The sequence below is a fragment of the Kineococcus deserti genome (assembly GCF_050871945.1).
Lineage (GTDB): Bacteria > Actinomycetota > Actinomycetes > Actinomycetales > Kineococcaceae > Kineococcus.
Map to the genome: position 1 here is coordinate 1 of NZ_JBJLSI010000012.1, position 57,671 is coordinate 57,671.

A 57,671-nucleotide genomic window follows, 5' to 3' on the forward strand; every position below is an offset into this window, starting at 1 on the left:
CTCGGCGCTGCGCGCCTCGCTCCAGAACGGGTCGCTGAAGCGACCCGGGTTTCCTCGCTGCGCTCGGAAACTGCGCTCGCGCTACGCGCTCCCGCCGCGACTATCGTTGCACCGCAGTAAGTTGCAGCGTCTGAACTTCGTACCCCCTCGCTGCGCTCCGGGGCCCCCGATCACCGACTAACTCTCTCCCGGAGTTTCGCCTCGCTGCGCTCGGGCGAAACTCCTCAGCCCTACCGCTTGAATTTCACGCCGCTGCGCGGCTAGATCAGTACCGCAACCTACGCCCTGAACAAGGCGTGGCTCCCCTACTGAGTGCAGGCGTCAGTGTTTGTCATAGTCGGGGGAGGCTGAACCGTTCTGGGGTCACAGGAGGCGGGGTTTAGGCCACTGATGCTACCAGCTGATCGTCGTTTCCTCCGATGCTGCAACGGGTCTGCTCGAACGTGGCGGGCCGAACGTGCCTGATCGAGGAGTGCCGACGCTCCTGGTTGAACCACCGCACATACTCCGCAGTTTCGACCTCGACGTACTGCCGGCCCCGCCACGAACCGGCGATCTGGTGGATCAACTCGGCCTTGTACAGCCCGATCGTCGACTCCATCAGCGTGTTAGCCAACGCCTCGCCGACCGTTGCGATCGAGCCCGCGTCCGCTTCAGCGGTCTGCACCCAGCTGCGCAGGGTCGCCGGGTTGATGCCGAGCACAGCGCCGACGTGCTGACGGCCCTTCAGCTTCAAGCCGGGTGGTCGACCAGGTACTCGCGGTACAGGCAGACCACCCGGTCACCGGTCTCCTCGTCGAACTCGCGGGGTGCTGCCACGGCTCCAGTCTCCTCTTGTTCGATCAGAGCCTTCGCTACATCCAGGACGGTTCACCCCCGGCTTGGGCCTCCACACTATGGCTGTGCCTGTTGGCCCGATCGATGGGCAACAGTTGCCGGCCACAAGTCGCCGGACTCTAGGGCATGGGATCAAAGGGATGGGACCGACGAAGTCAGGACACGGCCGGCGGTGGGTGCTTGCTCGCAACGCATGACCTGCCGGCCGACGACATTGACGTAAGGGGCGAGGAAGCATCCGATGCCCATCGCGGTGCCTGGATCCTCGCCTGCGTCGGTCAGGAGCATCACCGGCCCGCGAGCGCCGGGGCCGGTGATGAGGTAGTAGCCGGGAGGTGGGTCGCGGGGACGGGGTTGGCGTAGCTGGCTGGCTGGTGCCGGGTCGCCGGGGTGTGATCCGCTGGCGGTGAGCTCGTGCCGCGAGCGCTGGTTGCTGGGCAGGGGCCAACGTCTGGCAGAGAGCTCATCGATGGTGATCGATGAGCCTAGGCGCCACGCCTGTGCCCTCATGGCCTTTGTGCCCTCGCCGGCGGTGTCCTCGAGCCCGACGTTCTCACGGCCCACGTGATGGTGATCGAGTGCTCAGTCGAGTCCAGTCGAGTCCTCAAGAGCGCGTGGCCGGCACCGCCGTGGTGGTGACCGTTCGGCATCGGTGGCCGGTAGGGCTCAGAACTGTGACCGGGCCCGGCACACCGGTGCCATCGGTGCACCCGTGTGGCACGCTGGACCCAGATGACGACGAGCGAACAGGACGACTCTTCAGCCCCATGACGTTGCGGCTCGACGACCCTGCAGCCACCAGGACGTTGCACTTGTTGGGACGTTGCAGCTGCTGGGACGTTGCACCTCCCGGGCTGTAGGTCGCACCACTGAACCGCCATCTGCAGCAGGCAGGAGTGATGACGTGTCCCGGATCAACGCATACCGCGTCGGCACCGTCACCCTGACCTCCTTCGCCACCCATGCCCTCCTGCCCTTGCTGGTCCTGCTGGCCGCGGTGCCGGCTGCCGCACTGTTCGACTACCTCGCCGGCTACCTCGCCGGCGACGCCGCTGAATCGGCTGGCGGTGCTGCTCACCGTCACGATGAGCAGCTGCAAGACCTCCAGCGTCACCTCGCACAGCTGCAGGCCGCACAGCGCAGTGCCGCCACCCTCCCGCCGTGCGCCCCGGTGCCCCCACCGGTCGGTGAGCCCGTTCCCGGCCCCGGGACCGGCTCCCCCATCAGCGGTGGCCACCTGGCCACCCTGGCCCGGCCCCCCGCAGACCCACACCCCAGCAGCTGACACCGCAGCAGCTAGTACTAAAGCTCAGTTGCAGCCCAGCGCTCTCGCGAGCGCCGCAGGGCCTAGACCGACTCACTCGCCGCAGGGCTAGAGCGCGAAGCCCCCTTCAGGTCATCACCGCCGTCTCATCTGCGCACCGCAGCGGCGCACCCCGTCACCCAGTGGCACCCCCACCCCGGGCCCTATGACACACCCGCCCGGGGCCCCTTCGCCCCTTCCATCGGAGACCTTCCATGACCCAGACCCCCGCCTCCGTGAGCGCCGCGCACCTGCACACCAGCAACCCCGATGACGCCGGCGTGGACGTCACCGACCTGGCCCAGGCTCGCCGCAAGACCGAGGGTGACGTGGAGGACCTGGCCACCCGCGCCGCCCGGGCCCGCCAGATCAACGCCCACCGCGCCACCTACGCCGCCGCCGCCGTGCACCGGCACGGCCAAGTCAGCCGCAGCGACGCCGACGGCCTCCCGGAAGCCCTGGTGGAACTGCTGGCCGACCTGCACCACCTGTGCGACAGCTGCGACATCGACCTGGCGCCCCTGTACCAAGCCGCCGTCCTGGTCCACGCCCGCGAAACCCACGCCGCCTAAGCAGCCCCCTCACGTCAGGCCCATCACCTCGAGACCCGCCCGCCCTTGTCCTGTGATGCAGACCCCGCTACCTCTGCTCCTGCTCACCTCCGGCGCCTGCCCAGGCCCCGCGGCCCAGGACCCAATAGGCTCGATTCAGGTCCTCACCCCATACGTAGCACTGCTTGACATTTTCGTGTGATCTTGAGATAATCCTTGACATCACCCCGTAGTGGCCCATAGCCCGCGGGGTTTCGTCATCTCCAGGGTCTTTTTGCAGGACTTCCCGCCCCAGCCGACCACATCCGGATGCGCCCCTACCGCCCACTACCTGGCCACCCAGCGCCTGATCACTCAGCACCTGATCACTCCGCACCTGATCACTTCGCTGTCCGAGCCGGGCGGCAGGATGCAGCCCGTGCCCGCACGCGATCTCCAGCACCCCGCACCCGACCCCAGCGATCTGCCTGCTGACCTGCCGGAGGGCTACGCCGAGCTGCTCGAACAGCTCAAGGCCCGCGTGGCCACCGCCCGCGTGCGCGCCGCCCGCGCCGCCAACACCGAACTGCTCCGGCTGTACTGGTCCATCGGGCACGACATCCTGCAGCGTCAGCACGACGCCGGCTGGGGGGCCAAGGTCATCGCCCGCCTAGCTGATGACCTCCGTGAGGCCTTCCCCGACCAGCGCGGCTTCTCCCGCCGCAACCTGCAGTACATGCGCGCCGCCGCCGCGGCCTGGCCCCAGGAGGCCGACTTTGTGCAACAGGCCGTTGCACAATTGCCCTGGGGCCACCTCACCGTCCTGCTGGGCCGCCTGGATGAGCGCGCCGTCCGCGACTGGTACGCCACCCAGGCCCTGCAGCACGGCTGGTCCCGCGACGTGCTGGCCAACCAGATCGACTCCGGCCTGCACACCCGCATCGGCACCGCCCCCTCCAACTTCACCACCCAGCTGCCCCAGCCCGACTCCGAACTGGCCCAGCAGCTGACCCGCGACCCTTACGTCTTCGACCACCTGGCCATCACCGACCGCGCCAGCGAGCGGGCCATGGAACAAGGTCTGGTCGAGCGCCTGCAGCAGACGCTGACCGCCTTCGGGCACGGCATGGCCTTCGTCGGCCGTCAGGTCCGCTTCACCGTCGGCGACGAAGAGATGATCATCGACCTGCTGCTGTTCCACATCCCGCAGGTCCGCTACATCGTCATCGAACTGAAGATCGGACGCTTCAGCCCCGCCTACACCGGCCAGCTCGGCGCCTACGTCGCCCTCATCGACGACCGCCTGCGCGATGAGGCCATCCACGCCCCCACCGTGGGGATCCTGCTGTGCAAAGACCGCGACGAACAAGTCGTGCGCTACGCCCTGGCCGGCGCCCCGGCCCCCATGGCGGTGGCCACCTACACCTACGACACCCTGCCCCCCGACCAACGCGCCGGACTGCCCGATGCGGCCACTTTGACTGCTGCCATCACCCCCCGACAGGCGGAGTGAGCTGTTATGGCCTTGGGCATCTTCCGTAGCTTCAACAAGGAGAAAAGTCCGCTCTCCTACCATCTGCGTCAGCGCTTCCTGCGCCCAGCCGAGCGCCAGGTCGAACAGATCCCGCTGGAGGAGTTGACGGACCCCGGCGCCTTGGCGCACCGCCTCGCCGAGCAGTACAGGGTTCAGCCCCCAACGTTGCACGGACGTGAGGCCGCGCGCGACGGCGACGACGGTGAGCCTCGCCCCACTGGCACCGCAGCTGTGCGGCTACCCACCACCCGCTTCTACGTCGCCATTCAGGTCACCGGCGAGGTAGAGCTGCTGGAGTGGTGGCCAGACACACTGGGCGCGAACCTGTCCCCGGTCGACCACGGGCTGGGCGAGTGGATTTCCCCCGCCCCTGGCACGCCTTTCGACGCCGCTGAGGCATTGCGCCGCCACCGGGCTTTGCTCGCGCAAGACCTGTGGACCATCGGGCGCCGCAGCGACCCCGGTCCCTTGGCGCTATACACCTTCCTCGATCTGACCGACGACGAGCTCGACGAGCTCGCCACAAACGGGCGGGACCTGAGCGCCGAGGTTGATGAGTCCCTGATGGTGATCAAGCCGATCGTCGAGGCCATCGCCGCGCAGACCCGCGCTTTCTTCGACACTGAGATGCCGCGGCATCTGCAGCAGCTGATCGAGGCCAGACGCCGACACCTGCAGGGCCGACGTCGGGCGGTGCGCAGCTTGATTTGGCCGACGGGCTGGAAGTACGACTCCCCTGCACTGACCGCGCTACCTGGCACACCTACCCCCAGCCCCGAGGCGGGGGCTAACACCCACCCCATGCTCATCCCCCGATCCACGCCCGCGGGGCAATCCGGACCTGATTTCGAGCAACAGTCCAGGGCGGACGAGGCAGCGCATACCTTGATCGATGAGTCCGCCTCGGTTGACGACACCTTGGTCCGCGGTGTCGCGGTTCGCGACGTCGCCCTCGGGCTGCCGGCCCGGTTGGCCGATGCGTCCTTCACTGACCTGCTGCGCACGATCCGGGTGTGGGCCGATGCCGTGCACCGCCACCCCACCGCCTACGTGCGATTGGCAGAAGAACGCATCAGTGACCTGCTGGCCGCCACCCTCAACGCCGCCCTGCCCGGAGCCCAGCGCGAGGTCTACAGCCGCAGCGGCAAGACCGACCTGTACGTGCGCGCCGACGTGCTGGCCACCGGAGCAGCCCCCGCCAAGGTCTTCATCTGCGAGTGCAAGCGCTGGAGCGGGCCCAGCCAAGTTGCCGGCGACCTCGACCAACTGCTGGGCTACCTCGACGGCACCGACACCGCCGCGGTCCTGCTGTACATCGTCGACCGCACCCGTCCCCACCTCGTGCACGAGGCCGCTGCCGCCAAGCTGCGTGAGCGGCCCGAGTACCGCAACGATGAGGAGTCGATCGTGGACGGCTGGCCGTTACTGAACTTGCAAACCCCAACCGGCCGCGTCCGCCTATGTCTGGTCTTCCTCGACCTGCCTGCCACACGCTCCGCCGCAGACCACAAAGCCAGGCGGCAGTAAGTCGCACCTTCACGCATCGGCTACTGGGTGAGCAGATGCAATGCGACGTAGGCGGTTAGTCCGCACGGGTGAACTTTGGCGATCGTCGTGACAAGCGTCGCGCATAACCTCGTGAGGACACGAGGTTATGCGTGACGCCTTGTCCGGGTCTAGAGCCGTTCCGGTGAACCCTGGACCTCGAATTTCCTATGCCGCCATAGTCATCGTGCACGCCACAGCCACGAGGACTCGCCCGTCGAGTCGCACCTCCGAGGAGGCCCTGTTGAGCAACATTCAGTGGACCCACGTTCACTCGTCTCGCATCACGGCCGAGGCCTACGACGCCGTCAAGCAGCGGATTTACGTGCGCTTTCCCGACGGAGTCGAGTACTGGTACGGCAACTGCACGCCGGAGGTCTGGGCGGACTTCACCGCACCCGGGCAATCGCGCGGAAAGTACATCGCCGCCCACCTGGATGAGAGACCCAGGGGACACCTCAATCGTCGATGAACTTCGCCGCCACAGTTCGCGAACGCGCTTCCGCAGTCTCTGTGCAGTGCTGCAGGTCAGTTGCTGCGCAAGGCCCAACGCTGACTGCGGGTCGCCGACCTACGCGCCGCCGCGGGGTACTAGCGATCGAGACGCTCGGTCACGACAGCAGCTACAGCCGCGGCTGGAAGTGCACCGTCGGCGATAGAGACCGGCGACGGTGAGCAACAGTCGCCGTCTGGCGCACCGCGGCCTTCGGGCAGATCCTCCCCGGCGGCCCTCATGCCTTGCTCCCCGACGAGCGCTGCCAAGATCACTCGAGTACGCAGCAAACGCAGCCGACAGAGCGGTCGTGACCGATCCCGTCACGACCTCGCAGTCCTCGCCGCCTTCCAAGGCGGGGAACACTGTCTGGTATGGGCTCGGCGTAAGAACGATGGCACCCTGTTCCACCTGCGCGACGGTCAGGCCACAGCAGTCAGAGCTTGGGCCAAGGAGCATCTGGAATGCTTCATGCCCGAGTGCGCCGACCGCCGGCTGACCACGGTCGCTAGTGGCGAGCTCGGCCTCCGCCGACGGCGCCCCATCACTGGCCGAGCCCGCGGAAGCTTGACTGGTCTGGCGGAGGCCATCGCATCGTCAAGAGCCCCACCGTGAGCCTGAAGCCCTCGCGTCACACCTCGGTGACTGACACCAGAAGTGATGCGTTCATCTGACTGCTCGCGCATGATCAACGTGCCCGCCTAGCCTGACGGTCCGCAGCCACTGAAGGAGTCCCAGCCGTGTCTCAGCCCTCTTACCAACCGCGACTGCTTTCTGATGAGCCCCTCGACGCTGATGCCGCAGCTACCGATCAGCTGGGACGCGGACGCTTGGCAGCACACCTTCAGGTACTCCTCACACGTTTGCGCCGCCAGCGCGCTTCAAGCGTCGTCGGGCTCGTCGGTCCATGGGGATCGGGCAAGACGAGCGTGTTGAACCTGCTGCAACAGCGTCTGCACGCAGGCAACGCGGGTGAGCGCGACGGCTGGATCGTCACATGGTTCACCCCCTGGCTGTATAGCGACGCCGAAACTTTGCAGCGCGGTTTCTTCGCCGAGCTCCGGCAGGCGATGCCAGCGGATACGCGCTGGCGTGAAACCCGCACCCAGCTGGCCAAGGTTGCCAACGCGCTCACTCCGCTAGCTGCCCTGGCCCAGGTCGGCGGCGTCAACGGCGAGAAGCCAGCAGAGATGCTGCGGGACTGGATCGCCGGAGACACCAGCGTCTCCGCTACCCACCGGCAAGCCGCCGACGCGCTGGATCGACTTGATCAGCCCATCCTGGTGATCCTGGACGATCTCGACCGCCTCGAAGCGCCCGAGCTGCTACTGACCATCAAGCTCGTGCGAATGATCGGGCGCCTGCCCAACGTGCATTATCTACTCAGCTACGACGAGCAAACCCTCGTCGACCTGCTCAAACACACGTCCCTCGTCGGCGACAACGACCAACGAGCCCTGGACTACCTCGAAAAACTTGTCCAAGTCCGGGTCGACCTCCCCGCCCTACGTCCCTACCAGCGCACCACCCTGCTCACGACAGCTCTCAACGCTGTCCGCGACGAGCGCTACGCCCCCTTGACCAACGAGCAGGCCCAGCGCCTACGAACTCACCTCCACGAACACGGTCTCTTGCAGCGCCTCGACAGCCCCCGCACGATCAACCGAGTCATGGGACAGATCGACGCCTTCCACGGCCTACTCGACGGAGAGGTCGACTTCGTCGACTATCTCGTCATCACCTGGCTGCGGACCGAGGAACCGCGGGTCTACCGCATGCTGGAGCAATACCGTGACCAACTGTTGGGCCAATCCCACGAGCAACTCACCCGACGGCTAGCTGCCTCCACCCGCGACTGGACCATCGTCCAGCAGCGGTGGCGTCAGCGCATCACCGACGCAGTCGCCGACCCAGCCAACAGCGACTCCATACTGCAACTTCTTACGTCTCTCTTCCCCGTCTTGCAGGCCGAGTTGACAGGCAACCTGCCGAATCCTCAAAGTACCAACTCGATCGCGCAACGGCGCGGTGTGGGCCACCCCTACTACTTCGACCACTACTTCAGCTTCGGAGTGCCCGAGGAAGGGCTAGCCGACACCGTCGTCCGCGACGCACTCACCGCCCTGAGCGGGCACCAAGAAGTCGATGTCATCGAAGGCAACGACAACACCGACGGTCCCGATGACCCCGCCGTAGCGACCGTCCGCGCTGAACTACACGGCGACGTCGAACGAGTCACCTGGAAACTGGAGCACTACCTCACACCCGGGCATCCGGCCACCACAGGGCTGCTCGACCTCGTCGCCCACGAGTTCGGCCGTCTCAACGACGGCGAAGTTGGTTTGCTCTTGAGCCGGCGCAATGTGGTGGAAGGCTTCATCTATCGGCTCCTGGCACGCACCGATCCTTCGGACGTTCTTGCCTTCACTGATCGACAACTGGCCACCGACGACGGGCTCCGATTGATGGGCATCGTGGCCCGCATTGCCCGTCCCAACAATGACCCGATCGACTCCACCGGAGCGCTGCACACTGCACCGCCGTGGAGCGAGGAGGTCACCCGCCGAACCGCCGCCGCCTACGCCGTCCGCCACGAAACGGATCGCACGCACACCTTGGACGTCTTTGACCGAGTCGGTGTAGGCCGTTGGTACTCCTGGTGGTCCCTGGATTCCAGCGCCGCTGCCACCTGGCTGCGAGAGCAGGTGCAGACGGGGCGATGGGACCTGTGGAGTGTCCTGGCCACCTGGATCGGCACCCGACGTATCGTCGGCGCCGACGACGCTCCCGCCCGCGTCGCTGAACTCGACGACCACCTCGTAGAGCAAGTATTTGGTATCGACTGGGTCCTGGAGAAACTTCACAGCAGAATTACTGCGACCACCGCTCCAGCAGTCCACTGGGGCGAGGACCTACCTGACACCCCAACGAACCGCGACCGCGTCGTCCTCACCACCCTTCAGCACTGGGCACACCAGCGCGAGGCCGCGACGCCCTCAACTTCTGCTGCTGATGACGACGCCAGTGCACCATAGCCAGCCGCCGGCTCCGTTCCGACCGGCGATGACCACGTGGCGCACCCGCAACCCAGTTCAGCCGCCCCGTTACCTCCCGGGTGGTGGCGATAGCCGGGCCCGGCGTGGCCGCGGGCCTCACCGGTGCGTCCTGGCTCTGGATCGCCACGACCACCACGGTCCCGGCGCCAGTCAGCGGTCTCCTCGTCATGGCGTCGCCGGTCACCCCGACGACGTTGCGCGGGACGCCTGGGCACGCAACGGGACGGTCGGCTGGTCTGCCCAACCACCGCGGCATCTCCCGCAACGGTAGACCCGCAGGCGCGCTCCCGGCCACCCACCTGCGCGTGACAGCTCGACTGCGTACTGGCCAACACCAACAGGGGCGCGATGCGCCTGCGGTAACGAACCGCTGCACGCACACACGAAGCGCCCTAACCCCGCGATGCAGCGTGGACCCGAGGTGAGCGCGCCTCGCCCCCCAGCGCGCCAACGCCTTGGGCAGTGCGTCAAAGCTGCTTGCGCCACGCCGACACCGAGCCGGAGCGCAGCACCGGACACCGCCGGTCGTAGCGTGGTCCTCCCAGGCTCCTGCCTGACCCGCACCACGCGGACCTCACGCGGACGCCGCGCATCCCCTCCACCCACGTCGCCCCCTATCGCGTTTCGCACAAGGAGCCCTCTGGTGAACAAGACCGAACTCGTCGATGCCCTCGAAACCCGCCTGGGCGGACGCAGGGAGGCCCTGGCCGCCCTGGAGGCGGTCCTGGAGGTCATCACCCTGACCGTGGCCAAGGGCGACAAAGTCACCCTCACCGGCTTCGGCACCTTCGAAAAGCAGACCCGCAACGCCCGCACCGGACGCAACCCCCGCACCGGCGAACCCGTCAAGATCAAGAAGACGTCCATGCCGCGTTTCCGCGCCGGCACCGCCTTCAAGGCCGTCGTCTCCGACACCAAGACCCTGCGTGCCTACCAGGCCGGCATCAAGGAACGCGCCGCCAGTGCCAACGCTGCCGCCAGCAGCAGCACCGCGGCGGCCACCCCCAGGACCGCCGGCACCAAGACCACCACCACCGCGAGGGCAACTGCTGCCAACAAGGCAGCCAAGAAGGCGGGACCCGCCCGCACAACCACGGGTACGGCCACCAAGCCAGCCACCACACCGGCCGCCGCGACGCGCCCCCGCACGATCACCAAACCGGCCGCCACCACAGGGACGGCGACAGGGACGGCGACGGGGACGGCAACCAGGGCCACGAAGAAGGCAGCCTCGGCCACCCCCAGCACAACCCGCGTCACCAACGCAGCGACCCGCGCCACCGCGACGAAGACCTCCGCGGCCAAGAAGGGGACCACCGCCCGGGCGGCGAAGAAAGCCTGACCGGCCAGACATCTAGCCCCGGGCAAGACCTCACCGGCGGGAAGCCCCAGCCAGGCAGAGATAAATGATGGCCCCCGCACCCTCGGGGGGGGTGCGGGGGCCATCAGCTGCCGGCTCGGGGGACCGCAGTGCCAGGCGACACCCAAGTCCGAGCCGAACCGGCGCCACACCTGGACCGCAGCACCGCCGCCAGTGACCTGACCGGCGCCAGCGGCGCGACCCGCTACGTCCCATCCCGGGGACCTCGACTGAGCCCTGAAGCAGGCCAACGGCATATCACCAGCTCACCGGCGGCTCAGCGGCGACTCAGCGGCGGCCGTAGCGGCGGCGGAACTTCTCCACGCGCCCCTCACTGTCCAGCACACGGGCATTCCCGGTCCAGAACGGGTGACTGGCCGAGGAGACATCCACATCGAAGACCGGGTAGTCGTCCCCGTCCTGCATCGTCAACCGCGGCAGACCATCGCGAGCACTCAACGTCGAGCGCGACAAGAACGTCGTGCCGGCGGACTTGTCGCGGAAGGCGACCAGACCGTAGGCGGGGTGGGTGTTCGACTTCATCACAGCCTCCGAACGTGCTCAGTGCGGAACTCGCCTACCTGAGAACCCTTCTCGACCGCATCCTGTTCCCGGCCCACCACCCGCGAGCGCCGGACACCACCCACCCGCGAGCGCGCCGGCACCACCTCGCCTGCGGACGCCCACTCGAGCGCCCGCGACGTACGGCACATGGCGATGTCCGGGTGCAAGCCGAGCACGACGATCACCCGCATAATGACGATGACCGCGTCTTTTGATCTCCCACGCAGTGCCGATGAGCGAACATGCCTGCAGGCGGTCTCAGCCGGCTCATCGACATTGGCCACAGCCCTCGATCACGACCTCGAGCCGCAGCCGCAAGTGGGTGCTCGCGACGCAGGCGCACGACGGCTGGCTCTCAACCCGCGTGCTTGACAGCAGGGCGCGGAGCTAGGTTTTCTTGCATGGCCGAGACACAGCGCGAGCCCGTGCCCAGAGTCGACACCGGCGAGCTCGAGACAGCCCTAGCGTTCTTGGACTTCTCCCGCTCCTGCATGTTGAAGAAGGCCGCGGGGCTTTCCGATGAGCAGCTGCAACGAGTGCTGGTCGACAGCGGCACCTCGATCCTCGGCTTGGTTCGACACCTCACCATGTCGGAGCGCTGGTGGTTCGGCTACCACCTGCTGGGGCTGCACAAGGATCACGAGTGGGATTTCGAGATGACCCTGCCCGTGGGGACTCCCGTGCGGGAGGTGCTTGAGGACTACCGCGCCGCCATCGACGAGAGCAACGCGGCCATCCGGTCGGTGGGTGACCCGACCGCACCGTTGGCGCGGCAGGTCGACGGCGAACGGCTCAGCGTCCGCTGGATGCTTGCGCACATGGGCGCTGAGGTTGCGCGGCACGTCGGGCACGCCGACATCCTGCGCGAGCAGCTCGACGGCACCACCGGCCGCTAGCCCTTCGCTGAGATCGTCCCCGAGCTCACTGATCGGCCGCTCCAGCCTCGATCTCCTGATCGCTGGCGTCAGCGCCAGCGCGCGAAGACGCACGGTCATCTCGTCGTGCGGGACGTCGTCGACGTCCCGGTCCTGGCGAAAGGCGCGCGTCCAGCGGAGATCTCCCCAGCCCCTGCCGTCCTAAGGTGCGGGGATGCTCGAACCCACGGGTAGGCATCACGCGATCACCCAAGCCGGTGACCCGACCAGCAGCCAGGTCAGTGGCCAGGTCAGTGGCCCGGTCATCGCCCTGGTCTGCTCCGCAGGCGGGCTCAAGCCCCTCATCGAGATCCTCGCTCACCTGCCCGGCGATCTGCCCGCCGCCCTCATCGTCATCCAGCACCAAGACCCCCGCAGCCACAACCTGCTGGCCCACGTCCTGCAACCACACACCGACCTGGCCGTACGCCCCGCCGAAGACGAGATGCTGCTGCACCCCGGAGTCGTCCACCTGCCCTCAGGGGGTCAGCACCTGCTCGTCAGCGCCGGGCGGCGCCTGCTGCTCCTGCCCGCCGGCCCCACACCCCCACCCCGCCCCAGCGCCGACCTGCTCCTGACCTCCCTGGCCCTGGCCGTCGGGCCCCAGGCCATCGCCGTGGTCCTGTCCGGAGGCGGCAACGACGGCGCCACCGGAGCCACCGCCATCCACCGCTGCGGCGGACTGGTCATCACCGCCACCGAAGCATCCAGCGCCCAGCCGGACATGCCCCGCGCCACCGCCGAACGCGACCACATCACCGCCCACGTCAGCGACCCCACCGACATCGCCGCCCTCCTGATACGCGCCGTGACCACTGCCCGGCCGGGGTGAGGAGTCGAGGACCCGCGACGGCACCAGCCCCAGCACCTGATGACAAGAAGACGGCAAGGAGGGGGCAAGGAGGGGGCAAGGAGGGGGCAAGGAAGCGAACGATCCGCGGGTCATGGCGCTCTGCGGGCTGGACGCACCGTGAAGGATCAGCGCCTGCTGTCGCACTCCTGCCACCATCACGGCAAAGCAGCCCGAAAGTGGCTCCGGCGGCGCTATGAGTTCCCTGACTGGTCAGGACGCGAGCCGCCTGGGGGGAACCTCATGAAGCAGCAGGACGCCATCGACACCTGGTGGTTCGACGCCGATGAGCCCACCCGGGCTCGAGCGCTGCAACTGGCCCGAACCGACCTGCTGCCAGAAGACATGGTCATCGACTTGATGCTGGCCGGCGCGGCCATGGTCCGCGTCGACACGCCCGCAGGCGTAGGGCACATCATCCCGGAGGTGCTGTGGGACTTCCTCATGGCGGCCCGGCAGATGCGTTCGCGAGACCTCGGCGTCGGCTCGAGCCAGTTCACCGTCCACGGCGGCGACCTCACTGAGGGCTACCTCACGCTCAACGCCAGCTACACGACCTGAGTAGCCCTCGGAGCGATGGAACGCTTCCTCACGGCACGTGCACCGCCATGCCGCGTCGTGGTCACTTCGGCAGCGGGCGGAGCCCGGTTCAGCAGGTCAAGCCCACCACGTCACCGTCGACCTGCGCGAGGTCGAAGAACCACCTTCGGGCCAACGCAAAGTCTCGACCGGCGCCCCGACCAGCCGGTCGGTCCAGCTGACAGTCACCGACGACGGCACCGGCTTCGACCCAGCGGTCCTGCCCCAGCGGCTGCAGCAGGGGCACATCGGCCTGAGCTCTCAAAGCCTGCGGGTGCAGACCGTGGGAGGGCAGGTCGACATCACCACCCCGCCGGGGGGGTGGAACCCGCGTCCAAGTCACCGTTCCCGTGTCTGCCGCCGGCCGGCTGGCCAAATAAGCCGGCACAGCCACCCACCCGTGATCACACCGACTGATGCACCGACTCACGGAGGCACCGCGAGCGCGAGAACACCTGCTGAATCCCGGCCCGCGACATCGGGCGTACGGCCGCTCCTCACTCACCGCCGCGATCACGCCGCGCAGGGATGGTGCTGACAGGTAAGGGGCGCTCAGGGTTGCTGATGATCGTTTCGATCGCCTGCAGAGCGTGACGGAGACCGTCCTCGCCACTCATGGCGTGCGCGATCTGCTGGGCGACGGGCGTGCACGGCAGCGCCTGCTCGATCGCCCGCCGCAGCCGGGCAGTGGTCATCTGGCGCACCGGAACCGGCCGCGCGGCGAGGTGGGCCCGGTGCAGCGTGCGTGCCCAGAACGGCTGGTCGCCGGTAAAGGGCACGACCACCTGCGACACACCGGCAGCGGCGACAGCGTGCACCGTTCCAGCCCCACCGTGGTGGACCGCGACGCTGGCGTGCGGCAGCACTGCCCGGTGAGGCACCGAGGGAACCGCCAGGACATCGTCACCACTGACGTCGTCGGGAAGGTCCAGACCTCCCCACCCCGTGGCCAGCAGCACCCGCAACCCGTGCGCCCGGGCAGCCTCCACCACAGCCCTGGTGCGGGAGCGCGGATCGCCGCTGGCCATGGAACCGAACCCGGCGTACAGGAACGGCCCGCCGGCAACGAACTCGGCGATCTGCTGCGGCAGTCGTTCGGAACCTCCAGGACCAGCCCAGGTGCCGGTCAGCACGACGTGCTCGGGCCAGTCGCCGGGCCGGGGCAGCAGGTGAGGACTGACCGGGATCAACGAGGCGGCCGCAGGGGTGGGGCGTCCTCGCGAGCCGCTGGACGACGGGGACAGCCCGGTCGCGGCGCACGCTGCCTGCACGTCCCGGGCGAACACCCACCCGGCAGCCGAGGCCGCGCGCCAGGTGGCGCGGTTGAACGGGCCCAGGTCGCGGCTGACGAAGCCCGGCAGCGGAAAGGCGCTCGTGGGCGACAGCGACGGCACCGCCTCGACGAGCAGGTGCGGAACTCCCGCTGCTGCCGCCGCATGCGGGGCGGTCAAGACCTTGGGGTGGTGGACCACGACGTCGGGAACGTCCTGCTGCACCACTCGGGCGGCCTCGGTGAACATCCGCCGCATGCCCGGTCGGATGCGTGTCCTGAAAGCCCGCGCGGCGGCGAGCGCCGTACTGCCCCGCTCCTGGATCAACTGGGCGAAGTCGATGCCCAGGGAGGTCGTTTGGAGGCCGGACAGGTCGACGCCGGGGTTGTCGGGAACGGCGAGCGTGACGTCGTGCCCGGCTGCGAGCGCTGCTCTGGCCAGTGCGGCGAAGGGTTCGATGTCGCCGCGGGTGCCGGCGGTCAGGAACAACATCCTCACGGTCTTCTCCTTGAGTCTTGTTCTCGTGCGATGTGCGCGCGGTGCCGACGTCGGTCCAGGTGACGATGGCGCCGACGACAGCTCCAGTCGAGCGGCTTTCCCTGAGGCGGTGCTGAGGCGGTGCCGAGGCGGTGGGTCACGACTCCGGGCGCTGACTCTTCTGCCCGCGCACAGGAAGGGCTGGTCGGGCACCCGATCTGCGCGCCGTGCATGACCTGATCCGCCCGCAGCGTCGCCGAAACGTCCTTCGGGGCCTACCGCCCCCGAAGACCTGTCCGATGGTCCTCAGCGACGACTGCTGGGTGGCGCCGGCAGGCAGGCGGGCGGGGTGGTCGAGGCCTCAGCGAGACCTCAGTGACACCTGAGCGCAGCGCGGTTTGCTCCGGGCACTGCCCCGACCGGGGCGGGTGGAAGGGAGGCGGGACGTGGAGCGCACGAGGGAACGCCCGGGGGAACGCCCGGGGGAACGCCCGGGGGAACGCCCGGGGGAACGCCCGGGGGAACGCCCGGGGGAACGCCCGGGGGAACGCCCGGGGGAACGCCCGGGGGAACGCCCGGGGGAACGCCCGGGGGAACAGGTGCACGTGGTGGTCGGCGCCGCAGGAGCCACCGGACACCGGGTGGTGCGTGAGCTGTTGTCGGCGGGGCACCTCGTGCGGGCGGTGACCCGCGATGGGCGGTCACTGCCGATCCGGGCCCGGGACGCGGGGCGGTTGGAACAGGTGGCCGTCGACGCGGCCGACGGTGTGGAACTGGCTCGGATGTGCCAGGGAGCGCACGCGGTGCACCTGTGCGCGATGCCGCCGCTGCCGTCCTGGCGCCGCGACTTCCCGCCGATGCTGGATGCGGCGCTGGCGGCCGCGAGCCGGGCGGGGGCACGGTTGGTGTTCGCCGACGACACGTGGATGTACGGCAAGGTCGAGGGGCCGATGACCGAGGCCACGCCCTACCGGCCGGTCAGCGCGCACGGGGTGCTGCGGGCCTGGCTGGCCGACCGGTTGCTGGCCGCGGCCGCGCGCGGTGAGGTGTCCGTCAGCATCGTGCGAGCCGGGGAACTGTACGGACCCGGCGTGCGGTCGATGATCGCCGGCAACGTCTTCGGCGCCGCCGCCCGCGGGCGGCGGGTGCACTGGCTGGGCGATCCCGACCTGCCGTTGACGCCGACGTTCGTCGACGACTTCGCCCGCACGCTGGCGGTGGTGGGCGAGCAGGACCTCGAAGCGGCGGGCGTGTGGCACGTGCCGCATCCGGCGCCCACCACCGGCCGGCAGCTGGTCGCCGAAGCGTTCGCCCGCAGTGGGCACCGGCTGCGGTTGTCCCGGCACGGGGCCGGTGAACTGGCCGCAGTCGGGACCGTGTGGCCGCTGGCCCGGGCCGGCGCGGACCTGGTGTACCAGTTCGAGCAGCCGTTCGTCGTCGACGGCTCGGCTGCCGCGGCCCGCTTCGGGCTGGTGCCGACCCCTTACGCCGCAGGTGTTACGGCCACCATGACGGCCTTCGCACACCCTTTGGCCCCGGCACCTGCACCGCGCACCACCCAAACCCTGGAAACTCTCGCCTCTCGAGGAGTTCAACTGTGAGCACGACTGGTACTGCGGTGGACCGCCTTGCCGCCGACCCGTTGCACGACTTGTCCCACCTCGTCCTGGGCCCGGTGTGGCGGCCCGGGGATGCCGAGTACGCCGCCGGGTGCCCAGGATTCAACGTGGCCACCGTGCACCGTCCGGAGGCGATCGTCGCCGCGGCCGACCCCGGTGACGTGGTGGCCACCGTGCGCTGGGCGGTGCGTCACGGGCGGACCCTGGCCGTGCGCGCCACCGGGCACGGAGCGCCGGCCACCGGGCCCGGCACCGTTCTGCTGGACACCCGGGGCCTGGATGCGGTCAGCGTCGATGCGCCCGCCCGTACCGCCACGGTGGGCGCCGGCGCGCGGTGGCAGGCGGTCCTGGACGCCGCCGCTCCTGCCGGGCTGGGGGCCCTGTGCGGGTCGGCGCCCGGTGTGGGGGTCGTGGGGTACACCCTGGGCGGGGGCTTGGGTCCGGTGGCCCGCACGTTCGGGCTGGCCGTCGACCGGGTGCGCTCGATCGACCTGGTGAGCGCGGACGGCCGGTTGCGCCGCATCGATGCGATCTGCGACCCGGACCTGTTTTGGGCGGTGCGCGGCGGTGGGGCCGCCTTCGGCATCGTGACCTCGATGACCTTCGACCTATTGCCGGTCGCCTCGGTGACCGCCGGCGGTGCGTGGTTCAGCGCCCAGGTCGCCCGCACGGTGCTGCAGCGCTGGCGGGAGTGGGCCGCGGCGGTGCCCGGCAGTGTCAGCACCTCGCTCAGCCGGCTGAACCTGCCGCCGGACCCGGCGCTGCCCGAGGCGTTGCGCGGGCAGGCGCTCGTGCACGTGCGGTTCACCCACGTCGGCGAGCAGGATTCGGGGGTGGCGTTGTTCGCCCCGATGCTGCAGGCGGCCACTCCCCTGCTGTCGTGGGTGCAGCAGATCCCGTTCGCGCAGATCGGCCGGGTGCACGCCGACCCGGTGGACCCGCTGCCGGTCGCCGAGCGGGGCTTGTTGCTGACGGAGTTTCCCGCCGCCGCCGTCGACGCCTTCGTCGAGGTGACGTCTGCAGCGGCGGGGTTGCCGTTGCTGGCTGCCGAGTTGCGGTTGCTCGGTGGCGCCGTCGCCGAGGTGGCGGGCGCGCCGGCTTCGGCCGCCGGTGGGCGGTCGGCGGCCTTCAGCCTGCACGTCCTCGCCGTTGCGGTGCCACCGATCGCCGAGGCGGTGCCCGCGGCGCTGCAGACCGTGCTGGACCGGATGGCTCCATGGTCCACGGGCGGCTGCTTGGTGAACTTCTCCGGAGTCCCGTCGCCGGCCGTCGATGCGGCGGTGGCCGCCGGCTACAGCGCGGCGGACTACCAGCGGCTGCTGGATCTGCGGCAGCGTCACGATCCGGGCGGGGTGTTCGCCGCGGCAGCGCGCTGGGCGCCGATGCAGGCAGGAGAGCGCTCGTGCGGGTGATCGTGGTGGGAGGGGGAATCGGCGGGCTGGCTGTGGCCGTGGGGCTGCAGCGCGCCAGCATCGAGGTGGTGCTGTACGAACGGGACGTGGCCGCGCGTGCCACCGGGGCCGCGCTGTCGTTGTTCGGCAACGGGTTCGCCGCGCTGGACAGCCTGGGGGTCGGGGAGCGCGTGCGGCAGCTGGCCGGGCCGATGCCGCTCTTGCGGGCCGGGCAGCGCCGTCCAGACGGCCGGTGGCTGGCCACCACACCGGCGGCGGCGACAGCGCAGATGCGGGTGGTGCTGCGCACCGATCTGCACCGCGCGCTGAGCAGCGTCCTGGCCCCGGGCACCGTGCGCACCGGCAACCGGGTCGTACAGGCCGACCCCGACGGCCAGGTCGTGGTCGTCAACGACTCCCCCGACGGCCCGCGCACACCGCGCTGCGAACGCGCCGACCTCATCGTGGCCGCCGACGGGTTGCACTCCCGCCTGCGCGGTGGATGGCCCGGCGATCCGGGCACCCGCTACGTCGGCTGGTCGGCCTGGCGCGGAATCACCAGCCGCCCGGTCGACCTGCACGAGGCGGCCGGTGAGACGTGGGGACGCGGGCTGCGCTTCGGCCTGGCCCCGCTGGGCGATGGCCGGGTCTACTGGTTCGCCGTCGCCACCGTCGCAGAAGGCCAGCCGCTGCTGCCCGGTACCGACGACCTGAGCGCCCTGCACCGCCGGTTCGCCGGCTGGCACGACCCCATCGGGGAAGTCCTGCGCTGCACCGGGCCCGAAGTGGTGCACCGCACCGCGGTGCGCGAACTGGCCGGCCCGTTGCCCACCTTCGTACGCGGTCGCTGCGTGCTGCTGGGGGATGCCGCCCATGCGATGACCCCGGACCTGGGGCAGGGCGCGAACCAGGCGCTGGAGGACGCCGCGACCTTGTGCGCGTTGCTGACCGGTACCGCCCGGCAACAACCAGGGCGGGAGTCAGGGCGTGGGTTCGATCGGGAGCCCGGGAGGGACCTGGAGGCGGCGCTGGCGCGATACGACCGGTTGCGCAGGCCACGGACGCAAGGAGTGGCCCGTCAGGCCCGGCGGCTGGGACGCCTGGCCCAGGCGCCAGAGCGCTGGCAGGCCGCGGCCCGAGATCTTGCCCTGCAGCTGGTGCCGGCCGGGGTCATCGGCCGGCGAGCGGTGCAGCTGCAGACCTGGCAGCCGCCGCAGGTGCAGCACACGGGTCAACGCCCGGGTCAACACGCGGGTCAGCGGACCGCAGCCAGCGAGGTGGCCAGCAACTCCTCCACCTGAGCCCGGTCCAGCTCCGCGCCCCGGGCGGTCAGCGCCGCCCACCGGTGCGCGGGCACGGCGGCGTGGACGGCGGCGGCCTCCTGCGGGCCGTCGATGGGGTCCATCACCTCAGGGGAGAAACCCCACTGCGCTCCGAGGTGGTGGACCGCGCCCAGCAGGACCCCGGCCGCCTCGGCCTGCCCCGCCCGGGCCAGCACGGCGGCGGCGCTGTGCACCAGCACCAGCCAGGAGGTCCGGTCCCCGTCGGCGCTCAACGGTTCGCGCAGCGAGGCCGCCACCGCGGCCGCGCCCGGCAGGTCACCCTCGTCCACGGCCGCCTTGACCAACGCCCAGGAGGAGGAGATCACCGCCCACCGGTGACCGGCCGCACCGGCCACCTCAACTGCTTCAGCCAGTACCGTCCGGGTCGCAGGGCACCGGTTGCGGCGCATCGCCATGCCCTGCACCATCAACGCCTCGCCCAGAACTGCGGCATCCCCGGCCCGCCGCGCCTGCTGCACCGCGCCGACGGCGTCCACCAGCCCGGCGGCCGGATCCTGAAAGGTCCGAACGTGCCCCGCCCAGGCCTGGGCGCGGGCAGCCAGCGCGGGCTGGCCGGCCGCGGCCGCCAGGCGCTGCGCGGCAGCGAAAGCCTGCGCGCCGGGGGAACCCCCCGCGACCTGCCCGGCGAGGTAGCTGAGCTGTCCCAGACCGAACCACGCCGCCGCGACGTCGTCGGGACGCGGTTGGACCGGTGTGCGCTCGGGAACCTGAGGTAGGCGCAGAGCCCGCCGCAGGTGAGACAGGCCCTCCCCGATCCGGCCGTGGCGGTACCAGGCCCAGGCCAGGCAGCCGGCCAGCTCCTGGGCGTAGGCGTACTCGCCGTCCTGCAGCGCCCCGGTCAGCGCGACCCGGTGTTCAGCAGCCGCGCGGTGCAGCTGCGCCAGCGCGGCCCGCGCCCCCGGCCCGCGGTCCTGCTGCGACCACAGGCGCGCCTGCTCCAGCACCCAGTCGCGGTGCGCGCCGGTGGCCTGGAGCCGTTCACCGGGGCAGAAGGTGGTGGCGGCGAAGGCGCGCAGGGTGCGCAACATGAGGTAGCGCCGTGGGGTGCTGCCCGCCTCGACGCTGAGCAGCGAGCGGCGCACCAGGTCGGCCAACGCGTCCATCGTGACCGCCGTGGGCAGCGCGGCAACCCGCGCCGCCGAGCTCAGGTCGAAGGCCCCGGCGAACACCGAGCACCGCGCGAACGTCCGCGCCGGCACCGGTTCCAGCGCGCCGTGGCTCCACTGCACCACCTCCAGCAGGTCCCTGGCCCGCGGGTCAGCCGCTCGCCGCGGGGCACGCAACGCGGTGAACCGGTCGGCCAGCGCCTCGAAGATTTCAGCCAGGGACAAGACCCTGAAGCGGGAGGCGGCCAGTTCGATGGCCAACGGCAGACCGTCGACCTCGGCGCAGATCCGGCGGACCACCGCCAGGTCGTCGGCGCTGGGCACCCACCGCGGATCGACCGCGGCCGCCCGCTGGACGAACAGGTCGGCGCCATCCTGATCCGGCTCGAGGCCGCTCACCACGACGGCGACCTCGCCGGGCACGTCCAGGACCTCCCGGCTGGTCAGGACCAACCGCAGCGCTGGGCAGCGGCGCAGCAGGTGGGCCGCCAACCGGCCCACCGCGGCCAGGTGACGCTCGCAATCGTCCAGCACCACCACCCGCTCGACTCCCTGCAGCGCAGCCGCGAGCGCCCCGAGGGTGGCCGCGACGGGAACGCCGAGCGCGGTGGCAGTCAGTGCGCACAACAGATCCACGTCCTGCCTTGAGTCCTGGCTTGAGTCCTGGCCCGAGGTCTGACCCGAGTTCTGGCCTGGGTCCTGGTTCCAGCCCAGGTCCTGCTCGCTCGCTGCCTCACCGGCCGCGCCGGGTTCGGGACCGGTTGCTGGAACGATTCCAGGGTCGAGCTGGGGGGCGAGCCACAGGTCGAGTTCGGCGTTGGAATCGGAGTCGAGCTTGGAGTGGGGGTTGCAGTCGAGTTCGGAGTTGAGATTGGATTTGGGGCTGGGGTCGAGTTCGGTGAGGTCGACCCAGGTCACCGGCAGCCGCGAGCTCAGCGCGGTGGCGACCGCCAGTGCCAGCCGCGACTTGCCGACTCCACCGGGTCCGGTCAGGGTGGTGAGTCGTTCCTGACGCACCGTGGTCACGACGGCGTCTACTTCGGCCTGGCGGCCGACCAGTTCGGTGAGGGCACTGGGCAGGATCGGGCTCACCGGCCGGCTGACGTCCACGGGCCGGGTCGAGCGTTGGGTCGTTCCCGCGGGAAGGGAGAGTTCTTGGTTCAGGACGGCTTGCTCGAGTGAGCGCAGCGCCGGTCCGGGATCCAGACCGAGTTCGTCGGCCAGCAGGGTGCGTACGGTGCGCAGCGCGCTCAAGGCCTCGGCTTGGCGGCCACCGGCGCACAAGGCGGTGACCAGCAGTTCCCAGCCCCGTTCCCGCAGTGGGTGCCAAGCGGTGTGCGGGCGCGCGATCTGAACCGCCTGCTCGTACTGTCCGGTGCGCAGCAACGCCTGCACCAGGTCCTCGGTGATGTCGGCTCGCAACTCGGCCAGGCGTTCGCGCTCCAGGACGAAGGTGGGCAGGTCGTCCAGGTCGGCCAGCGCCGGGCCCCGCCACAGGTTGGCGGCGGTGTGCAGCAGCTGGACCGCTTCGGCGGGCCGGTCGGCGGCGGCGGCGGCACGTGCAGCCAGGTCGACGACGCGAGCGGTGTCAAGCTCTCCTGGCTCCAAGTCCAGGACGTAGCCATCACCACGACGTTGCAGCACCTGCGCCGCGCTGCCGGCTGATCGCGTGGGTTCCAGCAGCCGGCGCAACGCCGCGACCTGGTAGTGCAAGGCTCCACGGCTGGGTGCGGCCGAGGCCGCCCACGCCCGACTCAGCAGGTCATCGACGGCGACAGGGTGCGGCGCCGCCAGTGCCAGCACGGCGAGCAAGGCTCGCTGTCGGGCGCCGGGCACCTCCACAGGGCGGTCCTGCAGGTGCACCTGAAACGGTCCGAGCAGATGCACCCTCAGGGTCATGACCGCGGACTCTACATCCGTAGTGTCATGGCGGGAAGACACGCGGAGCGTGTTCTACGGTGCCTGACGTGAGGACCGCTCCCGCCCCCGACGGCCGCCGCGCAGCCATCGCCGATGCAGCCATCGAAATCATCGCCCGGCAAGGGCTGCGGGCGTTGACCCACCGGGCGGTCGACCGCAAGCTCGGCCTGCCCGACGGCTCGACGTCCTACTACACCCGCACCCGCCGTGACCTGCTGGATCTCATCGTGCGCCGCCTGGCCGGACGAACCCGTGACGAGCTACCCCCCACCTCCGACCCCATCCCGGCGAACGCCACCACCCTGACGAACATCACTGCACCGGCGACCGTCACCGCGGAGCAGGCCGTGCAAGCGCTGCTGCAGTTCCTGCAACAACTCAGCCTGCGCCCCGACGACCACCTGGCCCGCTTCGCCCTGGCCATCGACCTGGTCAACGATCCCGAACTGCACCCGTTGATCACCCACCACTCCCCGGTTCGACAGCAGGCGCTGGCCGCGGCGCGAAGTCTGCTCACCCAACTCGGCGCACGCGATCCAGCCGGCTGCGCTCCCGCGCTGGTCGCCGTGGTCGACGGCCTGCTGTTCGACCACCTCATCGGCAGTGGGTCTTCGGACACCGCCTGGCGCACAGCACAGACCACGCTCACCGCCTTTGTCGCCGGACTTTCCCGCATCAACTGAGCTCGGCGGCTGCTGCCATCAGGCACCAACGATCCCGGCCGTTGCGATCGACGACCCATGCACCGCCGGACCATCGATCGACCCCGGACGCAAGCGACCGTCCCCAGCAGTGTCGCGCGAAACAGGGTGCGCACTCATCGACCCGACTTCGGCAACTGACCATTCCTAACGGCTGAGGTACTCGCCCACCGTCGCGCCACACCAGGCCACGACTACCCCTTATGCACCTGCTGTGGCAGGCTCGAGCGCGAGCGCCGCCATGGCGCCGACCTCGCGCGGACCGATGACGCTCCGCACAGCAGCACGCAGCAGCAGCAGCAGCAGCAGTGAGCAGGATCGGTCAGCATCACCAGCCCGCACCGGCCCTCCGCGCCGGCGGGCCCAGCCTCAGCATCCCCGAAGGAGACGGCGACAGTGCCCCGCATCAATACCCGCCGCGCCCTGACCGTCGGCCTGACCTCCCTGGCCTCCCTCACACTCCTGCCGCTACTGGCCGAGGCGCGCCCTACCGAGCGCACCATCCTGCTGATCGCCGCGATTCCCGCGGCCACGCTGTTCGGCTACCTCGCCGGCTATGCCGCCGCCCCCACCGGAGGCGACCTGACCGGCCACCAGGCGCCCGCCACCGCGCGCAGCCAGCCCCTCGCCACCGGCACCCGACCCACCCCGCCACGCCCACCCCGCAGCGTGGGATCGCTCCAGGACGCCGGTACGCCACCACCGCTGCGGCTTATCCACGGCGCCGTGCGCGACCGACCCGGCACCCGCGCCGGCTGACCTGGACGCAGGCAGGCAACACCTGCAGGCGCCCGTCACCGTTCTTGATCACCCCGCGAGGGGGCGACAAGCCACCGCTACCAGCATGACTGGGTTCGGCTACAGCTCGCAGGATGCATGAGGGTCGTCACCGCCGACGGGGACGCCGGTGATCCCTGCCTGCTGCCGATGAGGTGGTCTGCGGCGTCGACGTTAGTGAGAGCAACCACCACAGCTGGGCGCTCAAGCTTGAGGGGCACCGCCGGTAGGACAAGGCGGTGATGAACAAGGAGCCTGATCGACGGGCCGTCCTCCAACTGCCGACCTACGGCACGGTTCTCATCGTCACCGACCAGCTCCTGCTTTCGAGCACATGGCCCCTTGAAGCGCCGCGGAAGAAAGCTCCTGCTGCGCAACGGCCTTGTTGCCCAGGCGGTAGCGGTTACAGCAGGGGCGGGCCTTCCTGTGGAAGGCCCGCCCCTGAACGATGGTTCCCGCATGACCGGTTGCGGTCGGTGAGTCAGTCCCGGGTGAGGAGCTCGGCGAAGGCGACGGCGGTGGCCTCAGGGATGGTGGTGGTGCCGCCGAAGACGACCGCGGTGTCCAGCGGGCTGGTGGCCTTCAGGCCGGTGACGGCCTGGGAGGCGGCGGGGCTGAGCTGGCCAGGGGTGGTCAGCGCAGCGGACCGGTCAGCAGCCCCATGGCGGTGGAGCCGACCAGTCGGGTACTACGACTGGGCCTCCAGGGCTCAGGTGAGCGAGGCCAGCATCGCCAGAGCCTCAGCAGAGGGCGTGCCCGGCTCGGCGTGGTACATCACGACCACCAGGGAAGCAGTACCGATGACGGCGAACTTCTCCCGGTGCAGCACCAGCTCCCCCACGACGGGGTGGTGCACGATGCCGGTGGGCGACCCGCTGGCCTTGACGTCGTGGCGGGCCCACAGCTGACCGAAGCGTTCGCTCTTCAGCGACAGCTCCCCCACAAGGGCCTGGAACCGCGCATCGTCCTGCTCGGCGCCGATGTCGGCGCGCAGCTGCGCCACGACGCTGGCGGTGTTCTGCGACCAGTCCGGGTGGTAACTGCGCGCCTCGGGATCGGTGAACAAGGACACCAGCCGGTTGGCGCCGACCACCAGACTCGGCTCCAGCGCGGTCGCGAGTCGGTTGGCCGCCAGCACATCGCGGTAGCGGTCCATCACGAACGCAGGCACGTTGACGGCCTCCAGCAGCTTCTGCACCCCCTCGGGCACCCGCTCGGGACGGTGCTGGGTGGAGCCGGCGCGACGGCGAGGCCGGATGCGGGAGAGCTCCAGGGCGTGGGCGGTGGCTTCGGCGTCCAGCTGCAGCGCCCGGGCCAGGGCGTCGACGACCTGCTCGGAAGGGTGCTGGTCGCGGCCCTGCTCCAACCGCAGGTAGTACTCGTTGCTGATGCCGGCCAGCAGCGCAACCTCCTCGCGCCGCAGCCCGCGGACCCGCCGTCGGCTGCCGGCGGGCAACCCGACGTCCTCAGGCCGCACCAGCTCGCGGCGAGCGCGCAAGAAGTCGGCCAACGGCGTGCGTGATTCCACGGCTGCGACGCTAGCGGAGGCCACCGGCGCCGCGCGGGTCCAGCGTGGGCCCCGTGTGCGCTCAGCCTGTCCCCGCCACTACCAGTGTCCGCAGGGTCTTCTCCGTCTCCCGGCACCAGCTGAGCATCGTCGGCAGCACCGGCCGCGACACCCTGGCCGCCGGGCAGTCCACGCAGTCCACGCAGTCCCGAGAGGTAGAACGACAATGGCTCAGCGCACCTGGTTCATCACCGGCTCCAGCAGCGGCTTCGGCCGCCTGATGACCGAGCAGCTCCTGCAGCGCGGGGACCGCGTGGCTGCCACCGCCCGCGACACCGCCTCCCTGGACGATCTGGCAGAACGGTACGGGCAGCAGATCTGGACCGCCCAGCTCGACGTCACCGACACCGCCCAGATCCGCGAGGTCGTCGCCAAGGCCTTCGCCGAGCTCGAGACGATCGACGTCATCGTCAACAACGCCGGTTACGGCCTGTTCGGCGCGGCCGAGGAACTGACCGACGAACTCATCGAGCACCAGATCGCCACCAACCTCGTCGGCCCCATCCAGGTTCTGCGGTCCGCCGTCCCCCACCTGCGGGCCCAAAGCGGGGGGCGCATCATCCAGCTCTCCACCTACGGCGGGCTGGCCACCAACCCCGGTGCCTCGCTCTACCACGCCAGCAAGTGGGGCGTGGAGGGCTTCATGGAAGCCAACGCCAAGGACCTGGCGCCGTTCGGCATCGGCGTGACCATCGTCGAGCCCGGCAGCGCCGCCACCGGCTTCCGCACCGGCGGCTCGCGCCTGCCGCAGCCGCTGGCCGCCTACGACGGCACCCCGGCGGCGATGAGCCGCGGCATCCAGAACCCGGCCCTGCCCTCGGTCAGCGACCCGGCCAAGGTCGCCGCCGCCATCATCGCCAGCGTCGAGACGACGCCGGCTCCGCTGCGTCTGGTCACCGGCAGCGACTCCTTCACCATCATCCGCACCGCGCTGCGCGAGCGGCTGGCCGACATCGAAGCCCAAGAGACCAGCGCCGCCGCCACCGACCTGACCCAGCCGACCCAGCCGACCCAGCCGACCCAGCCGACCCAGGCCGCCTGAGCAGGCCTGTGCACCCACCACTGCGCCCACCACTGCGCTCACTACCGGGCCCACTGGCGGCACCGCCGCCCTCAGATACGTAGACACAGTCGGTGGCCGGCTGAGGGTGGCTTCGCAGTCGAGGGTGCCTTCAGCAAGCGTGCGCCAGCTGAGTCAGATGCCGCTGTGGTAGTCAGGAGCTCACCGAGGGTAGCCCTGCGGGCATCTGTCGTTCGCCAGTCGCCGATGAAGCTCACCTCGAGGACCTTCTCCTGGCAAAGCACAGTCATCTGTCCGAAGCGCTGCGCAGACCCGGCTCCCTAGGTTGCAGGGCAGGACGTCCGGCGGAGCCTCGCGCTCTCGCCGGCGTCACCCATCACCGCATCCGAGGAGCCACCCGTGCCTGAGATCGAAGTCGTCCTCGAACCCGCCGCCCAGGCGTTCGTGGAGGCCAACTCCACACCGCCGTTCCTGTTTCAGCTCACCCCGCAGCAGGGCCGCGAGATCGCCCACACCCTGCAGTCCGACTACCCCGGCCTGCTGCCGGTGGACCAGGAGGACCTCGCAGTCGAAGGCGGCCCGACCGGTTCGGTGCCGATCCGCATCACCCGCCCGCACGGTGCGACGGGGCCGCTGCCGGTGATCATCTACACCCACGGGCTCGGCTGGGTCTACGGGGGCAAGGACACCCACGACCGGCTGGTGCGTGAGATCGCCGTCGGCACCGGCGCGGCCGTCGTGTTCACCGACTACGCCCTGTCCCCCGAGGCGAAGTACCCGGTGGCGATCGAGCAGATCTTCGCCGTCGCCCAGTGGGTCGCGAAGTTCGGCGCCGAGCACGGCCTGGACACCACCCGGATCGCCGCCGCCGGCGACTCCGTCGGCGGGAACATGACTGCGGTCCTGGCGCTCATGGCCAAGGAACGCGGCGGGGTTCCCTTGCTGGCTCAGGTGATGTTCTACCCGGTCACCGACGCCACGTTCGACACCCCGAGTTCGCACGAGTTCGCCACCGGGTACTTCCTGTACCGCGAGGGCATGCAGTGGTTCTGGGACCAGTACACCACCGACCCGGCTCAGCGGGCCGAACCGTACGCCTCGCCGCTGAAGGCCACGCTCGAGCAGCTCACCGGTCTACCCCCGGCGCTGGTCATCGTCGGTCAGGCCGACGTCCTGCGCGATGAGGGGGAGGCGTACGCGAACAAGCTGCGCCAGGCCGGCGTGCCGGTGACCGCCGTGCGCTACCAGGGGATCATCCACGACTTCGTCGGGCTGAACCCGCTGCGGGCCACGAACGCCGCCGAAGGCGCCATCAACCAGGCCGTCGACTTCCTCAAGAAGGCACTGTCGGCCTGACCCCGCACCCCGGCCCGGGCGCGTCGGGGGGAGCGCCCGGGCCGTATTCCCCTCCCCCGCGAGGAGTTCGCATGTCCACCACGAGCCAGGAACGCCCGTCGGTCTCCGCGATCGCCGGAGACCAACCGTCGACTCGGATCCGCTTGACGCCCAACCTCTTCGGTACCTCCTTCGGCCTGAGCGGCCTGGCCGCGGCGTGGACCGCGGCCGGTGACACGCTGGGTTTGCCGGGCTGGCCCGCCGGAGTGCTGTGGGCGGTTGCGGCCGCCGTTCACGTCGTCGTCCTGGTCGCCTACCTCACCGATGCACTCATCCATCGGCGGTTGCGCGCCGACGTCGACGATCCAACGCTCGGTCCGTTCACCGCGCTCGGAGCGATCCCGTTGCTGCTGCTGGGTGCTGAACTGGCCCGCCATTCCCGCGGGGTCGGCGAGGTCGTGGTGGTGGTGGGTGCGGTCGCGACATTGCTGCTCGGCGCCTGGCTGACGGGCGGTTGGATTCTGCGCCCGCACGACCTGGAACGCTGGCACCCGGGGTACTTCCTGCCCAGCGTCGCCGGCGGACTGGTGGCCGCGAACGCCACCGCCAGGCTGGGCTGGGACACCATCGCTGTGGTGCTGTTCGGGTACGGCGCGGTGTCCTGGCTGGTGCTGGGCTCGATCCTGTTGGTGAGGCTGTTCACCCGCCCGGCGCTGCCGGCGGCGCTGCTGCCCACCATGGCCATCGAGGTGGCCCCACCGGTCGTGGCTAGCAACGCCTGGTTCGCCATCAACGGTGGCCGCAGCGACCTGGTGGTGCTGCTGCTGGCCGGTTACGGGGTGTTCATGGCGCTGGTGCAGCTGCGGTTGCTGCCGTTGTACGCCAAGTCGACGTTCGGGCCGGGTTTCTGGTCCTTCAGCTTCTCCTACGCCGCACTGGCCAGCACTGTGCTGACCTGGCTGCGCATCCAGTCCCCCACCGGGGCGCAGTTCTGGACCGTCGTCGTCCTGGCCGCCCTCACCCTGGGCTACGCCCTACTCGTGGCGCGGACCGCGGTGGCGCTGGTGCGGGGTCGCTACCTGGTCCGCGTCCCCGTTGCACAGCCCGGATCTCCCGCCTGATCGTGCCGACCCTGCGAGCCTTGGAGCACCTTGTCGCTGTCCTGGACTATGGGTCTTTGACCGAGGCCGCGCGGCGGCTGCACACGACGCAGTCGGCGCTGTCGCACCAGCTGGCCGCCCTGGAACGCGAGATCGGCACCCCGTTGCTGCACCGGTTGCCGCGCGGGGTGCGGCCCACCGCCGCCGGACGCGCGGTGGAGGCCGAGGCCCGGGCTGCGCTGGCGGCCGCAGCAGCGGTGACCCGGCTGGGCCGGGCGGTGGCTGCCGGCGCGGGCGGGCGGCTGCGGATCGCCTGTGTCGAGACGATGACCGCCGCCCTGCTGGCCCCCGCGCTGACGGTCTGGCGGCGGACTCGACCCGACGTGGACATCGACCTGGCGGAGTTCTCCAGCGCCGATGCCCTGGCCGAGCACCTGGCGGCCGGGCGGGCCGACTTCGGGCTGGCGCCCCGGCCGAGCCGGTGGGCGGGCCGGGTGCTGCTGGCCGGGCGGGAGGAGGTCGTCGCGGTCGTTCCCGTTGGGCACCCGCTGAGGGTCCCGGGCACGTTGCGGACTCCCGCCGACCTGATGGGGCACCCCGTGGTCGGGTTCAGCACCGGTAACGGGCTGGCGTCCTGGCTGGATGACCTCGCCGACGCGGCAGGTGTACGACTGGACATCGCGGTGCGCACGCGCAGCGCGGTCACGGCGGCGCGCCTGGCCGAGGCCGGCCTGGGTATCGCTCTGGTACCGCTGAGCGCTTTGGACGACGGCTCCCTGGCAGCCGCCGTGTCCTTCGATCCTGTCCTGGCGCGCGAGGTGGTGGTCCTGCTGCCGGGTGAGGCCGACGCCCTGGCCCAGGACCTGGCCCACACCCTCGTCCGCGCCGGCGTGCCGTCCCGCAAGGCTGTTTCGCAAGCTGTCTCGAGGGCCGTCCCGGAGGGCACGGACGCTCCCCGGTGTGAGCAGCTTGCACACCAGGCATCCGAAACCGTCATCGCTGCAGCGGATGACCCGGACTTCTCCAGGAGTTGGGAGCAGACGTGAACACCGCCAACACCGTGGACACTGTGAACACCACGACACCTCTGGATGGCTCCACCGTCCTGGTCGTCGGCACCGGCGGCATCGCCGTGGCCACGGCCCGGCTGGCCGCCGAGTCCGGCGCGGACGTCGTCCTGGCCGGCCGCAACCCCGACAAGACGGGCCGGGCCGCGGCCGCAGCCGGTGCCCGCAGTGAACGGGTCGACCTGTCTGAGCAGGACTCGATCACCGGTCTGGCCGGTCGGCTCGGCGCGGTCGACCACGTGGTCAACCTCGCCGCCGCTCCCGCCAACGGCCCGCTGGCCGGTCTGGACCACCGGGCGCTCGTGCGAGCCTTCGACGCCAAGGTCTTCGGGCCGGTGCTGCTGGCCGGCGCGCTGGACATCACCACGTCGCTGACCCTGTTCTCCGGGTTCATCGCCTGGCGACCTGCGGCCGAGCGGGTCACGATGGCCACCGCCAACGGGGCCGTCGCCTTCCTGGCGCAGTCGCTGGCCGTGGAGCTGGCCCCGATCCGGGTCAACGCAGTCTCCCCCGGGGTCGTCGACTCCGGTTCCTGGGACGGCCTGGGAGAGGCGAAAGCACAGTTCCTGCAAGCCACCGCCGAACGCAACCCCGCCCGGCGCACCGGCACCCCCGGCGACCTCGCGCAGGCCGCGCTGTTCGCCATGACCAACCCGTTCCTCACCGCCACGACCCTGCACATCGACGGTGGTGGGCGCTTCGCCTGACGAACCCGCCCGATCACCCGAAGCCCCAAGCTTGAGAAGGAGAACCCGTGAACACCGTGTCCGCCGTCGCCGCCCTGGACGGCCGCCCCATCAGCGATCCCGCCGCTCTGGTCGACGTCGAAGTGCCCGTCCCCGAACTGCGACCGCGCGATGTCCTGATCGACGTCCAGGCTGTCTCGGTGAACCCCGTGGACGTCAAGGTCCGCGCCGGGCTGGACCGGCAGGACACCCCCAAGGTGCTCGGCTGGGACGCGGCCGGGGTGGTCGAGGCCGTCGGCCCCGCCGTGCAAGGCCTGTCCGTCGGGGACGAGGTCTGGTACGCCGGCGACCTCACCCGGCAGGGGTCGAACACCCGATTGCAGGCCGTCGACGAACGCCTCGTCTCCCGCAAACCCACCAGCCTCAGCTTCGCCGAGGCCGCCGCCCTGCCGCTGACGACCATCACGGCGTGGGAAGCCTTGTTCGACCGGCTGGGCCTGGAGGAGACCTCGCAGGGGACCCTGGCCGTGCTGGCCGGCGCCGGGGGCGTCGGATCGATCATGATCCAGCTGGCCAAGGTCCGCACACAGTTGCGTGTCCTCGGCAGCGCCGGCAAGGCGCAGTCGCGGGAGTGGGTGGAATCGATGGGTGCCGACGCCGTCATCGACCACCACGACCTCCTGGCCTCGGTGCGCGCGGCCGCCCCGGACGGCGTGGAGTACCTGTTCAGCCCGAACACGCAGGGCAACGTCGAGGCGTTCGCCCAGGTCGTCAGGCCCTTCGGCGCGATCGTCGGCATCGACGACCCCTCAGCGCTGGACCTCATGCCGCTGAAGAGCCGCAGCATCGCCTGGCACTGGGAGTTCATGTTCACCCGCTCGATGTTCCAGACCCCGGACATGGCCGAACAGGGGAACCTGCTGCGCCGGACCGCGGACCTCGTCGACGCGGGCCGGCTGCGGACGACGCTGAACACCACCATCGACGACTTCACCGCGGCCGGGCTGCGCGAGGCGCACCGCCTCGTCGAAAGCGGCCGCACGGTGGGCAAGGTCGTCGTCACCCGGTAAGCACTACCCCTGCATCACGATCCGGCCGTACCGAACCGAGGAGAAACCCGTGAGCACCACCGTCGTCGCCGAGATCCGCCCCGCCACCGGGCACAGCCAGGAGGTGGAACAGGCGCTGCGGGCCGCCGTCGCGCGGGTCCGGGCCGAGGATGCCGGCTGCGAGCGCTATGAGTTGAATCTCGACGCCGCCAGCGGTTCGTACGTCATGGTCGAGCAGTGGGCCGACGAGGAGGCGCTCGCCGCGCACGCCGCCGGACCCGCCTTCGCGGCCCTGACCGCGGCGCTGGACGGTCTGCTGGCCGCACCGATCGCGGTGCGGCCACTGGTCCTGCTGGTGTGAGCCGGAGATCGGGCGGTCACTGCACGCCCAGCCGCTCCAGAGCGGCGCGCACCTGACCGCGGCTGGTGACGCCCAGCTTGGGGAAGGTGCGGTGCAGGTGGGTGCCGACCGTACGGTGCGACAGGTATAGCTGGTCGGCGATCTCCTTGTTGCTCAGGCCGGCCGCGACCAGCCGCGCGACCTGCAGCTCCTGAGCGGTCAGCGTCGTGCCCGGGGTTGCGCCGGCGGGCGCGCGGCGGCCGGTGACGTTTCCGCCCGCGGCCCGCAGTTCCACCGCGGCCCGCTCGGCCAGCCCACCCGCCCCGGCGCGGTCCAGTTCGTGCAGGGCCTGGGCCAGTTCCGCGCGTGCCTCGACGATCCGGCGCGCGCGCCGCAACCACTGCCCGTGCAGCAGCCGGGTGCGGGCGACTTCGAGGGGAACGGCCGGGTCCACCGCCAGGGCGGCCCGGAAGTGCTCGCCCGCCTGCGCGCTGTCGGCCAGCAGGGCGTGGGCGCGGTGCACCAGGTGGGTCAGGTGGGCCGCGCCCAGGACGTCGCTGACGCGCGCGACCTCCCCGACGGTGGCGTTGACCCCGGCATCGTCGGCGCGCCCGGCCGCCGCGGCGGCCTCGGCGAGGTCGGCGACGGCCCACTGGGCGTACACCGGGTGCTCGGCGACCTGGAGCAGGGCCGGCAGGGCGTCGGCTGGGCGGCCCTGGGCGAGGGCGAGCGAGCCGGCGGCCCAGGCCAGGCCGGCGACGACCTGCGGCACGTGGTCGCTGGTCGTGGCCGTGCGCGCCCGGCTCAGGGCTTCGGCCGCCTCCGCCGTCCGGCCCAGCAGCACCAGGGCCCGCGCCTCGGCCGCTGCGGCCGAGGCGGCGACCATGGGCAGCGACAGGTCGGTTCCGGTGCGGTAGCCGGCCTCGGCGTCGGCCAGGGCGCCGGGCAGGGCGCCGGTGACCACGCGCACGGAGGCCCGGCCGTTGAGGGCCTGGCACTCATCAGTCGGGGAGCCGATGCGGTGAAAGCTGTCCGCGGCTGAGGTCCACGCCGCCGCCGCGGTGCCCAGGTCCTGCAGGTGCTCGGCGGCCTGCGCCAGCCCGAGCACCATGTAGGGGTTGGCGAACGGCTCGTCGGTGAACAGCTGCAGCAGCCCGGGCAGGGCCGCGCGGGTACCGGCGTGACCGAGGGGGTCGATGACGGCCAGCGCCACCTGCTGGACGGGGTGCGGGCCACCGGCGTCCACCGCGGCCAGCGCATCGCGCACCGTGGCCCGCGCCGAGGCCGACCCCGCCTGGTTGACCAGGTGGTACACCGCGCCGGTGAGGGTGGTGATCCGTTCGGTCGGGTGGTCGCGCCCGGAAGGGCCGGCCAGTTCGCCGGCCACGGCCAGGACCTCCTCGACGATGTCCTGCCGGTGGCCGGAGGCCACACCGAGCATCGAGCGCAGGTAGGCGATCTCGTAGCGCTGGGACGGCTCACGGGTCAGCGCCGCTGCAGCGTCCAGGGCCGTGCTGGCCTGGTCTACAGCACCCGCCTGCCGGGCGTACTGGGCCGCCTCAAGCAACCGGACGGTCCGTCGTTGCGGGTCCGGGGACAGGTCGGCGGCTCGTCGGACGACGACGGCGGCCTCCCCTCGCGCGCCCCGGGCGGCCGTGCGCTGCCCTACCGCGGTGAGCGCGGTGGCCACGTCCTCATCCGGTCCCAAGGTGGCGGCGGCGCGATGCCAAAGCGCCCGGTCGGGATCGCGGACACTGACCGCCAGGGCCCGGTGGGCCGCCAGCCGTCCGGCCGAGGACGCCGCCCCGTACACCGCCGAGCGCAGCAGCGGATGCCGGAACCGGAGCCGTCCCTCGCTCAGGCTGACCAGGCCGGTGCGCTCGGCCGGATCGAGGTCTTGCGGCGCCAGCTGCAGTTCGGCGGCGGCGGCCAGCAGTTCGGGAAAGGCGACGTCCTCCCCGGCCGCGGCCAGCAGCAGCAGCTCTCGCGTCGGTTCGGGCAGCGCGGTCACCGCTCCCAGGAACGCCGACTCCAGCCGCCGGGTCGTCGGCAGCGGCACCGTCCCGGTCGTCCCGGGGCGGTCGGCCAGCGCCCGGGTGAACTCCTGCAGCGCCAGGGGGTTGCCGGAGGCCTCGGCCAGGACGCGGTGCCGCTCCTGGCGCGGCAGCCGGACGTCGAGTGCGTCCAGCAGCCGTTCGCAGTCGGCAGCCGACAACGGCGCGAGGGGCACTGGCTCGGCCACCGCCCGGATCGTCTGCACCGCTGTGGCGGCGGTCGTGGCCGGGGAGCCGGTCCGCAGGCCTGCGACCAGCAGCAGCCGGGCGCCGGTGAGGCGGCCGGCGACGAAGGCGACCACCTCCGCGCTCGAGGCGTCCAGCCACTGCAGGTCCTCCACCACCAGCAGCAGGGGCTGCTGGGCGGCGACCTCCTCCAGCAGCCCCAGGGTGGCCAGGCCCGTGAGCAGCCGGTCAGGCGCGGGCCCCTCGTCCAGCCCCAGGGCGGTCAGCAGCGCCGAGCGCTGCCGGGGCGGCAGGGCGACAGCGCCACCCAGGACCGGGTGCAGCAGTTCGTGCAGCCCGGCGAAACCCGCCGGCACCTCCACCTCCAGGCCCTGGCACCTCAGGACGCCGAATCCCGCCGCACGGGCGATGCGCTCGACCTCCTGCAGGAGTGTGGTCTTGCCGATGCCCGCCTCTCCCTCCACGACGACGGCGCGGCCGGGGCTCTCGGGGACCGCCACGGCGGTGAGCAGGCTTTCGACGCGGGCCCGTTCGGGCAGGCGTCCGATCATCAAAACGTTCCTCCGTCCACCGTGCGGTGGACGGCACAGTACGTCGGACTGGTCTCCGGAACCGGCGGATCCGCGCAGGCCATTGGCCGAGCGGGTGGGCCCGTGTACCGTCCAGCGGGTGATCACCGCCGCCCGAATCGTTGCCCCGCAGCAGATTTCGCTCACCGAGCAGGACGACCATCGACCGGCTCCCGACGGGGTGGTCGTCGATGTTGCCTCCTGCGGGATCTGCGCCACCGACGTCCACGCCTGGGTCGCGGGGCCGGGCCCGCTGCCGTCGGCCGTCTTCGGCCACGAGTGGACCGGGACGGTGTCGGCGGTGGGCGGCGAGGTGGAGGGGGTCCGCGTCGGGCAGCGCGTCGCGGCCGCCGTCGGGCTCCCCTGCGGCCGGTGTGCGCAGTGCCGGGCGGGATTCGCCGATCACTGCGACCTGGTGTTCGCCGAGGCGAACGGCGTCGGCCCGCAGGCAGGCACCCACGGGGGTTTCGCCACCCAGCTGCGCGTGCCGGCGCGACGCGTCCTGGCCATTCCCGACGACCTGCCCGATGAGGCCGCGGCCCTGCTGGAACCCACGGCCGTCACGTTCCACGCCGTGCGCCGGACCGCCCCGGCCCCCGGGGCCGTCGTCGTGGTGCAGGGCGCGGGCCCCATCGGCCTGCTCACGGCCGCGCACGCCCGGGCGACCGGCGCCGGGCGGGTCCTGCTCGCCGATCCCGTCGCCGCCCGCCGCGACTTGGCCCGTGCCGTGGGGTTCGCCGACGTCGCCGACCCGGCTGGCCTGCCGGAGCTGGTGGAGCAGGCCAGCGGTGGGCTGGGGGCCGACGTGCTGTTCGAGTGCACCGGCGTGGCCGACCTGCTGCACCCCTCGACCACGCTGGTGCGCCGGGGCGGGACCCTGTCGCTGCTGGGGTACACCTCCCGGCCCTCGCAGGTGGTCTACGGCGAGTGGCAGTTCCGCGAGCTGCGGGTGGTGTCCTCGCTGGTCTACGGGCACGCCGACGTGCTGGGAGCCTTGCAGGCCCTGCGCTCCGGCGTCGTCCGCGCCGACCTGCTGCACACCGGGACGGTGTCCCTGACCGACCTGCAGGAGACGCTGGAGGTGCTGCGGGCCGGCGGGTCCGGGCACGTGAAGGTGCTGGTGGACCCGCGACGCTGAGCGTCAGCCGTCAGCCGTCAGCCGTCAGCCGTCAGCCGTCAGCCGTCAGCCGTCAGCCGACGACCGCGACGCCGGCGGCGGAGGGCGCGGACGGCGCCGGCATTGAGGTCGACGCCGGCACCGCGCACAGCAGGGCGGCCAGGATGGTGACGTCGTCCTCATCGACCACCCCCGAGACGCGCTCGAGGAGACGGTCGACCAGACCTTCTGGCGTCGTGGCGGGCAGGTCCTGCACCTCGCTGCGTAACGTCTCGGCGGCCGCGCCCACGTCGGTGAGGCGGTTCTCCAGCAGCCCGTCGGTGAACAGCAGCAGCGTGGAGCCGTCGGGCAGGTCGGCGACGTGGTCGCGCCGGTCGGCGGCCGCGTCCACCCCCACGGGCAGCTCGGGTGCCGACCGCAGCGGGTGCACCCGGCCGTCGGGCAGCCGCACCAGCGGGACGGGGTGGCCGGCGTTGGACCAGGTGATGCGGAACCCGCCCTCGTGCGGGGTGATCCGCAGCACCACCACCGTCGCCCCGGCCGGCAGCGAGAGCCGTTCGACCGCCCGGTCCAGCCGGCGCAGCGCCTCGGCCGGGGACGGCTGCTCCAGGGCGTGGCTGCCCAGGACTCCTCGCATCTGCACCGAGGCGGCAGCCACCGCCGGGCCGTGACCGGTGACGTCGCCCACGACCAGCACGCTGGCCCCGTCCTCGGTCGACAGGGCGTCGTACCAGTCGCCGCCGACGTCGTCGCGGAAGCCGCCGACGCCGCTGCCCAGCCCGGCCACCTGCCGGCGGCCGGCCAGCCGCATCCAGGGGGTGGGGGGCAGCTCGAGGGGCACCACGGCCTGCAGCGAGCGCACCAGCGAGCGTCCGCGCGCCACTGCCAGGCACCGGTCCAGCGCGGCCGCCGTGGTGGCCGCGAACTCCTCGAGCGTCTGGCGCAGGTCCGGCGGCAGTTCCCGCTCGGTGTCCCAGCCCAGGACGACGAACCCCACGACCCGGTCGGCCACGACCAGCGGGAGGTCGGCTAGGGCTCGCAGTCCCGCCGAGGCGACGACGCCCTGGACCAGGGCGCACCGGGTGGAGAACGCGCTGAGGTCCTCGTGGAAGTCACCGCGCCCGGCGCGGGCCGGATCCAGGGACGGGGACTCGTGCGCCAGCGACGCCGTGCGCCAGCCGTTCGGGCTGACGTCCACTCCGCCCCCGCGCACCGACCAGTGCCGCAGGACCCGCGGGCGCGAGCCCCGCAGCACGACGCTGGCCAGGGTCGGCTCGAGCTCGCCGACGAGCAGTCGCGTGGCCGCCGAGGCGACCTCGTCGGCGCTGACGGCGGTGGCCATGGCCTCGGCCAGCCGGGTCAGCAGCGGCGCCGTCGGGGCGGTGGACTCGATGGTGACGACGGTCGACGCCGTGATCGGCAGCGGGGTGACGTTCTGGGCGGCAACGGGTTCGGGGGGAGCGCTGAGGGCGTCGCGCAACTGGGCGCGGTGGGTGATGCCCAGTTTGGGGAACACCTTGTACAGGTGCGCGGCGACCGTGCGGTGCGACAGGTAGATCTTGTCGGCGATCTCCTTGTTCGTCATGCCGCTGGCGGCCAGCTGGGCGATCTGCAGTTCCTGCGGTGTGAGGGATTGCGCCGGGTTCTCCCGGTCCCCGGCCGTGGCGCCCGGGGCGACCCCGGCGGCCCGCAGTTCCGCGGTGGCCCGCTGTGCCAGGCCGCGGGCACCGGCGGCGGTGAACGCGGCCAGCGCCGGGGCCAGCAGCTCGCGTGCGTCCAGGATGCGCCGCTGCCGGCGCAGGAACTCCCCGTGCAGCAGGCGGGTGCGTGCCAGTTCCAGCGGAACGCCGCCGGCAGGTCCCCCGGCCGCGCCGTGGACCGCCGCGGCGGTGAACTCCCGTTCGGCGTCCTGTTCACGTCCGGCGGCGGCGTGCATCAGCGCGCGGGCGCGGTGCACCAGACCGAGCAGGTGCGGCACCTGCAGCTGCTGTGCGGTGCGGTCCACCTGCTCGAGGAGTTCGGACGCGGTGGCCGCGGCGGCCGGGTCCCCGACGCGCACGGCCGCCTCGACGACGTCCCCCAGGGCCAGCGCCGCGGTGGCGGTGTGCACGGTCACACCCTGCAGCAGGTGCCAGGCGTCGTCCGGTCGCTGCTGGTCCAGGGCGACCAGACCCTGTGCCCACCGCCGCAGCGCCACGGTGATGGCCAGGTTGGTGCCGCCGGCCAGTTCCACCGACCGCTCCACGGCGGCGAGCGCCGCCACGTGCTCGCCGCGCCAGGCGTGCGCGCGGGCCAGCAGGGCCTCGCCGTAGGCGGCCTGCAGCGGCTGGCCGGCGTCGAACGCCGTGCGGATGCCGAGCTGGAGGTCGGCGACGGCCTCATCGAGCCGGCCGCGCAGGACCCGCAGACCGCCGCGGCCGATGAGGGCGTGCGCCTCGTCACCGGGGGCACCGGCCTCGTGGGCCGCGCGGGCGGCGACCTCCCAGGTGGTCTCGGCCCCCTGCAGGTCGTGGACCACCTCGGCGACGTGGGCCAGCTGGGTCACCGAGTCGGGCTCCTGGGTCAGGGCGTGCCGGGCCAGGGCAGCGAACCGGCCGCGGACACGGTGGCCGTGCCGGTCGGGGTCCAGCGCGGCCAGCGCGAGGTCCTGCAGCGGGTGCCCCGGGGGGACATCAAGCGCGCTCACCGCGGCCTCGATGCGTGCGCGCACGGCGAAGGGCAGCCCGAACCCGTTGGCCTGCACGGCCGCCCGGGTCAGCATCCGCAGCCGTTCGGGGACGGCGGCCGTCCCGTCGGGGCCGCCGAGGCCCTCGCTGAGGGAGACCAGGTCGGCGGGTCCGCGGCCGGGGTGGCCCTGTACCGCACCCAGCACGCTCTCGGTCACCGCCAGCCGGGTCACCACGACGGGGTCCTGCGCCAGCGGCAGGGCGGCGTCCAGAGCCCGCACGGCCTCCAGCGCCAGTCCCGCGCGACGCGCGACCTCGGCGGCCGCGGCCAGCCGGCGGGCGCGTTCGGGCACATCGGGCGACAGTGCCGCGGCTCGCTCCAGCGCGGCGAACGCCTCCTCCGGCGCCCCGTGCAAGACGGCGCGGTGGGCGGTGGCCTCCAGTGCCGCGGCCACCTCCTCATCGGCGGTGTGGGTGCCGGCGGCCAGGTGCCAGACTGCTCTGCCGGCATCCCCGGCCACAGCGGCCAGCGCCCGGTGTGCTGCGGCGCGGTCAGGCATGCTCGCCCCGCCGTAGACCGCCGAGCGCACCAGCGGGTGCCGGAACCGCACGTGCCCGTCGACGACGCTGACCAGGTCGGCGCGCTCGACCGGGTCCAGGTCGGGCACGACCCGGTCGGGTTGGCCCGAGGCCGCGGCCAGCCGGGTCAGCGGCAGGTCGTCGCCGTCGGCGGCGGCCAGCAGCAGCAAGCGTCGGCTGGCGGTAGGCAACCGGTCGACCTCGGCGAGGAAGGCCTGTTCCAGGCGCTGGGTCGTCGGCAGGGTCTGGGCTGGGGCGGGCAGGTGGTCGGTTCCGCCGGCGAGGACGGCGGCGGCCAGCTCACGCAGAGCGAGCGGGTTGCCTCCCGCCTCGCGCAGGATGCGGGCCCGCAGCGCCGGGCGCAGCGTGCCGGCCGTCTGGGCCAGCAGGGCCTCGGCGTCGGCGGTCGCCAGCGGCCGTAGCGGCAGGACGCGCCACGGGGCGCCGCTCGCCGGTGCCTGCCCGCCCGGTGAGGTGCGGGCGGTGGCGACCAGCAGGATCGGGGAGGTCGACAGCCGCCGAGCCACGAAGTTCACGACGTCGGCGCTGGCGGCGTCCAGCCAGTGCAGGTCCTCCACGACGACCAGCAGCGGCGAGAGGGCCGCGGCCTCCTCAAGCAGCCCCAGCGCGGCCAGCCCGATGAGCAACCGGTCAGGAGTTGGGCCGTCCTCGCGCCCGAAGGCTGTCAGCAGCGCCGAGCGCTGCCGCGCCGGCAGCGCCTCGACGTCATCCAGCAGCGGGTGCAGCAGTTCATGCAGCCCGGTGAAGCCGCCGGTGGCGTCGGCCTCGGTTCCGGTGCAGCGCAGCACCCGCACCGGCTCACGGCGCGCGAAGCGCTGGAGCCCGGCGACCAGGGTGCTCTTGCCCAGGCCGGCCTCCCCCTGGAGCAGGACGGCCTGGCCGTGCTGGCGGGCCGAGCGCAGCAGGCGGCGCAGCTCGGCGACCTCGACGTCGCGGCCCACGACCTCGGGCTCAGTAGTCGGCGTCCACCCGGGCAGGCTGAGGTGGGGATCGGGGTGGAACCCGGCGGGGAACCGGGCGCGGTCGAAGGTGGCGCCGGCGGCCGGGACGGTGTCCTCGTGGGTGCTGGTCATGACGGGAACCTCCGGCTCGGGTGGGGTGATGATCGTGTCGGGATCTGCAGGCGTGGTCATCGGTCGGATGACGCAACTGCCCCGCGGAGCCCTTGCGTGGTCCCTTGGTGGTTCTGGAGCGGCCGGGCCCGCCTGGACCGATTGCCGGGCCGGGTCGGCCGGGTCGGCCGGGCCGGCCGGTCGCGGCCGTAGTCATGTTGCGGATACCGGCCCCCACCGCGTGCGGCGAGGCTCGCAGCACGACCGGAGCCGGTCGCCCGTACCGGTGGTGCGCCGGTACCGCGCTGGTGCCGCCTGCCACAAGGAGTTCCGATGCCCGACCTCGTCCCGGCCGCTCGATGGTGACCGGTCTGGACGAACCCCGGGACCCACCCGGCCACCAGCCGGTAGACCAGCCGGCCGACCAGCCGACGCGGGTGGCCCTCCGGATCGCCGCCCTGACGGCGGGCGAGATCGCCGCCCTGCCGGCACCGACCCGCCGCGCGCTGCTGCTCCTGGCGGTGGGCGCGGACTCCCCCCTGGCCGAACTGCTGGCGGCCGCGACCCGGCTGGGACTGGGCCGCGCCAACGTCGACCGGGCCCTGCACCACGCGCTCGTGCAGGTCGACGGCGACCGGGTCGACTTCCGGCACGCCCTGGTACGCGCTCAGGTGCTGGCGGCGTCCACCGGCGCCGATGTCGCCGAGGTGCACCGGGCGCTGGCGGGTGTGACCCGCGATCCGACCCAGGCGGCCTGGCACCGGGCCGCGGTCGCGACCGGACCCGACCAGGACGTGGCCGGGACCCTGGAAGACGTGGCCGCCCGGGCCACCCGCCACGGTGCCCGCGCCGAGGCCGTGCGGGCGCTGCGCCGGGCTGCGGAGCTGTCCGGCATCGACTCCGACCGCGCGCGGTTGCTGGCCCGCGCCGCCGAGACGGCGCGTGAGGCCGGTCAGGTGGCAGCGGCCTGCGACGCGCTGCGGGAGGGGTTCGCGCTGGCTTCGGACCCCGCGGTGGTGCGGGAGCTGGCGGTCACCGAGTGGGTCCTGGGCTACACGACGGGAACGCCCGCGCGGCACACCACCGACGCGCTGGTCGACCTCGCCCTGGGCATGCCCCGCCCGGACCGGTCCTCAGTGCTGTTGGCCGCGGCCGCGCGCACCTGGGTCTTCGAAACCGACGCGGCGGTTCGCGCCCGGGTGGGCGCGGCCCTGGGTCCCGACCCCGGCGCGGATCCCCTGGACGAGGTGGCGCGCCAGACCGCCCGGGCGTTGCTGGATCCGGTCGCCACGGGATCGGGAGCAGGCGCGCTGCTGCGCACCGCACTGCCTGACGTCGTGGCCCGCCGGCCCCGGATCCTGCCCGCCTGCGCCTTCGCCGCCGAGTCCGCGCAAGACCTGGCTACCGCCGCCGCCTACTGGGACGCCGGTGTGGAGGTGTTCCACGCCGAGGGCGCAGTCACCGACGAGTGCCTGGCCCTGGCCGGCCGCGCCGGATCCCTGCTCGCGCGCGGGCGACTGGCCGAGGCCGCCGCGGACGCCGAGGTGGGCTTGCGGAATGCGACCGACCTCGGGCTGCCGCTGCTGGCAGCGCTGAACGCCTCGGCGCTGGCCCGGCTCGGCGCCTGGCGCGGCGAGCGCGCCGCGACCGGGCAGGCGGCGGCGCGCGCTCGCGAACTGTCCGCCGGGGCGCGGTGCCTGGTGGGGCTGGCCCGGACTCGGTGGGCCACCGGGCTGCTCGATCTGCTCGAGGAGCAGCCGGCGGCCGCTTTGCGCCGTCTGCACGGACTTTCGGTGCACCCGACGACTGCGCGTTGGGCGGTCGCCGACCTCGCCGAAGCGGCCGTCGCCGTCGGTGATCTGGCGCAGGCCGAGGCCGCCGTGCTGGAGGCCGACCACGTCGCCCGGGCCACCGGTTCGCTCGCGCTGCAGGCGCTGGTAGACCGGGCTCGGGGATTCCTGGCCGGTGAGACGGCCGCGGCCGGCGCGCACTTCGCGGCCGCCGTCAGCGGCGGCGAACGCGCCGGGAACCCGCTGGAACTGGCCCGCAGCCGCCTGGCGTACGGCCGGTGGCTACGGGCACGGGGCCGCACGCAGCAGGGGCAGGAGGCGCTGGCCCAGGCGGCCGCCGGATTCGAGCGCTGCGGGGCGGTGGGCTGGGCCGCCCGGGCGCGGCACCTGGCGTGATCGCCTGCGCGATCACCTGCGCGATCACCTGCGCGATCACCTGGCCTGATCATCTGGCGTGATCATCTGGCGTGATGGTCAGTTCACGGCCTCGCTCCACGTCCACTCGGGCGTGATGCGCCGGTAGACGGGATCGGCCAGGTGCGCGGCCACGAGCACGGTGCCCTCCCGCGCCGCCTCGGTGAAGACCTGCGCCCGGGTCCGCACGGTCGCCGACCGGTCCATGTCCGTCATGAAGTGCAGGTCCCGGTCGGTCAGCTGGCCGGGGTGCTCTAGGAGGTCGCCAAGGAAGAGCAGTCGCTGGTCCTGCGAGCGCAGTTCGACCATGGCGCTGCCCGGGGTGTGGCCCGGGGCGGGCAGCACCCGGATGCCGGGCAGCACCTCGACGGTCGTTGCGTGGTGCGGGCGCAGCACCCCGGCCGCGTGGGCGGTTTGCATGACCTGCCGGGCGGGATCGTCAGGGGTGGCGGAGGTGATCAGCGCCTCCCAGTCCTCAGCCCCGTGGTGGACGGTGGCCTGCGGGAAGAACGGAACACCGTCGTGCACGACCCAGCCGACGTGGTCGAGGTGCAGGTGGGTGAGCAGGACCGCGTCGATGTCCGCGGGATCGACCCCGGCCTCTTGCAGCGACCGGGGCAGCTGACCGGAGGTCATCAGGTGCGTGGGCGGATCCACGAGTTCCTGGGCGAGCTCGGCGGGAAAAGGCAGCGAGCGGTCCCCGGCGCCGGCATCGACCAGGACGGTGCCGTCCGGCCCGCGGACCAGGAAGGCACCGATGTGGATGGGGACGGTGCCGGTGGCATCCAGGAGGTGGGGGTAGCGGCCGAAGTCAGCACCGGGGTAGGCCGAGGGGGGTAGGTGGGCGGCGCCGTCTGGGATCGCGGTGACCTCGAAGGCGCCCAGGGTGAACAAGGGGAGCACGGACTCAAAAACTGTCATACACTGACACTAACGCAGTGAATGACACGATGTCACTGGCTGATTTTGCGGCGCTGGCTGACGACTGCCGTAGGCTGCCGCCATGCGTGAGGTGACAGCCGCCAAGGGAGTCCGCGAACGGACACGCGAGGCGATCCGGCGCGAACTGTCGGCCGCGGCGATGCGGTCCTTCCAGGAGGTCGGGTTCAGCGCCACCACCGTCGAGGCGATCGCCGCGACCGTCGGCGTCTCTGGGCGCACGTTCTTCCGGTACTTCGCCTCCAAGGAGGACGCCGTCCTGCAACCGGTCGAGGGCCTGGGGCAGGAAGCCGCCCGGCGGCTGGCCGAGCGCCCGCCCGGGGAGACTCCGCTGCAAGCGCTGCGCGCCGCGATGCAGGTCGCCGTGGACGGTGTGCGAGACGATGAGGAACTCGTGCGCACGGTCATGACGCTCAACCGCTCCATCCCCGAACTGCGCCGGCGCCACCTGCAGAAGCAGGACGAGTGGATCGCCCACCTGGCCGACGCCTTGGCGGCCCGCCTGGGCCTACCGGCGGGCTCACCGGGCACGCGCCTGCCCTGCGCGATCGTCCTGGCCGCTTGGGAGGAAGCGCTGGTGCGCTGCGCCGAGGACGACCGCTTCGACCGGGCCGGTCAGCGGCTGGATGAAGCCCTGGCCACGGCCGCGGACTTTCTGCGCTCTGAACCGCTACCGCCCCGGCCGGGGCGCTGAGCGTCGGCTACTGCGCCGCCAGCACCCGCACCGGGTCCCGGCGCACCGCCCGCAGCGTCGGGGCGAGGGTGGCGAGCAGCATCGTCACCGCCGCCAGCCCCGCGGTGACCGCGACCGCGGGCACCCCCAGCACCGGCCGCACCCCCGGGTCCAGCGGGAAGACCGCCCACCAGGCCACCATGGCGGTGAGCAGTACCCCGGCCCCGCCCAGCAGCGTGCCGGTCACCACGTGTACGAGGGCCTCATATGCCGCGGCCAGCAGCACCGTTGCCGGGCTCGCCCCGGCCGCCAGCAGCAGCGCGGTCTGGCGGTCACGGATCCGCCCGGCGGTGTAGACGCTGGCCGCCGCGCCGACGGCAGCCAGCAACAGGGGCCCGCCCAGCAGCAGGACCACCGACCGCGACGACGGTCCGCCGCTCAGCCCCTCGGCTCGCGCCACCGTGCCCGTCGCGGCGAACAGGCTGCCGGTCAATGCGACCGCCAGCGCCAGCGGCGCGCTGACGGCGCTGCTGCGCCCAGCGCCGTGCACGGCCGCGGCGCAGGCCAGGAACCACGCGGGCGACCAGCGGGCCGGGACCAGCGCCGTCCAGGCGCGCCGCAGGGGCCCATCGATCAGCGGTCCGAGCGCCACCAGCACCCCGGCGACCAGCGGTCCCACCAGCAGCAGCGGGGTGCCGACGTCGAGCGAGCGGGCGACCCGCCCCGGCAGGCCCCAGACCACGCTGAGCAGCATCAGGAGCAGGGCCAGTGCGAGCGCCCAGCGCAGCGGCCCGGTCCGCGGGGCAGGCGGGTCGGGGGTGCGCAGCAGCTGCACGACCTCGGTGCGCGCGGCCGCGCCCGCGGCCCGCCAGCCGCCCACCACGACCAACACCAGGACCACCGCGACGACCACGCCGGCCGCGCCCGCGCCGCCGGCGTGCACCCGCACACCGGTCAGCCCGTCGGTCCCGGCCAGGGTCCAGCCGACGACGGCCGGCACCAGGGGCCGGGCGAGCAGGACCCCGGCCAGCGCGCCGACGCCCCCGGCCAGCAGCAGCTGGGCCAGCACAACCCGGCGCACCGTGGCGGGGCTCAGGCCGACGACCTGCCACAGCGCGTGCTCGCGGCGGCGCACCCCCACCGTCAGGCCCGCCACGGGGGCCAGGACCGCGACGGCGGCTACCACGGTGAAGGCGATCACGGTGCCGCTCAGGCCGTACAGCGCCAGCCCGGCCGTGCCGGGCACCGCGCCGGCGGTCACCACCAGCGCCGCGGCCGGCGATCCCACGACGGCCGTGGTCCCGGCGACCACCGCGACCCCGGCCGACCCACGCGGATCAACGACGACGTCGCCGACGACCAGGCGCAGCAGGGCCCGGCTCACCGGCCGCCGCCGCCGGCGGTGACCGCCTGCAGGACCGCCGTCGGGGTGGGCGCCAGCAGCTCACGGTGGATAGCGCCATCGCGCAGGACCAGGACCCGGTCCGCCGTGGCGGCGGCCTGCAAGTCGTGCGTGACCATGACCACCGCCCGGTTTGCCCCGGCCGCCGAGCGCAACAGCGACAAGACCTGCGCACCGGCGGCGCTGTCCAGCGCGCCGGTCGGCTCGTCGGCGAAGACGAGGTCGCGATCGACCGCCAGCGCCCGCGCCACTGCGACCCGCTGCTGCTGACCACCCGACAACGCCGCCGGTCGCGCCCGCGCCCGGGAAGACAGGCCCACGTGGGCAAGGGCGCGGTCGACGTCCTCATCGCGCACCCGGCGCCGGGCCAGCCGGGCCGGCAGCGCCACGTTGTCCCAGGCCGTGAGCGAGGAGATGAGGTTGTAGGACTGGAAGACGAAACCCACCCGCTCCCGGCGCAGCCGGGCCAGGGCCGAGCGCCCCAGCTCCTCCAGCCGGGTCCCACCGATCTGGACCGACCCGCTCGTGGGCCGTTCCAGCCCGGACAGGCAGTGCAGCAACGTCGACTTGCCCGAACCGCTCGGTCCGACGATCGCAAGCAGCTCACCGGCGAAGACCTGCAAGGACACCCCATCCACCACGCGACCGGCGCCGGGGTACTCCTTCGACACGTCGTGGGCCACCAGGACCGCCCGCGTACGGGCGCTCAGGGAGGCCGGGAGGGCACCAGGATGCGCTGTCACGTCGGGGAGGCTAGGAGCCGCGATGGTGCGCGGGGTATCCGCAAGTCGACTGCCGCGCAGGCAGGCCGCAGGTGCCCGCAGGTACCCGCAGGCTGGCTTCCAAGCCGGTCGGCACCGCTTACGATCAACCGTCGGTGGTCGGACTCGAAAGATCGGGGACCTCGGGGATGTTTCCGGTCCCAGACCGTACTGCGCTGCCCCTGGTGGGCCGGGACGCGCAGTGGGCGCAGCTGCAGGCGGCGTTGGCGGCCGCCCGTGAGGGCGCCGGTGCTGGTGTGCTGGTTCAAGGTGAGGCCGGCATCGGCAAGACGACCCTCGTCACGACCCTCACCGCAGCGGCCACCGCGGCCGGTTTCGCGGTGCTGCAGTGCCGCGGTGTGCGCGGTGCGGGCACCGGGTTCGCCGGTCTGCACGAGCTGCTGCATCCCGTGCTGGACCGGATCGAGGCCCTGCCCCCTCGGCAGCGGGCGACGCTGGAGGTGGTCTTCGGCATCGCCGATGGCACCCCGGGCGATCGCCTCCTGCTGACGCTGGCCACCGTGGGCCTGCTGGAGGAAGTCACCCAGGACGGACCGGTGCTGCTGGTCGTGGAGGACCTGCACTGGCTGGACCGCTCGACCGCCGAGATCGTGACGTACCTGCCCGCGCGCGTGCATCACCTGCCCGTGCTCTTGGTGGTCACCACCCGCCCCGATCAACCCGACTTCGAGGGGCCGCCGACCGACGGCGCGTTCCCCGCGGTGCTGCCCCTGGGCCCGCTCGAGGCCGACGAGGCCCGGATGCTGGTCGCCGCGACCGCGCCGGGCCTTCCCACCGACCAGCGCGACCGCGTCCTGCAGGAGGCCTTCGGCAACCCGCTGGCCCTGACCGAGCTGGCCACCTCACAAACCCGCTCGACCTGGAGCACGGCCCTGCGGGACCGGCTGCCCGTGAGTCGGCGGCTGGAGCAGGCCTTCCTTGGTGACGTCGAGGGGCTCCCGGCCGGCACCCGCACCGCGCTGCTCGTCGCGGCGGCCGGACAAGACGCCTCCCGCCAGGAGGTCTTGGAGGCGCTGCACGCGCTCGACCTGAGCGCGCAGGACCTCGGCCCGGCCGAACGCGCCCGGCTGATCGACTCCAGCGGGGACCGGTATGAGTTCCGCCATCCGCTCATCGGGTCCGCGCTCTACGACGCGGCCGGCACCCTCGCCCGCTCGCAGGCGCACGGCACCTTGGCCACGGTCATCCGCGACCCCGCACGCGCAGTCCTGCACCGCGCGGCAGCCACGATGGGCTGGAACGCCGACGTGGCCGCCGAACTGGCCACCGTCGCCGACCAGGCCTCCCGGCGCGGGGCCAAGGCGGAAGCCGCCACGGCGTGGCGCCAGGCCGCGGCGCTGACCCCCGACCACGACGAGCGGGCCGGATACCTGGCCTCGGCCGCCGAGACCGCCCGCCAGTCCGGCGCCTCCGCCGAGGCGGCGGCACTGCTGGCCGAGGCGCGCGCGATCACCGCCGCCGACCAGCACGCCACGATCCGCCGCTGCGCCCGGACCGACTGGATCCTCAGCATGACCGCCGACCACCGGGGCCGCAGCACTCTGGAACTGCTCGAACTGGCCGCCGCGGTGCCCCATACCCGGGACCGGCTGGAAATGCTCGTGTGGGCCGCGACCAAGTGTCACGTGCTGGCCGAACCCGACACCGTGCGCGCCGCGGTGCACCAGGCCCTGCTCAGCTCCCCGCCGGTGCCGGGCAGTGCGCTGCAGGCGGTCGGGCTGGCACTGGTCGTACCGGGCACCCGACTGGAGCAGGCGAGCTTCGACCGCTTCCGCGCCGAGGCACCCGACGTGGACGGCATCCTGCTCAACGCGCTGGCCTTCTCCGCCGAGGAGGCCGGGAACCTCACGACGGCCGAACTGTGCTGGACAGCCGGCGTGGAGCTGCACCACGACAGCGCGCGCACCAGCGACGAGGTCATCGCCCTGTGCGGGCGGGCCACCCCCCGCGCCGGGCGCGGTGACCTCGTCGGAGCACTGGCCGACGCCGAGCAGGCCCACCGCCTCGGACTCGAGCTCGGGCTGCCGGTTGTGGCGGCGATGGCCTCCTCGGTCACCGCCCGGGCCCGGGCCTGGCGCGGAGAGCGCGACCGGGCGGTGCGCGCTCTGGAGGCCACCCGGGCCCTGCCCGGGGCCACGACCTTCGCCCGGGTCGCCGCCAGCACCGCCTGGGCCGCCGGCGTCGTGGCCTTGCTGGACGGTCGGCACGCCGACGCCCTGGCCGACCTGGCACAGACCGACCTCAACGGACCGGTCGCCTTGTGGGCCGGCGCCGACCTGGCCGAGCCGGCGGCACGCACCGGCCGACCCGAGCTCGTACACGAGTGGGCCCGAACGGCGTCGGCAGTTGCGCGCTCGGGCGGCTCGGCGCACCTGGCCCTGCTCATCGAACGCTCCCTGGCCCTGGTCGCCGACGACACCGAAGCCGAGCCGCACTTCGAGCAGGCCCTGGCACACGGCCGCGACGCCGGCGCGGAGTTCGACCTGGCCAGAACCCGGTTGCACTACGGCGAGTGGCTGCGTCGCAGCCGTCGCATCACCGAAGCCCGCGAACAGTTATCCGCCGCGTTAGGAGTCTTCGAGGGCTGCGCCGCGCTGCCGCTGGCCGAGCGAGCCCGCACGGAGCTGCGCGCCGCCGGAGCGAGTGTCTCCACCAACGCCGACCAGGCCGAAAAGACGGTGCGATCGCTGACCGCACAGGAACTGCTCGTGGCCCGGCTCGCCGCCCAGGGTTTGTCCAACAAGGAGATCGCCGACCAGGTGTACCTGTCCCACCGGACGGTGGGATCGCACCTGTCGCACGCCTTCGCCAAGCTTCAGGTGAGCCGGCGCTCCCAGCTGGCCGCGGCCCTCGGCTCCGAACTCGTCGGCCGCTGAAGCGGAAAGGACCCCGCCGGCCGGGCCGGTGGGGTCCTCCTGGAGCGGTTCAAGGCGTGGCGCTCAGCCCGGTGCACTCCCGCAGCGCGTCCTTGGCCGCGGTGGCCTGGCGCGCCTGCGCGCCGGTCAGCAGGTGCGGGATTCCCGCCTCGATCCGCGCCGGTGACCAGCTGGCCGCACTGACGCCGCCGGCGCCCGGCAGGGTGAGCCTCAGCACCCCGGTGCTGGTCGTCGCCCCGCTGCGCGCGGAGAAGACGAAGTTGCCCAGGCCGTAGTCGACGAACCCCGTGCGGCCACCGGCGTGCAGCCAGCCGTTGCCCAGCTGAACGTGCGCGTGCGAGCCGACGACCGCGTCCGCGCCAGCGGCGACCAGTTCGGCCGCCAGCGTCTGCTGCCGCGGCAGGGGACAGGAGTTCTTCTCCTGCCCCCAGTGCAGCAAGACGACCACCGACTCCACGCTGGGCCGGACCGCGCGGACGGCAGCCAGCAACCGATCCACCCCGGCGCGGTCCTGCACCACGGCCAGCCCCGGATGCGTCGCCGTCGCGGTCCAGTCCGCCGCGAGTGAGGCGTCGAGCACCTGAGTGGCGTCCAGGACGGCGACACGGTGGCCGCCGACGTCGGCCGTGTACGGCGCGAACGCCTCCTCAACGTCCTCGCCGGCACCCACGAGCGGGAACTGCGCAATCCCGGCCGCGGCGAGCGTGTCGCGCAATCCGACCAGGCCGTAGTCCACACCGTGGTTGTTGGCCAGCCCCACCACGTCGACCCCGGCGGCCTGCAACGCCGGAAAGGCCGCCGCCGGGGCCCGGAACGTGAACTGCTTGGCGACCGGCGTTCCACGGTCGGTGACGGCGGTCTCGAGGTTGACGACCGTCAGATCCGCCGCCGCCAGGACCGGGGCCACTGCATCCAGCCCGCCAGGGGCCAGCGCGGCGGCGCTCGCTCCCGCGAAGTTCACATCCCCGGTGACCGCGAGGGTCACCGGGGACGTCGCGGTCATGGCCGGCCGGTCGTCCTGCCCCGATGGGGCGGCCGCAGCCCCACCGGCCGTTCCACCCGGGCTGCACCCGGCAACGGCCAGGGCGGCGGTCAGCCCGGCGACCGCCCACCGTCTGGGGCGCCGCGCTCGCGCCGGCAGGTCAGGACGCGGCGGCACGGATGGCTTCGGCGACCCGGTGTGGCGAGGAGACGGCGACCGCGTGCGAGGCGCCCTCGACGACGTCGACCGCCCGTGCCCCGGCCCGGTCGGCCATGAACGCCTGAGCCTGCGCCGGGATGTTCTTGTCGTTGCTGCCGTACACGAACCAGGACGGGATCGTCCGCCAGGCCGGGGTCGGGGTCGCGAGGGGTTCGGCCAGGGCGGCCGTCGTCACCGGTCGCTGCGTGCCGGCCATGAGCACGGCGGCGGCCGCCGGCACGTCCGCGGCGAACTGCTGCGGGAACAGGTCCGGGCGGATGCGGACCTCCGTCTCGCCGCCGGCCAGTGCGTACTCCAGCAGCGTGTCCCCCAGGGTGCTGCCGGGGAACTTCCCCGACAGCTCCAACGCCGACTCCCCCTGCTCGGGGGCGAAGGCGCCGACGTAGACGAGCGCGTCGACGTCGGTGCGGCCGGCGGCCGCCTCGGTGATCACCATGCCGCCGTAGGAGTGCCCCACCAGGACGAAGGGACCGCTCAGGCCGTTCAGGACGGAGCGCAGGTAGGCGGCGTCCGCGCCGACACCGCGCAACGGGTTCGCGACGGCGACGAGGTCGAACTCGGGCCCCAGGTCGGTCAGGACCCCGTTCCAGCTGGCGGACTCGGCGAAGGCGCCGTGGACCAGGACGATGGTGTGCTCACTCATGTCGGCGATGGTGGGCGACACGGCGGGGCGGACGCGTCCGTCGTTTCACTGCAATCGGCCGCCCCGGTACGGCCTGTCCGGATGCCCAGATCCCCGGCCGCAGAGCAGTCGTTTCACTGTGGTCCTGGCCGTGGTCGCCTGCCTACCGTCGGGTCCACCGCCCACCGCTGCCGACCGCGCGGAGCGTGCTCGCCCTCATCCACCCGTACCTGCCGGGAGTTGTCGTGACCGTCACCGCCCCCTCGTCCACCGCGCGCTACGCCGAGGCCCCCGACCAGTTCGTCGAGTACGGCGGCCACCGATACGGCTACCGCCGCCTGGGCCCGCGCGGCGCAACCCCGCTGGTCCTGGCCCTGCGCTTCCGCGGCACCATCGACCACTGGGACCCCGCGTTCATCGACGCGCTCGCCCGCCACCGGGACGTGGTCGTCTTCGACAACCGGGGGATCAACCTGACGTCTGGGCCGCCGGCGCGCACGGTGGCCGAGATGGCCGACGGCTTGCACGACGTGCTTGACGGGCTGGGACTGCAGGAGGTCGATCTGCTGGGCTGGTCCCTGGGCGGGATCGTCGTGCAGGCCGCCGCCCTGGCCCGGCCCGGCCGTGTTCGCCGGCTCGTCGTTGCGGGCAGCACCTCCGGTGGGGTTCCGCAGCAGCCCGAACCCGACCCCCGGGTCTGGCAGGTCGCGGGCCGCGGCGCCAACACCGACGAGGACTTCCTCTACCTGTTCTTTCCCGAGACCGCGGCCGCCCGGGCCGCTGGGCTCGCCTCACTGCGGCGGCTGGACGAACGCCTGCTGGCCTCCGGCGCCGCAGCCTCCACCGAGGCGGTGCAGGGACAGCTCGCCGCGGTGCGCGACCTCGGGGAGGGGTTCTGGTCCAGGCTGCCGCAGCTGACCGTGCCGGTGCTGGTGGCCAACGGCTCGCACGACGTGATGATCAGCTCCTACGCGACGTACGCCATGAGCACCCGGCTGCCCAACGCCCGCGCCGTCCTGTACAGCGACGCCGGTCACGGGTTCCTGTTCCAGCACGCCGAGGAGTTCGCCGCGGACGTGCACCGCTTCCTGAGCTGATCCGTTCCCACCGGACCATCCGACGCCGGTGCCCCCAGCGCGATTCACGTAGCAGGTCACCGACTGAACTCCTACCCGGGAGGAGAACAACCCGCGGTTCCGGTGGGCCTCGACATGCAACGCCTCACCACCAGCTCACCAGCCCAGCCGATCCCTGCATCAGCACCTCCCAATCTGTACGACACACCAAGGAGGAACACCATGAACGACGACGTGTGGTTCGTCACCGGCAGCTCCCGAGGCCTCGGACGAGCCGTCGTCGAGGAGGCCCTACGCGCCGGTCGCCGCGTCGTCGCCACCGCACGAGGCACTGCCAGCCTCACCGACCTGGTCGACACCTACGGCGAGCAGGTACTCCCTGTGCCGCTCGACGTCACCGACACCGCCGCGGTCCAGGCCGCCGTCGCCGCAGCGGTCAGCCGGTTCGGGCGCATCGACGTCGTGGTCAACAACGCCGGGTACGCCGACATGGCTCCCCTTGAAGAGGTCACGCTCGAGGACTTCCGCGCTCAAGTCGACACCAACTTCTACGGAACCGTGCACGTCACCAAGGCGGCGCTGCCCGTCTTCCGTGCCCAGGGATCGGGCTACTTCATCCAGGTCACCTCCATCGGTGGCCGCGGCACCGCCCCCGGCGTCGGCGCCTACCAGTCGGCCAAGTTCGCCGTCGAGGGCTTCTCCGGTGTCCTGGCGCAAGAGCTCGGTCCTCTAGGAATCCGGGTCACCCTCGCCGAGCCCGGCGCGATGCGCACGGACTGGGCCGGTTCCTCCATGCAGATCCCCCCGTTCAGCCCCGACTACGACGCGACCGTGGGTGCCATGGCGCGGCACGTCCGCGAAGACTCCGGCAAGCAGCCCATCGACCCGGTCAAGGTCGCCCGCGTCCTGCTCGACCTCGCCGATCACCCCCAGCCGCCGCTGCACCTGGTACTGGGCAGCGACGCCGTCGACATGGTCGCCGCCACGCTCACCGAGGTCCTCGAGCAGGACCGGCAGTGGGCCCACCTCGGACGGTCAGTCGACTTCGACTGAAGACGTTCCGCACCCCTCGCCCTCGGACGGACAGCACCGAGCACAACCGCGACTGGTCGTCCTACCGATACCCCTGACCGACTCGGATACCTAGCGTTCCCAACGCACATCCCACCCACCTCACACCGGAGGACACAACCGTGACCAGAGTCCTGGACCGCCTCCTCGCCAGGCACGGCGGCGCGCACAACTGGCGCCGCGCGCAGACCATCTCGGTGCACCACCGCTTCGGCGGCGCCCTGTGGGCGATCAAGGGCGTCGAAGGACTCCTCGACGACGCACGCACCACCGTCCGCGTCCACGAGGAGTGGACGACGCAGACTCCGTTCGGGCCGCAGGGCCTGCGCAGCACGGCCACTGCCGACCGGGTCGTCCTGGAAACCGGCGACGACGAGGATGAACTGGTCGAGGAGCTGAAAGACCCGCGCTCCTCGTTCGCGGGCCACGTCCTGCAGACCCCCTGGACGCCGGCGCAGCTGGCGTACTTCTCCGGATACGCGATGTGGACCTACCTCACCGAACCCGCCTCCCTGCTGCACCCCGGCGTCCGCGTCGAGGAGATCGGCCCATGGCAGGAAGACGGGGAGACGTGGGACCGGTTGCGGGTGACCTACCCCGCCAGCGTGGCCACCCACTCACCCGTGCAGACGGTGTACGTCGACGCCGAAGGCCTGCTGCGCCGGCGCGACTACGACGTCGACATCGCCGGCGGGTCCCCCAGCGCCCACTACGCCTCCGGCTTCGAAGAGCACGGCGGTCTGGTACTGGCGACCCACCGCAAGATCTTCGTGCGCGGCCAGCACGGGCACCCCGTGACCGACCCGGTCATCGTCTCCATCGACCTCGACGAGATCCGCGTCGAGTCGACGGCGGACTGACGTGCCCGGCGCGGCGGCCGTCCCGAACCTCGGCCGGTGGAGGTGGTCAGACCGGGCGGCGCTGGTGGTGGCGGGGTCGGTGACGGTCACCGTGCTGGCCTCCTCCAGCGCACCGACTCCGCTGTACGCGACGTATGAGGCGCAGTGGGGTTTCTCCGCTCTCACCACGACCATCGTCTTCGGCGTCTACGCGGTGGCGGTCCTGGCCTCCCTGCTGGTCTTCGGCCGGTTGTCCGACCACGTCGGGCGGCGTCCGGTGCTGGCCGCGGCGCTGGGCCTCCAGGTGGTCGCGATGGCGGTGCTGGCGTTCGCGGACGGTGCTCCCGAACTGCTCCTGGGCCGCGTCCTGCAGGGGTTGTCGACGGGTGCGGCGGTCGGTGCGGCCGGCGGGGCGATGCTGGACCTGGACCGGCGCCGCGGAACCGTCGCGAATTCGGTGGCCCCACCGGTCGGGACCGCGGCCGGGGCGGTGCTGTCGGCGGTCGTGGTGCAAGCGCTGCCCTGGCCCACGCACTTGGTGTACCTCGTCCTGCTTGGCGTGTACGTGCTGCAACTACTGGCCCTGCTGCGGTGGCCAGAGACGGTCGCGGCCTCCGGGCGCGCTGACCGATCCCGGGCCCTGGCGTCGCTGGTGCCCCGGGTCGTGGTTCCGCGCGCCCTGCGCGGCGCCTACGCCACCGCAGCGACCGTGGTGTTCGCCGTCTGGGCGCTGGCGGGCTTCTACGGATCACTGGCCCCGCAGGTCGTCGCCACGGTCCTAAGCTGGAACTCCCCCGCCGCCGGTGCCTCGACGCTGTTCCTGCAAACGGCACTGGCGGTCGTGTCGGTCGTGACCCTGCGCGAGGCGTCGGCGCGGTTCTGCGTGCAGGTGGCCGCCGCGGCTCTCACCCTCGGGATGGGCTTGACTCTGCTCGCCCTGCACGACAGGTCGGCGGCGCTGTTCTTCCTGGGCACCGCCGCTGCCGGGCTGGGGTTCGGCGCCGGTTTCCAGGGCGGAATCCGCACCGTCGTCCCGTTGGCGGCGCCTGCCGACCGCGCCGGCGTCTTGTCCTCGGTCTACACCGCCGCCTACCTCGGCCTGGGCGTGCCCGCTGTTGTCGCCGGCGTCCTGGTCGTCCACGGCGGCGGCCTGCTGCCCACGACCCGCGAGTACGCGGTCGCGGTCATGGTCTTGGCCCTGCTCGCCTCCATCGGCTCGTGGCGCACCACGTCCCGCACCGCCTCCACACCCACCCCGATCACCGGAGGAAACCCGTGAGCACCACGCACCCCCACACCACCGTCGACCCCACCGCCGGCCCCTTCCTCATCGGCGGCGACCTGCCGGTGAACCGGCTGGGGTACGGCACGATGCAGCTGCCGGGTCCAGGCGCGTGGGGTCCCCCGCGCGACCGAGCCGCGGCGATCGCAGTGCTGCGCCGGGCGGCCGACCTCGGAACGACGTTCTTCGACACCGCCGACTCCTACGGGCCGGGGGTCGCTGAGGACCTGCTGCGCGAGGCGCTGCATCCCTACGACGACATCGTCGTGGCGACGAAGGTCGGCTTCACGCGACCAGGACCTGCGCGGTGGGCCACCGACGGCCGCCCCGTCCACCTGCGGGCCGCCGTCGAGGCGAGCTTGCGCCGGCTCGGGGTGGAGCGGATCGACCTGTTGCAACTGCACCGCATCGACCAGCGAGTTCCGCTGGCCGACCAGATCGGCACGCTGGCCGACCTGCGCACGGAGGGCAAGGTGCGCCACCTCGGGCTGTCTGAGGTGACTGTCGGGCAACTGCGGAAGGCTCAGAACATCACGGCCGTCGCGACGGTGCAGAACCTGTACAACCTGGCCGAACGTTCCGCCGACCTTCTCCTGCGCTACGCCGAGGCCCAGGGCATCGGCTTCATCCCGTGGTACCCACTGGCCACCGGGCAGCTGGCCGCACCGCACGGCCCGCTGGCCCAGCTGGCCAACGCGCTCAGCCTCACTCCCTCACAGCTGGCGCTGGCCTGGCTGCTGCATCGCTCCCCCGTCGTGATGCCCATTCCCGGGACCTCCTCGCTGCAGCATCTGGCGCAGAACGTGGCCGCGGCCGACGTGGAGCTCCACCCGGCCGTGGTGGCCGAACTGGACCGGCTGGGCTGACCGTGCCCGGCCCCACCCCCCCGATCCCCTTCCAGAAGGACACTACGTGACCACCGTCATCCGCTCCGCCGAATCCACCGCTCCCGGCGAACCCTTGCGTCTGGTCGACCGGAAGATCGCCGACCCCGGACCCGGTGAGGTCCGCCTGCGAATCGAGGCCAGCGGCGTCTGCCACACCGACGCCAAGATCCTGCAGGGCGCCTTCGGAACCGAGGTGTTCCCCGTTGTCCCCGGCCACGAGATCGCCGGGCGCATCGAGAGCGTGGGCGAGGGCGTGCGCCCCTGGCGGGTAGGCGACCGCGTGACCGTCGGCTGGTACGGCGGGCACTGCGGGTGGTGCGATCCGTGCCGCCGGGGAGACTTCCTGCACTGCGAGAACACGCAGATCCCTGGCGTCGCCTACCCCGGGGGCTACGCGGAGATGATCGTCGTCCCCGCCAACGCGCTGGCCCGCATCCCCGACACACTGACGGCCGTCCAGGCCGCTCCGCTGGCGTGTGCGGGGGTGACGGTTTTCAACGCGTTGCGCCGCAGCGCAGCCCGGGCCGGCGACACGGTCGCCGTCGTCGGGCTCGGCGGCCTGGGGCACCTGGGCGTGCAGTTCGCAGCCGCCATGGGGATGCGGGTCGTCGTCGTGGCGCGCGGCGAGGGCAAGCGGGACCTGGCGACTGCGCTGGGCGCGCACCACTACATCGACTCCACCGCCCAGGACGTCCCAGCCGCGTTGCGCCGGCTGGGCCCACCACGTGTCGCGCTGGCCACCGCGGCGAACTCCGAAGCCATGGTCGCGGCCCTGGACGGACTGGGCGACGAGGGTGAACTGCTGGTCATCGGCGTCGAACCCGAGCCGATGCCCGTCAGCCCGCTGCAGCTGATCACCCCCTCGAAGCGGATCAGTGGTCATCCCTCGGGTACCGCGACCGACGTCGAGGACGCCCTGACCTTCGCCGCGCTGACCGGGGTGCGGGCGGTGGTCGAGGAGTTCACGCTCGAGGACGCGCCCGCCGCGTACGCCCACATGATGTCCGGCCGGGCGCGGTTCCGCGCCGTGCTCGTTCCGGCGCTCACGAACTGACCGAACCAACGAACCGGCTGAGCCGAAACAGCCGAATCGAGACGGCTGAGTCGCACCGACCGACCCGAGGAGGAGCCATGCCCACCACCACCGTGACCACCGACCCGTACACCGCGATCGCGGACGTGCCCGCGTTCACCGTCAGCAGCACCGATGTCACCGACGGGAAAGTCCTGCCCGCCGC

45 protein-coding genes and 1 pseudogene (1 of these 46 running past the window's edge) are annotated in these 57,671 nt (G+C 72.1%); 33 read left to right on the forward strand and 13 right to left on the reverse strand.

Features of this window, described 5'->3' with window-relative positions; translation table 11 throughout:
- Nucleotides 1-379: 379 nt before the first annotated feature.
- Nucleotides 380-646, reverse strand: a pseudogene (locus ACRYR2_RS11445) (integrase core domain-containing protein); the annotation flags it as partial.
- A gap of 1,095 nt (nt 647-1,741) precedes the next feature.
- Here ACRYR2_RS11445 and ACRYR2_RS11450 point away from each other — a divergent pair.
- The 7 genes from ACRYR2_RS11450 to ACRYR2_RS11480 all read left to right on the forward strand — a co-directional run bounded on the left by ACRYR2_RS11450 (nt 1,742) and on the right by ACRYR2_RS11480 (nt 10,640).
- Nucleotides 1,742-2,122: a hypothetical protein gene (locus ACRYR2_RS11450; RefSeq protein WP_432562994.1), complete on the forward strand. Its 381-nt coding sequence runs from the start codon at nt 1,742-1,744 to the stop codon at nt 2,120-2,122.
- 233 nt (nt 2,123-2,355) lie between these two features.
- Complete coding sequence (locus tag ACRYR2_RS11455) at nt 2,356-2,712, forward strand: hypothetical protein (protein WP_432562995.1); 357 nt, start codon at nt 2,356-2,358, stop codon at nt 2,710-2,712.
- A gap of 397 nt (nt 2,713-3,109) precedes the next feature.
- Nucleotides 3,110-4,183: a PDDEXK nuclease domain-containing protein gene (locus tag ACRYR2_RS11460; protein ID WP_432562996.1), complete on the forward strand. Its 1,074-nt coding sequence runs from the start codon at nt 3,110-3,112 to the stop codon at nt 4,181-4,183.
- A gap of 6 nt (nt 4,184-4,189) precedes the next feature.
- Nucleotides 4,190-5,731 (forward strand): hypothetical protein, encoded by a 1,542-nt coding sequence (locus ACRYR2_RS11465; protein WP_432562997.1) that lies wholly within the window; start codon nt 4,190-4,192, stop codon nt 5,729-5,731.
- 262 nt (nt 5,732-5,993) lie between these two features.
- A complete protein-coding gene (locus ACRYR2_RS11470; protein ID WP_432562998.1) occupies nt 5,994-6,221 on the forward strand; it encodes a KTSC domain-containing protein in 228 nt (75 codons plus the stop codon).
- A 761-nt stretch (nt 6,222-6,982) separates the two neighbouring features.
- Nucleotides 6,983-9,277: a KAP family P-loop NTPase fold protein gene (locus ACRYR2_RS11475; RefSeq protein WP_432562999.1), complete on the forward strand. Its 2,295-nt coding sequence runs from the start codon at nt 6,983-6,985 to the stop codon at nt 9,275-9,277.
- Nucleotides 9,278-9,941: 664 nt separating this feature from the next.
- Complete coding sequence (locus tag ACRYR2_RS11480) at nt 9,942-10,640, forward strand: HU family DNA-binding protein (RefSeq protein ID WP_432563000.1); 699 nt, start codon at nt 9,942-9,944, stop codon at nt 10,638-10,640.
- 306 nt (nt 10,641-10,946) lie between these two features.
- On the opposite strand, the gene ACRYR2_RS11485 is transcribed toward ACRYR2_RS11480, so the two are convergent.
- On the reverse strand, nt 10,947-11,201 hold the full coding sequence (locus ACRYR2_RS11485) for a type B 50S ribosomal protein L31 (protein WP_432563001.1): 255 nt from the start codon (nt 11,199-11,201) through the stop codon (nt 10,947-10,949).
- Nucleotides 11,201-11,407: a hypothetical protein gene (locus ACRYR2_RS11490; protein ID WP_432563002.1), complete on the reverse strand. Its 207-nt coding sequence runs from the start codon at nt 11,405-11,407 to the stop codon at nt 11,201-11,203. The genes ACRYR2_RS11485 and ACRYR2_RS11490 overlap by 1 nt, the downstream gene beginning before the upstream one ends.
- Before the next feature lie 216 nt (nt 11,408-11,623).
- Between ACRYR2_RS11490 and ACRYR2_RS11495 the strand changes: the two genes are divergently transcribed.
- The 3 genes from ACRYR2_RS11495 (at nt 11,624) to ACRYR2_RS11505 (ending at nt 13,547) form a co-directional block, all read left to right on the forward strand.
- Nucleotides 11,624-12,118, forward strand: coding sequence for a DinB family protein (locus ACRYR2_RS11495; RefSeq protein WP_432563003.1), 495 nt, complete (start codon nt 11,624-11,626; stop codon nt 12,116-12,118).
- A 193-nt stretch (nt 12,119-12,311) separates the two neighbouring features.
- Nucleotides 12,312-12,968: a chemotaxis protein CheB gene (locus tag ACRYR2_RS11500; protein WP_432563004.1), complete on the forward strand. Its 657-nt coding sequence runs from the start codon at nt 12,312-12,314 to the stop codon at nt 12,966-12,968.
- Nucleotides 12,969-13,229: 261 nt separating this feature from the next.
- A complete protein-coding gene (locus tag ACRYR2_RS11505; protein ID WP_432563005.1) occupies nt 13,230-13,547 on the forward strand; it encodes a hypothetical protein in 318 nt (105 codons plus the stop codon).
- A 515-nt stretch (nt 13,548-14,062) separates the two neighbouring features.
- On the opposite strand, the gene ACRYR2_RS11510 is transcribed toward ACRYR2_RS11505, so the two are convergent.
- Nucleotides 14,063-15,526: a nucleotide disphospho-sugar-binding domain-containing protein gene (locus tag ACRYR2_RS11510; RefSeq protein WP_432563006.1), complete on the reverse strand. Its 1,464-nt coding sequence runs from the start codon at nt 15,524-15,526 to the stop codon at nt 14,063-14,065.
- 233 nt (nt 15,527-15,759) lie between these two features.
- Here ACRYR2_RS11510 and ACRYR2_RS11515 point away from each other — a divergent pair, with 233 nt between their 5' ends.
- From ACRYR2_RS11515 to ACRYR2_RS11525, 3 genes are read left to right on the forward strand one after another with little or no spacing between them, the layout of a single operon-like run.
- The gene (locus ACRYR2_RS11515) at nt 15,760-16,914 is read left to right on the forward strand and encodes an NAD-dependent epimerase/dehydratase family protein (RefSeq protein WP_432563007.1); all 1,155 of its coding nucleotides are present in this window, start codon (nt 15,760-15,762) and stop codon (nt 16,912-16,914) included.
- The gene (locus ACRYR2_RS11520; protein ID WP_432563008.1) at nt 16,911-18,344 is read left to right on the forward strand and encodes an FAD-binding oxidoreductase; all 1,434 of its coding nucleotides are present in this window, start codon (nt 16,911-16,913) and stop codon (nt 18,342-18,344) included. Before ACRYR2_RS11515 ends, ACRYR2_RS11520 begins: the two co-directional genes overlap by 4 nt.
- The gene (locus ACRYR2_RS11525) at nt 18,335-19,624 is read left to right on the forward strand and encodes an FAD-dependent monooxygenase (protein WP_432563009.1); all 1,290 of its coding nucleotides are present in this window, start codon (nt 18,335-18,337) and stop codon (nt 19,622-19,624) included. Before ACRYR2_RS11520 ends, ACRYR2_RS11525 begins: the two co-directional genes overlap by 10 nt.
- On the opposite strand, the gene ACRYR2_RS11530 is transcribed toward ACRYR2_RS11525, so the two are convergent.
- Nucleotides 19,579-22,575, reverse strand: coding sequence for an ATP-binding protein (locus tag ACRYR2_RS11530; RefSeq protein WP_432563010.1), 2,997 nt, complete (start codon nt 22,573-22,575; stop codon nt 19,579-19,581). The two genes, ACRYR2_RS11525 and ACRYR2_RS11530, sit on opposite strands and share 46 nt — an antisense overlap.
- A gap of 164 nt (nt 22,576-22,739) precedes the next feature.
- Between ACRYR2_RS11530 and ACRYR2_RS11535 the strand changes: the two genes are divergently transcribed.
- Nucleotides 22,740-23,375: a TetR/AcrR family transcriptional regulator gene (locus ACRYR2_RS11535; protein WP_432563011.1), complete on the forward strand. Its 636-nt coding sequence runs from the start codon at nt 22,740-22,742 to the stop codon at nt 23,373-23,375.
- Between the two features lie 414 nt (nt 23,376-23,789).
- On the forward strand, nt 23,790-24,152 hold the full coding sequence (locus ACRYR2_RS11540; protein ID WP_432563012.1) for a hypothetical protein: 363 nt from the start codon (nt 23,790-23,792) through the stop codon (nt 24,150-24,152).
- A 727-nt stretch (nt 24,153-24,879) separates the two neighbouring features.
- Here the strand turns inward: ACRYR2_RS11540 and ACRYR2_RS11545 are convergent.
- Nucleotides 24,880-25,698 carry a helix-turn-helix transcriptional regulator gene (locus ACRYR2_RS11545; RefSeq protein WP_432563013.1) on the reverse strand — a complete coding sequence of 273 codons (819 nt, stop codon included), beginning with the start codon at nt 25,696-25,698 and terminating at the stop codon, nt 24,880-24,882.
- A gap of 205 nt (nt 25,699-25,903) precedes the next feature.
- Between ACRYR2_RS11545 and ACRYR2_RS11550 the strand changes: the two genes are divergently transcribed.
- The 7 genes from ACRYR2_RS11550 to ACRYR2_RS11580 all read left to right on the forward strand — a co-directional run bounded on the left by ACRYR2_RS11550 (nt 25,904) and on the right by ACRYR2_RS11580 (nt 32,356).
- Nucleotides 25,904-26,779: an SDR family oxidoreductase gene (locus tag ACRYR2_RS11550; RefSeq protein WP_432563014.1), complete on the forward strand. Its 876-nt coding sequence runs from the start codon at nt 25,904-25,906 to the stop codon at nt 26,777-26,779.
- 378 nt (nt 26,780-27,157) lie between these two features.
- Entirely contained in the window at nt 27,158-28,114 is a 957-nt protein-coding gene (locus tag ACRYR2_RS11555; RefSeq protein WP_432563015.1) for an alpha/beta hydrolase, read from the forward strand.
- A 71-nt stretch (nt 28,115-28,185) separates the two neighbouring features.
- Nucleotides 28,186-29,214: an SLAC1 family transporter gene (locus tag ACRYR2_RS11560; protein WP_432563016.1), complete on the forward strand. Its 1,029-nt coding sequence runs from the start codon at nt 28,186-28,188 to the stop codon at nt 29,212-29,214.
- Between the two features lie 2 nt (nt 29,215-29,216).
- The gene (locus tag ACRYR2_RS11565) at nt 29,217-30,239 is read left to right on the forward strand and encodes a LysR family transcriptional regulator (RefSeq protein ID WP_432563017.1); all 1,023 of its coding nucleotides are present in this window, start codon (nt 29,217-29,219) and stop codon (nt 30,237-30,239) included.
- A complete protein-coding gene (locus ACRYR2_RS11570) occupies nt 30,236-30,967 on the forward strand; it encodes an SDR family oxidoreductase (protein WP_432563018.1) in 732 nt (243 codons plus the stop codon). Before ACRYR2_RS11565 ends, ACRYR2_RS11570 begins: the two co-directional genes overlap by 4 nt.
- Before the next feature lie 47 nt (nt 30,968-31,014).
- Nucleotides 31,015-32,016, forward strand: coding sequence for a zinc-binding alcohol dehydrogenase family protein (locus ACRYR2_RS11575; RefSeq protein ID WP_432563019.1), 1,002 nt, complete (start codon nt 31,015-31,017; stop codon nt 32,014-32,016).
- Between the two features lie 49 nt (nt 32,017-32,065).
- A complete protein-coding gene (locus ACRYR2_RS11580; RefSeq protein ID WP_432563020.1) occupies nt 32,066-32,356 on the forward strand; it encodes a putative quinol monooxygenase in 291 nt (96 codons plus the stop codon).
- 16 nt (nt 32,357-32,372) lie between these two features.
- Here the strand turns inward: ACRYR2_RS11580 and ACRYR2_RS11585 are convergent, their stop codons facing one another.
- Nucleotides 32,373-35,126, reverse strand: a complete 2,754-nt coding sequence (locus tag ACRYR2_RS11585) for an ATP-binding protein (protein ID WP_432563021.1) — start codon at nt 35,124-35,126, stop codon at nt 32,373-32,375.
- Nucleotides 35,127-35,244: 118 nt separating this feature from the next.
- Between ACRYR2_RS11585 and ACRYR2_RS11590 the strand changes: the two genes are divergently transcribed.
- Nucleotides 35,245-36,282 (forward strand): zinc-dependent alcohol dehydrogenase, encoded by a 1,038-nt coding sequence (locus tag ACRYR2_RS11590; RefSeq protein ID WP_432563022.1) that lies wholly within the window; start codon nt 35,245-35,247, stop codon nt 36,280-36,282.
- Nucleotides 36,283-36,334: 52 nt separating this feature from the next.
- Here ACRYR2_RS11590 and ACRYR2_RS11595 read toward each other — a convergent pair whose 3' ends face one another.
- Nucleotides 36,335-40,600, reverse strand: coding sequence for a SpoIIE family protein phosphatase (locus ACRYR2_RS11595; protein ID WP_432563023.1), 4,266 nt, complete (start codon nt 40,598-40,600; stop codon nt 36,335-36,337).
- Nucleotides 40,601-41,016: 416 nt separating this feature from the next.
- Between ACRYR2_RS11595 and ACRYR2_RS11600 the strand changes: the two genes are divergently transcribed.
- Nucleotides 41,017-42,765: an ATP-binding protein gene (locus ACRYR2_RS11600; protein WP_432563024.1), complete on the forward strand. Its 1,749-nt coding sequence runs from the start codon at nt 41,017-41,019 to the stop codon at nt 42,763-42,765.
- 78 nt (nt 42,766-42,843) lie between these two features.
- Here ACRYR2_RS11600 and ACRYR2_RS11605 read toward each other — a convergent pair whose 3' ends face one another.
- Complete coding sequence (locus ACRYR2_RS11605) at nt 42,844-43,686, reverse strand: MBL fold metallo-hydrolase (RefSeq protein ID WP_432563025.1); 843 nt, start codon at nt 43,684-43,686, stop codon at nt 42,844-42,846.
- 100 nt (nt 43,687-43,786) lie between these two features.
- Here ACRYR2_RS11605 and ACRYR2_RS11610 point away from each other — a divergent pair, with 100 nt between their 5' ends.
- On the forward strand, nt 43,787-44,416 hold the full coding sequence (locus tag ACRYR2_RS11610) for a TetR family transcriptional regulator (protein ID WP_432563026.1): 630 nt from the start codon (nt 43,787-43,789) through the stop codon (nt 44,414-44,416).
- Nucleotides 44,417-44,423: 7 nt separating this feature from the next.
- Here the strand turns inward: ACRYR2_RS11610 and ACRYR2_RS11615 are convergent, their stop codons facing one another.
- Nucleotides 44,424-45,779 (reverse strand): hypothetical protein, encoded by a 1,356-nt coding sequence (locus tag ACRYR2_RS11615; RefSeq protein ID WP_432563027.1) that lies wholly within the window; start codon nt 45,777-45,779, stop codon nt 44,424-44,426.
- On the reverse strand, nt 45,776-46,540 hold the full coding sequence (locus ACRYR2_RS11620) for an ABC transporter ATP-binding protein (protein ID WP_432563028.1): 765 nt from the start codon (nt 46,538-46,540) through the stop codon (nt 45,776-45,778). The genes ACRYR2_RS11615 and ACRYR2_RS11620 overlap by 4 nt, the downstream gene beginning before the upstream one ends.
- Nucleotides 46,541-46,707: 167 nt before the next feature.
- Here ACRYR2_RS11620 and ACRYR2_RS11625 point away from each other — a divergent pair, with 167 nt between their 5' ends.
- Nucleotides 46,708-49,455: a helix-turn-helix transcriptional regulator gene (locus ACRYR2_RS11625; protein ID WP_432563029.1), complete on the forward strand. Its 2,748-nt coding sequence runs from the start codon at nt 46,708-46,710 to the stop codon at nt 49,453-49,455.
- A gap of 49 nt (nt 49,456-49,504) precedes the next feature.
- On the opposite strand, the gene ACRYR2_RS11630 is transcribed toward ACRYR2_RS11625, so the two are convergent.
- Both ACRYR2_RS11630 and ACRYR2_RS11635 read right to left on the reverse strand, forming a co-directional pair.
- On the reverse strand, nt 49,505-50,458 hold the full coding sequence (locus ACRYR2_RS11630) for a CapA family protein (protein WP_432563030.1): 954 nt from the start codon (nt 50,456-50,458) through the stop codon (nt 49,505-49,507).
- 139 nt (nt 50,459-50,597) lie between these two features.
- Entirely contained in the window at nt 50,598-51,299 is a 702-nt protein-coding gene (locus ACRYR2_RS11635; protein ID WP_432563031.1) for an alpha/beta fold hydrolase, read from the reverse strand.
- Between the two features lie 224 nt (nt 51,300-51,523).
- On the opposite strand from ACRYR2_RS11635, the gene ACRYR2_RS11640 reads away from it, so the two are divergent.
- The 7 genes from ACRYR2_RS11640 to ACRYR2_RS11670 all read left to right on the forward strand — a co-directional run.
- Nucleotides 51,524-52,375 (forward strand): alpha/beta fold hydrolase, encoded by an 852-nt coding sequence (locus ACRYR2_RS11640; protein WP_432563032.1) that lies wholly within the window; start codon nt 51,524-51,526, stop codon nt 52,373-52,375.
- Nucleotides 52,376-52,576: 201 nt separating this feature from the next.
- A complete protein-coding gene (locus tag ACRYR2_RS11645; protein WP_432563033.1) occupies nt 52,577-53,407 on the forward strand; it encodes an oxidoreductase in 831 nt (276 codons plus the stop codon).
- Between the two features lie 140 nt (nt 53,408-53,547).
- Nucleotides 53,548-54,285, forward strand: coding sequence for a hypothetical protein (locus ACRYR2_RS11650; RefSeq protein WP_432563034.1), 738 nt, complete (start codon nt 53,548-53,550; stop codon nt 54,283-54,285).
- Between the two features lies 1 nt (nt 54,286).
- Nucleotides 54,287-55,543, forward strand: coding sequence for an MFS transporter (locus tag ACRYR2_RS11655; protein ID WP_432563035.1), 1,257 nt, complete (start codon nt 54,287-54,289; stop codon nt 55,541-55,543).
- Entirely contained in the window at nt 55,540-56,412 is an 873-nt protein-coding gene (locus ACRYR2_RS11660; protein ID WP_432563036.1) for an aldo/keto reductase, read from the forward strand. The genes ACRYR2_RS11655 and ACRYR2_RS11660 overlap by 4 nt, the downstream gene beginning before the upstream one ends.
- A 46-nt stretch (nt 56,413-56,458) precedes the next feature.
- Complete coding sequence (locus ACRYR2_RS11665; RefSeq protein WP_432563037.1) at nt 56,459-57,487, forward strand: alcohol dehydrogenase catalytic domain-containing protein; 1,029 nt, start codon at nt 56,459-56,461, stop codon at nt 57,485-57,487.
- 92 nt (nt 57,488-57,579) lie between these two features.
- Nucleotides 57,580-57,671 carry the 5' end (the start) of a YbhB/YbcL family Raf kinase inhibitor-like protein gene (locus ACRYR2_RS11670; protein ID WP_432563084.1) on the forward strand. Its footprint extends 436 nt past the window's final position, so 92 of the gene's 528 nt are visible here — the first part of the coding sequence; its start codon is at nt 57,580-57,582; its stop codon lies beyond the right edge, outside the window.

Excerpts from the sequence above, each read along its gene's own strand:
- ACRYR2_RS11455 (WP_432562995.1), top strand. The coding sequence starts at position 2,356 with ATGACCCAGACCCCCGCCTCCGTGAGCGCCGCGCACCTGCACACCAGC.
- ACRYR2_RS11465 (WP_432562997.1), top strand. The coding sequence starts at position 4,190 with ATGGCCTTGGGCATCTTCCGTAGCTTCAACAAGGAGAAAAGTCCGCTC.
- ACRYR2_RS11485 (WP_432563001.1), bottom strand. The coding sequence starts at position 11,201 with ATGAAGTCGAACACCCACCCCGCCTACGGTCTGGTCGCCTTCCGCGAC.
- ACRYR2_RS11495 (WP_432563003.1), top strand. The coding sequence starts at position 11,624 with ATGGCCGAGACACAGCGCGAGCCCGTGCCCAGAGTCGACACCGGCGAG.
- ACRYR2_RS11500 (WP_432563004.1), top strand. The coding sequence starts at position 12,312 with ATGCTCGAACCCACGGGTAGGCATCACGCGATCACCCAAGCCGGTGAC.
- ACRYR2_RS11505 (WP_432563005.1), top strand. The coding sequence starts at position 13,230 with ATGAAGCAGCAGGACGCCATCGACACCTGGTGGTTCGACGCCGATGAG.
- ACRYR2_RS11550 (WP_432563014.1), top strand. The coding sequence starts at position 25,904 with ATGGCTCAGCGCACCTGGTTCATCACCGGCTCCAGCAGCGGCTTCGGC.
- ACRYR2_RS11560 (WP_432563016.1), top strand. The coding sequence starts at position 28,186 with ATGTCCACCACGAGCCAGGAACGCCCGTCGGTCTCCGCGATCGCCGGA.
- ACRYR2_RS11585 (WP_432563021.1), bottom strand. The coding sequence starts at position 35,126 with ATGATCGGACGCCTGCCCGAACGGGCCCGCGTCGAAAGCCTGCTCACC.
- ACRYR2_RS11595 (WP_432563023.1), bottom strand. The coding sequence starts at position 40,600 with ATGACCAGCACCCACGAGGACACCGTCCCGGCCGCCGGCGCCACCTTC.
- ACRYR2_RS11610 (WP_432563026.1), top strand. The coding sequence starts at position 43,787 with ATGCGTGAGGTGACAGCCGCCAAGGGAGTCCGCGAACGGACACGCGAG.
- ACRYR2_RS11625 (WP_432563029.1), top strand. The coding sequence starts at position 46,708 with ATGTTTCCGGTCCCAGACCGTACTGCGCTGCCCCTGGTGGGCCGGGAC.
- ACRYR2_RS11630 (WP_432563030.1), bottom strand. The coding sequence starts at position 50,458 with ATGACCGCGACGTCCCCGGTGACCCTCGCGGTCACCGGGGATGTGAAC.
- ACRYR2_RS11635 (WP_432563031.1), bottom strand. The coding sequence starts at position 51,299 with ATGAGTGAGCACACCATCGTCCTGGTCCACGGCGCCTTCGCCGAGTCC.
- ACRYR2_RS11645 (WP_432563033.1), top strand. The coding sequence starts at position 52,577 with ATGAACGACGACGTGTGGTTCGTCACCGGCAGCTCCCGAGGCCTCGGA.